Consider the following 45411-nt stretch of genomic DNA (forward strand, 5'->3'; position numbering starts at 1 on the left):
TCCGCGACTCCTTTCTGAAATTCTTCGAGTCGAAGGGACACGTCATTGTACCGTCCGCTCCCTTGGTCATCAAGGACGACCCTACGCTGATGTTCACCAACGCTGGTATGAACCAGTGGAAAGATATTATCCTCGGCACCAAAGATCCGAATCCGCGGCGCCGTACCGACTCCCAGAAATGTCTGCGTGTCAGCGGTAAGCATAACGACCTCGAAGAGGTAGGCCGTGACTCCGCGCTGAGCCATCATACGATGTTCGAGATGCTCGGCAACTGGTCTTTCGGTGATTATTTCAAAGAGGGCGCCATCGACTATGCCTATGAGTATCTCGTCGATGTCCTGAAGCTGAACCCCGCCGACCTCTATGTCACCGTCTTTGAGGGCGACGCCGAGGAGAATATCCCGCGTGATGACGAGGCAGCATCCTACTGGGAGAAACATTTCCCGAAGAACCATATCGTCAACGGCAACAAGCATGACAACTTCTGGGAGATGGGCGACACCGGTCCCTGTGGTCCCTGCTCCGAGATCCATATCGACTTCCGTTCCGCGGAAGAGAAGGCCAAAGTGCCCGGCGAACAGCTTGTCAACAAGGATCATCCGCAGGTCATCGAGATCTGGAACATCGTGTTCATGCAGTTCAACCGCAAGGCTGACGGCTCCCTCGAACCACTGAAGATGCATGTCATCGATACCGGTATGGGCTTCGAGCGCCTCGTCCGTCTCATGCAGGGTAAGAACAGCAACTACGATACCGATATCTTCACACCGATCATCAAGCAGATCGAGCTTCTCTCCGGCAAGACCTATCATCACACGTTCCCCGAGGGTCCCAATGGTGAGGGTGTCAACGAGGAAGAGAAGACGGATATCGCCATCCGTGTCGTCGCCGACCACCTGCGCGCCGTCGCCTTCTCTATTGCCGACGGTCAGCTGCCGAGCAATGCCAAGGCCGGATATGTCATCCGCCGTATCCTCCGCCGTGCCGTCCGTTACGCTTACACGTTCCTCGGACAGAAAGAGGCCTTCATGTATAAGCTCGTGCCCGTCCTCGCCCAGGAGATGGGTGGTGCTTATCCCGAGCTGCGCGCCCAGCAGGAACTCATCACGCGAGTGATGAAAGAGGAAGAGGATTCTTTCCTCCGCACGCTGGAGAAGGGTATCAATCTCCTCAACGGTGATATGGATGAGTTGAAAGCCCACGAGAAGACAGAGCTCGACGGTGAGAGTGCCTTCCGCCTCTTCGATACTTACGGATTCCCGCTCGACCTCACGGAACTGATTCTCCGCGAGAATGGCTATACCGTTGACGAGAAAGGCTTCAATGCCGAGATGGCCAAGCAGAAAGCACGTGCCCGCAATGCCGCTGCCGTAGAGAACGGCGACTGGGTTGTCCTGAAAGAAGGCGACCAGCAGTTTGTGGGTTATGACTATACGGAATACGAATGCCATATCCTCCGCTACCGTGAGGTGAAGCAGAAGAAAGGCTCCTTCTATGAGGTTGTCCTCGACTATACACCGTTCTACGGTGAGATGGGTGGTCAGGTTGGTGATACCGGTACACTCGTCAGCGACAACGAAACAGTAGAGGTCATCGACACAAAGCGTGAGAACAACCAGAGCATCCATATTCTGAAGAAGCTACCAAAGGATCCCGAGGCCGACTTCATGGCTTGCGTCGATGTGGAGAAGCGTGACGCCAGTGCTGCCAACCACACCACGACGCACCTCCTCGACTACGCCCTCAAGCAGGTCCTTGGTCCTCACGTAGAGCAGAAAGGTTCCTATGTCAGCGCCGACACGCTGCGTTTCGACTTCTCCCATTTCCAGAAGATGACGGATGAGGAGATCCGCAAGGTTGAGCGAATGGTCAACGAGATGATCCGTGCCGACTATCCCCTTGACGAGCATCGTGACATGCCGATTGAGGAAGCCAAGGAGCTTGGTGCCGTTGCCCTCTTCGGTGAGAAATACGGTGACAAGGTCCGCGTTGTCCGTTTCGGACCGAGTTGTGAGTTCTGCGGTGGTATCCACGCCAAGAGCACGGGCCGCATCGGTATGTTCAAGATCATCTCTGAGAGCAGTGTCGCCGCCGGTGTCCGCCGTATCGAGGCCATGACGGGTAAGGTCTGTGAGGAAGCCATGTATACCCTTGAGGATACGATGCGCGACCTGAAGGGCCTGTTCAACAACGCCAAGGACCTGAAGACAGTCATCACGAAATATATTGATGAGCATGACGAACTGAAGAAGGAAGTCGACAGTTTCCGTCAGCAGGCTGTGGAGCGTACGAAGAAGGAGCTTGTCAGCAAGGCTGAGGACCACAATGGCGTGAAGGTCGTGAAGGCCGTGCTGCCCCTCGACTCCGCCAGTGCCAAGGACCTCGTCTTCAAAGTGCGCGATGCCATCCCCGAGAATCTTGTCTGCGTCATCGGTACCACCGACAATAACAAGCCGATGCTCAGCGTGATGTTCTCCGATGATATGGTCAAGGACCACGGCCTCAACGCCGGCAAGATCATCCGCGAGGCTGCCAAGCTCATCCAGGGCGGTGGCGGTGGCCAGCCCCACTACGCTCAGGCCGGTGGCCGTAATGTCGACGGCATTTCTGCCGCTGTGGATAAGGTCATCGAACTGGCAAATCTCTAATGGAAATTAGATTGTAATTTATATATATATTCACTAAATCGCAAAGGCCGGATGTCCGTGAGGATCTCCGGTCTTTTTTTGTAGGGACATGATTGATCATGTTCCTGAACATCAGTCTGTTTCTTTCTTCCAATTGACGAGATACAATTTCTCCGTGGCACGCGTGAAGGCGGTATAGAGCCAATGGAGGTAATCGGGCGTGACCATCTCGTCGGTCATATATCCCTGGTCGACATACACATGGCTCCACTGTCCACCCTGCGCCTTATGACAGGTCACGGCATAGGCGAACTTCAACTGCAAGGCATTGAAAAACTTGTCTTCCCGAACTTTCTTCATTCGGTCCGCCTTCCGTGGGATATCGAAATAGTCATCATACACTCCCTTGAACAACTGTTCCTGTTGTTCCCTGTTCAGTGACGGCGCCTCACTGACAAGGGTATCGAGGAGAACGGTAGCAACAACTTCCGTGTTGTCATAATCAGGAAAGCGGAGGGTCACCGTGGCGAAATGAAAGCCATAAAGTTCCGTCTCCTCACGCACGCGCAGCACCTGAGCCCGGTCGCCATTGGCGATGAACGGCGAGAGGATATTCTTCCGTCCGTCAGCATCCTCCTGGGCAATCTGATAGTGATAGTTGTTCTTCACGACCATCACCATATCTCCCGGCGTAAGCAACTCTTCCCGGTCGAGGACCTGGTTGCGGATACCCTGATTGTAAATATTCGCCCGTTTGTTGCTCCGCGTGATGACGATGGTATCATCTAATCCGACATCATGATAACTGGCAGAGAGGGTATCGATGAGTTCTGCCCCGGGACAGTTGCGGATATCCGTGAAATGATCAAAATCAATTTGTGGCACTGTCGCCTCCTCTTCGTTAGCGAGCATATCGCGGATCATAGAGGCATGATGGAGGATACCGCTGCGGCGACCTTGACGAAGCACTTCCGTGAGGTCAGCGGCATAGACGCTCAGGCCAAAGCCGGCAAGGATGTCCTCCTGCAAGGCCGGCGATGCCTCCTCGCCGACCGGCGGCAGCTGGGCGCCATCACCAATGAAGAGGATACGATCATTCTCCCCGCTGTAGACGAAGGAGATCACATCGGAAAGGAGGTCACCACTGCCGAAAGACTCCGATCCTCCCTCCATGAGATGGGATGTGCCAATCATTGAAGCCTCATCTATAATAAATAAGGTGTCACGCATGAGGTTGACATTGAGGTTAAAGGTACCGCCGACACCTACGAAAGCCTTCTCTCTGTAGATTTTCCGATGAATGGTATAGGCCGGGCAGCCACTGTTGAGCGAGAATACCTTTGCCGCCCGTCCCGTGGGAGCCAACAGTACCACCCGTTGTTTCAAACCTAGAAGGGTACGCACGAAGGCGCCGGCGAGGGCCGTCTTTCCCGTTCCTGCCGATCCGCGCAGAATCATTGCCGTATGCGGTGTGCGGTCCGTAAGGAAATGGGCAAAAGTAGCTATCGCCTGTTGCTGTTCCGTGGTAGGCGCGAAGGGAAAATGCTGTCCGATTTGATAAATGATCTCGTCTGTAATCATAGTTCAAAAATACGAAACTTTTCGCAATCATGGAAGAAAAAGACAGGAAAATCTTGAAGTAAGCCCGTTTTTTCTTGGTTTTCTCAGTTCTTCATCGTATCTTTGCAGAGATAAAAATGTCAACAACAGTTTGAAGGAACACGATATGGAACAGGAAAATACGATCCTCACACGGTCACGACTGACCATCCGCATCAGCGATTACAGTCTCTCTTTCTCCATCCTCGACAAGACGGCCGTGGGTGGCGTACGCTATGAGCCTTATACCGTGAAGAGTGGCATGTCCATGGCCGCGAACCTCCGTGAGGCCTTCAAGGAGAGCAACCTTCTGCTGGAGGGATTTCCCCGTGTCCGCGTCCTCATCGACACGCCTGTCCTCCTCATTCCGATGGAAGAGTTGGACATCGATGAGATTCCCGTCCTTTACCGCTATTCCTTCCATGGTCATGACAACGACGAGATCGTTCATGTCGTCTTGCCCGATTTCAGTTGCGTAGCAGCCTTCAGCATCAACAAGGACTTGAAACTCGTCATCACGGACCATTTCAAGGATGTCAAAATCGAGCCGTTGATGATGAGCATCTGGAACTATATGAGTCGTCGCAGCCGTATCGGTATGGGCAAGAAACTCTACGGCTATTTCCATAACAACAAGCTCGACGTCTTCTCCTTCGACAAGGACCGGTTTCGCTTTGCCAACAGCTTCACCGTGAAGCATGTGAAAGACGCGCAGTATTTCCTCCTCTATGTCTGGCGGCAGTTGAACCTCCATGTGTTGAAAGATGAGCTGGCTGTCTTCGGGGATATCCAGGGCAAGGACCTGCTTGTGGAAGAGTTGCGGAAATTTGTGCAGAAAGTATACCTCATCCATCCCACAGCAGAGTTCAACCGCGCACCCATCACGTCGATCCGCGGTCTGCCCTTCGATCTCATGACATTATATATAAAGGTGTAAAAGTAAAAAGTAAAAAAGTAAAAAGGTAAAACTACCGTAGGAACATGATTCGTCATGATCCGCAAACAATGAAAAAAGAATATGCGAGTAATCACAGGAAAATATAAAGGCCGGCATTTCGAAATTCCGCGGACGTTTAAGGCCCGTCCGACGACCGATTTTGCCAAAGAGAATATCTTCAATGTCATGCGCGGCTATGTCGACTTCGACGGTGCCGAGGCCCTCGACCTCTTCGCCGGAACGGGAAGCATCTCCCTGGAACTCATGAGCCGTGGCTGCAGCCATGTCGTCAGCGTGGAGGCCGACAGAGATCATGCAGCCTTCATCCGTCAGTGTTTTGAGAAGATCGGTGAGGAGAACGATATTCTCATCCGTGGCGACGTATTCCGTTTCCTGAAGAGTTGCCATCAGCAGTTCGACATCATCTTCGCCGATCCCCCCTACGCCCTCGATCAGTTGCCGAAGATCCCCGATCTGGTCTTGGAGAAAGACCTGCTGAAGCCCGACGGGCTCTTCGTCTTTGAGCATGGCAAGCATAACGACTTCTCCGATCATCCCCGCTTTGTCGAGCACCGTGCTTACGGCAGCGTCAACTTCTCCCTTTTCAGATAGGAACACGATTCATCATGTCCCCACATTTTGCGGAACATGATGAATCATATCCCTACAGTAATGGTGAGAGCAGGCGGATGATACTCTCACCAAGCCGTTTCCAGAAATTCGGCTGCATCGCCTTCTCTTCCGTGAAGAGCATACTGTGCCGTTCATCCTCCTCAAAGACATGCTTCAGACGGAGCGCCATCGCCTCATCGAAGAAGAAGGCATTCGCCTCAAAATTATTCTCAAAGCTCCGGAAGTCGATATTCGTACTTCCTACGGTAGATATGAAATCATCACTCACCAGAATCTTAGAGTGATTGAAAGCCCCTTCGTAGAGGTATACCTTTACCTTTCCATCGAGCACTTCACGGACGTACGACTGTGAGGCCCACTGCACGAGTTTTGCGTCACTATGCCGGGGGATGATGAGGCGCACGTCGACACCGGCAAGGGCGGCAGCACGCATAGCGAAGAGGACGGGCTCTGTAGGCAGGAAATAAGGAGACTCCATATAGACATAACGCTTTGCCTCCAAAAGAATACGGACATAGCCCTGCATGATATCGGGGTCCGGCGTGACGGGTCCGCTGGTGACAACCTGCATCAGACAGTTATTGGAGATTTTCTGGTCTATGGGCGGATAATATTTCTTATCCGTGATCAGCGTACGGTCTACGAAATACCAGTCGATGAGGAATGTCCGTTGCAGTGCATATACACCGGCTCCCCGGACACGCAGATGGGTATCCCGCCATCCCTGCCGCTTGGTCCCTTGTACATAGCGGCGAGCGATGTTCATACCACCAATAAATCCCCACTTTCCATCCACGACACATATCTTCCGATGATCACGATAGTTTACTTTTCCCGTAAAAGCAGGGAACCGGACAGGCAGGAAATTATTGACATCAATGCCGGCATCACGCATCCGGTCGAAGAAGGCATTCTTCACACTCCAACAGCCCACATCATCATATATAATACGTACCTCCACGCCTTGGCGCGCCTTGGCGATAAGGGCATCGGCAATGAGCCGTCCCAGCGGGTCATCATCAAAGATATACGACTCGATATGGATATGCTCTCTGGCTTGTGAGAGGGTATGGAGCAATGCCGGAAAGAACTCGTAGCCACTGGTGAAGATCTCCACGTCATTATCCTTAAAAGGCATCTCATAGTTACGGTTTGACAACAAGCGGACCAGAGGAAGCTTGTTTTCCGGGATATGAAGATCGCGCTGTTCGACATACTCCCACATAGACCGTCGTGTCAACTGGTTCAGACTACGCTCAGAGATCATCCTCTCTTTCCTGGTGTTCCTACCGAAGAAGAAATAAAAGATAATCCCAATGAAAGGGATAAACCACAGCACCATCAGCCAAGCCATCGTCTTCACGGGCTGCCGATTCTCCAGAAGGATGACAATCATGGTGGCGATGACCAGTATGACGTAACTGGCATAGACCAGGAAATCAAAATTCTGAAGTAAGGACATCATATCTTTCCCTCCTTGATCTTCTGCAGATAGGCAAGTTCCTGGATAGCGAAATCACTATTGTCCGGCTCGTTAAGCATCTCCCTGAGCAATTTCTCTGCCTCCTCATGATGTCCGAAATTGATCAAGGCATAGGCCTTCCGACGGCGGAGGAAGTTCTTAAATGCCGTGAGATAGCTGAAAGATTCACTGTTGGCGTGACTCTTTCCCGACTGGTCATCATCCTCCTCGTCCTCTTCCTCGTCATCATCACGACCTTGCTCCATATCAATAATGGGATGTTCAAGATTCATCAACAGTCCGTCGATGAAATGGACAGCCCGGAAATCATTCATGTTCACGATACAGTTGATGAACTCTTCGGTATAGGTGATGCGGTTCAACGGCATGATAACATTCAGATAGAAATAGCCTTCCTCATAGCGCTGCAGTTCACAATAGCAGAATCCGATCATATAACAGAGGTCATGAAACTGTTCACGTTCCGCATCCTCCATCTTGTCATATTGACCTTCCAGTTCCTGAAAGGCATTGAGCAATGGCGGCAAGGCCTCGAGGAAACGACCGGCGAGATAATCTTTCCGCCCCTCATAACACCACCGGGCAACATGGGCGCTCTGGCAGTGACAGATGAAACGCTCCTCCGGCGTCAGCTCCTCCTCACGGCCCTCCTTACCATTGCCCAGACTCTTCGCCATAGCCTCTTTCCACATATAGTTGAACTCCGCCGTTTTCTCCTCAGCACCGCGGTGGTCGTAAGCAGCCAGGACACTCACCGTCTCCACGCGGTTCTCACGACTTTCCAAGGTGACTTCACGGGATAGCGACAGGGGCAGGAGCGTCATCGTGATGCGGTAATAATCCGTCGGGCCACTCGTCTTCTCCGTATTCAATACTATAGAGAGCTGGCGTGTCGTCGTGTTGCTGAGATCGATATATTCGAGCAGAAGCGTGGCCTGGTCGGCAAGCACCGTTCCGTCGTGGTCATAAAGGAGTGTCGGCAGGGCGAGGCCACGGATCTCGTCACTGTCCGTGAGGACGCGTGTCCTGGGCTCCGCCTGTTGGCCATTGTCGTCATGATGCTGACTGATGAGGGTGATCTGCAGGCTCAGTGGTTCCATACTCCGAAGGCCGAAGACGCGTGCCACGGTACCGCTGAGGGTGACGACTGTCTCGTCCGTGCTCCGCTCCACCGTCGGCAACGGCTGCGTGAGAAGTTCCTGCTCCCGCAGGAGGAAGAGCTCACGACTGAACTGCAGGGTGTCGCGCTCGTTGTCATGGGTCTGCTGGCGTGCGCTCTCTTCGAGATGGTTTTTGAAAAGTTTCTCAAAGGAGTTCTGCCAGGCGAAGGCGTTACGCATGATGCGCTCAAGGCTCTTCCGCGAAGTCTTCTCCGTAAGAAGGATTCCCGCCGTGAGATGAACATCGAGGACATTCTTCTCGGCATTGCTCGTATAGATGATATGACACATGGCATTACCGAGGTTGCATTTGTTACAGATGGTCCTGACGGCCTCGAGATGATCGGCTGACGTGGTGAAGAAGAAAGGATAGATCAACTGCACGAAGGGACTGTCAGCGGGAATACGGATTTGGAAATGGCCGTTCTGAAAGTCATACCGCACGATCCTGTCGTTATGGTCTTTTGAAATCTTATATTTACAATTGAGGGCACGAAGGGCCTGTTTGAGGAGATGGAGGTTATAATGCACGTCATAGGCATCCAGGTCCAGCGCATTCTCCGGCAAGAGGAAGCTCCGGAAACGAGCCCACGCCACAGCTCCCATAAAGAGGAAGATGACGAGGGCGAGATAACCGATGATATCATCAATGACGAAAAGGATCATAATCTTTTTACGTTTTCATTAAACAATTAAACCACGAGACTCGTACCGACCATCTTGGCCAGTCCGTTACGGACGATCTGCATGTCACGGTACTGTTGCATGAGGTCTTTCATACGCTCAGGATCCCGACTGTTGGCAAGGATCTCCTGCCGCAGTTCCAGGAGCCGTTTCTCTACCACCTGCAGTTTGAAATTCAACACGAGTTTCTCAGTGTCCTGCCGGACCGCGTCACGCTGGCTCTCCGTCTGCATCGTGACCGGCAACGAGAGAACATCCACACTCATGTCAGCGGCCAGTTTGCTGATGGCAGGATCGGGATGCTGCGTGAAATAATGTTCGGCACGGAACCCGTCCTCACCGATATGCTCCACGCACTCCTGCAGGATCTGCTCATAGAGTGGTGTCTGGAAATGGAGATCATCATTGCCGAGGACAATAGCGATATACTGTGCCACGGGGAGAGACACGGGATTATCATCGGCATCACGGACCGTCATGATCTCCTCGCCATGACAGATGACAAGTCGGATCAGGTCACGTTCTATGCTCTGTTCCTTCTGTGATAATGGAGAGACAGCATGAGCACGGGCACGCTGGGCCTCAGCGCTGCCGGCAGCGGCGGCAGCCCGCTGCTCGGCACTGCCACGGACAACGGCCTGTTCACCGTTCTGCCGGTATTCCTGCCGCCGTTCCTCCTTCCGCCGCTCATCCTGTGCGGAACGGATAAACTGGTTCATCTGCCGGATCAATGTTGCCTCATTGATCCCGAAACGCTGGGCACAGTCATGAAGGTAGGTAGCACGGACGATCTGATCCGTGATGACGGAGATACTCTTGATGATGGAGTTGATGGCTTCCGACCGTTTGATAGGATCCGTGATACCCCGCAACAGCACGTCACTCTTGAAAGCGATGAAATCCGTCTGATGGTCCTCCACATATTTCCGAAACTCCTCAGCTGTATGACTACGGGCGAAAGAGTCAGGGTCATTGCCGTCAGGCAGGACAAGGACCTTGATATGCATGCCTTCCTTCAACAGCATGTCCGTACCCCGCAGGGCGGCATGGATGCCGGCGGCATCACCATCGTAGAGCAGGATAATATTCGAGGTGAAACGATGGAGGAGGCGGATCTGGTAATAGCTCAGTGCCGTACCGGAGTTGGCCACGACATTCTCTATACCGCACTGGTGCATGGAGATGACATCAGTATATCCCTCCACCATATAGACACAGTCCTCTTTGGCAATGGCTTTCTTGGCCTGATAGATGCCATAGAGCTCACGCTCCTTGTGATAGACCTCACTGTCGGGAGAGTTGACATATTTCTGGGCCACGCCCTTTGTCCTGCTGTCGAGGACCCGTCCACCGAAAGCGATGACTTTCCCGCTCACGGAGAACCAAGGGAAGATGGCACGGCCGGCAAAGCGGTCGACAAGGCTGCCGTTGTCTTTCGCATAGCAGAGACCTGTCTTCGTGAGAAACTGCGGTTGGAAACCTTTCTTCCTGGCCTCCGCGGCAAGGGCCGAACGTTCGGGAAGGGCGAAGCCGAGGTGGAACTTCCGGATGATATCATCGCGGAAGCCCCGCTGCCGGAAATACTGCAGTCCGATGGCGATGCCGTCGACATCGTCATGCAGGATATGCTCGAAATACTGTGCGGCCCACTCGTTGACAATGAGCATGCTCTCACGCTCACCCTCCTTGGCCTTCTCTTCAGCACTGAGCTCACGCTCCTTGATCTCGATATTATATTTCTTCGCGAGCCACCGCAAGGCTTCCGGATAGCTCATCTGCTCCAGTTCCATGAGGAAGTTGACGGCATTGCCTCCTTTTCCACAGGTGAAACAGTGACAGATGCCCCGGGAAGGGGAGACGGAGAAAGACGGATGGGTGTCGTTATGAAACGGGCACAGGCCGATATAGTTCACCCCACGCTTCTTCAGTGAGACAAACTCCGAGACGACATCGACGATATTCGTCGCCTCCATGATTCTGACAACAGTCAACCGATCTATCATATCTGCAAATTTAAGCAGATTTTTTCAAAAACACAAATAAATAGAAAGGATATTGCCCTAATCTTTTGCCTGATGTTGGTAAAATGAAAAAAAATGACTATCTTTGTGGTGTCAAACAAAAGACAGGAAACTATGATACATACTGGCGAAAGATATATCAATCCATTGACCGACTTCGGTTTTAAACGAATCTTTGGGACTCCGTTCAACCGTGATTTGTTGATCAGTTTCCTCAATGCCGTACTTGATGGGGAAAGGAATATTGTGGAATTGAAATACAATAACAGCGAGAAGTTCGGCACTAACGAAAGTCAGCGCAAGGCCGTATTCGATGTATACTGTACCACTGACGACGGAAGTCGTTTCATCGTAGAGATGCAGAATGTCTACCAGGACTTTTATAAAGACCGGTCTATATTCTATTCCACATTTCCCATCACTGATCAAGCCAAGAAAGGTGTATGGAACTACGAGTTACAACCGGTATATACTGTAGGGGTTCTTAACTTCGCATTTCCTGAAGATAAACGAAGTGATGATAGTGGGATCTTCCGCGAAGTGAAACTCATGGATATCAACCGCAAGGAAGTGTTCTATGACAAACTGACTTATATCTATATCGAATTGGCCAATTTCAATAAAGAGTTAGAGGACTGCAAGTCAATGATAGACAAATGGTTATTCTGTCTTAAGAACATGTCTAACCTCCTGGAACGTCCCACGGAGTTGCAAGGCCGCGTCTTTGAGAAACTCTTCAAGACCGCCGAGATTGCCAAATTCAAGCCTATGGAATTGAAAGCCTACGAACAGAGCATCGGTGCATACCGGGATATTGTTAACGGCATGGATGCCGCCAAGCGGGAAGGCATTGCAATAGGCGAAGCTAAAGGACGCGCGGAAGGATTGACTGCCGGGAAATTGGAGATGGCAAAAGAGATGGCGAGAAAATTAAAAGCCGCCGGCGTGTCGGATGATATCATTCTTCTGAGTTCCGGTCTTACGATGGAACAATTGAAAAAGCTTTAACCCGTATCATTCATAGATCCTTTTGTAGGTGGCCGCCATGTTGCGGCCACGCACGATCGATAAGAAAGTCAATATTTCAACAAATTCTTTTTCACCACCCGCCCCCACGGTTTGATGACATCATCCGTCCAAGGGCCCGTTGCCGCCGCTCTCGGGAGCAACATCGAGCAGGTCTCGTTCTTGTCCGACAAGGACCAGTTGACCCAACTGACTTTCAACTGTTCCAACAGCGTGATCCATTTGTCGTATTCCTCAATATTCAGCGGACCATCACCGGAAGCCTCCATTCCCGCACACTCACTGACAAAGACAGGCAGGCCACCCTCCACGGCCTTCTTCAACCGGTCACGGAGATAATCCTTATGGGTGCCGGCATAGAAATGAAGCGTGTACATCACATTCGTCACACCCGTCAGCGGACTGGCAGCAACCTTATCGATATCCTGATCCCAATGGGGACAGCCCATCAAAATGACATTGTCGGGATCATTCTTGCGGATAGCCGCAATGACTTTCACGGCATAACGTTTCAGCTCGTCCCAGGAGTCATTCACCGGCTCATTGTACAGTTCATAGATGACATTGGGATATTTCCCATATTTCGCCGACATCTTCCCGAAGAAGTCAGCCGCCTCAGCAGGATAACAGTCATGGGCATGCCAGTCGATGATGACATACACTCCGTTCTTGATCGCCGCCTCGATGACAGGCTCGATACACTGCAGGGCAAATTTCGGATTCTCCAGATAGTTATCCTCAATCTTCACGCCCATGGCAGCACGGATCACCGTGGCATGCCAGTCGTGTGATAACGTCTTGACGGTACCGGCATTATAGAATCGCGGCCAAAGGTTATGCCAGCCAAGACTGACGCCACGCAACACCACGGGCTGCCCTTTCTGATCACAGAGTTGGACACCACGAACCTGCAACTGTCCCCAACGCTTTACGGGAGTCTCTGCCATTGACAAAAGACTGCAGAGGCAGAATAAGAATAAAAAGATTTTCTTCATTTGTTGATAAGTATGAATGATTGTTTCTGATATCGGTCACGATTAATGACAGAAGAATTTTCTCGTTGACAAAGTTAATCATTTTCTTGCTTTCCAACGTCCTTTTTCTTAACCATTACTGACACATTTCCACAGGACACCGTTCCTTTTGAGTCAGTCCTGCCTTCTTCCTCCTTATTTTTTCTATGTCAAAAGTGGTCATGATTCGCTTAGAAATCAGCATTCGTATATTTGGGCGCAAATACGAGAATTATGGAGCATATGGCAATTCATTGATTATCAAACAAATAAAGACACGCCTAATTTCAGGGAATTCCGTCTTACATAAATATCCGCAAAATCATGCAATATCAAGCCTTTTATACAATGGATATGCAAGAAAACAACTTCTTTTCCGCTTGTAAACAACGTGTTTTCGGGTCGTAAACAACATAGATAATTTTTTCTGCACGATGTTTACGAAATTTTCTTCGAAAGATAGAAAAAATTGATTTGAGGATTGTAAAGTACAGTTGACAGTTAGCAAACTTTTTTTCTAGAATGAGAAACCGAAGTAAGCAGAAAAAAGTGTACGTTTTGAGTCATTCAGCTTTTCTCCTGACTGTTTTTTAACATCGTAGGGACATGATCAATCATGTCCCTACAACATTACTCCACCGCCCGGATCTTCACGCCGGCATCCGAGAGTGCCTTCAGCAGACCATGATCACCGCCGAGGAGGGCAGCATCAAGGATGAAGAGCGTAGGCTGCTGAAGAGACAGGCTCTTCACTTTTCCTGCCAGGGTTGACATACAGCCCACACGAGGACAGACCGGGGAAGCACCCTGCATTGCAGCGGCGACACCTCCGAGATCACGGAGCTTATAGGCACTGACCGCCTTATCGAGTTGGGCAAGGCGGGCCTGATAGTCACTGAGGACGGGACGGAGGACGGCCATCTGCTCACTCGTTGTCATTTCCTCCAGCTGACGGGCCATGCGACGTACCGGACAAAGGCCGTACATCGGCATCAGGTTCTTTTGTGCCTGAGCCTTGAACCACTGGTCGAAGGTATGCGTAGGATCATATTCGCCCATGTGACTGCCGACAAAAATCAGCTGATCCAGTTTGTCAGCAAGGGCGACAGGGGTCAGACTGCCATAGACATTCCGGATGGCAGGATTGTCAATACCGATTCCCTCGTATCTCTTGAGGATCGTGTTGAGTGCGTTCAGATCATCCTCGGAGAGATACTGGCGGATATTCTTCCCCGCAGGGAGCTCGCGGGCTGCCTGGAGGACATTGACGCTGTCGGCATCAGGATGCGTGAGGAAAACCATCTGATCTGTATGCTGGATGGCGGCCTTCACAGAATCGTCTGGGTCAATGATGCCCAGGGGGTTAAGGAACTTCATCGTAGCGACGACATACGACGGCTTCGCGGTAGAATCCGTTGGGATCATACGGTAAAGGATCTGCGCGTTTGCTGCGACTGTCATGACAGCCATCAGCAGGGAAAGAATCATTTTTTTCATTGTCTAAAAATTGTTTTTAAAGATGTAGTGAAAAGTCCAAATTTACATATTGAGCAAAGTATTATTTTCCATTAGTATAGTAATGAGCATAATTCTTGAATGGCTCCGTGATGACATTCACGGAACGCTCCTCATAGACATTTCCGAAGGGATCTGTTGCCCGCACCTTCACGAGGGCACCCTTCCGCTTCGGAACATAAACGAAGAGATGATTCATGAGCAGATAACCATTCTGCTTACTGATGAAATGGTAGTTCACGCTCTTGGAATATTTATGATGATAACCGGTGGCAAAAGCATCCTGGCCCTTACTGCTGATCCGCTCCATGGGATAGCGCTGGCCGTCTTCAATGGCAACGACCTTCCAACGGGAATCGGCATTGAACACATTCGCTATGATGGCGCCTTTGCCACGGGGGATAGCCCAGTCGGTGGCATAGCTCTCGCCGTTGAAGTCGGTATCGGCGTGGAAGAGCGTCATCTGCTTGTCGGCCGGCCAGAAAGTTCCCTTGTAATAGTCACCGACGATCTCTCCGTCATAGAAGCTATATACGTAATAGCCATTCGGTGTGCCACAGATATTGATATTGCTCTGCCAGATATTCCCGCAGGCGGCAGCATGACAGTGTTCCATGAGATGCTGCCCCTGAAAGTCTATCTCGTGGTTGATGGCGAAATGCGTATGACCGCAGAACAGTTCAAAACCTCCCTTGAAAGGAGCCAGCATCTTCAGCAACAGCGAGAGGTTCGACGACGCGTAATGGCCTTGCTCCGAAGCGATATCCAGCGGCGTGGCCTGACGCCACGGATTATTACCGAATGTCAGGGGGACATGATAGCACAGAATCACTTTCTTGGCGTGGGAGGTCAGTGCGAGATCCTGGCGCAGCCACGACAGTTGACGCTTCGTTAACTGTCCGGGGGAATAATAGGCTTGGTTGCGATAAAACCAAACGTCATTGAGACAGACATAATGTTCGTTGCCACGGTCAAAGCTATAATCTTCGGGACCGAAACTTGCCTCCCACTGACGACGGTAGAGCGCCTTGCCATCCTGGTCATGATTGCCAATCACGGAGAAGAGAATCATCCGCGTAGAACCCATAGCCTGACGGATCTGACGTTCCAAGACAGCGTTATAACCGCCATAATACTGCACATCATCACCCATGGAAAGTCCATAAACGGGCATCTCTGACGGTAGGTTGCTGATGGTCTGCCGGATATCGGCCATCGTCTGATTCGTAAAACGCCAGAGATCGCTCTTCTTGACGGGATTGTCACTGGCATCCGTATAATAAGGGCTGATGGCATTCGTGATCTGTGGATCGCCGAGCACAAAGAGCTTATAATATTTCTCCACCCCACCCTTCAGACGGGTCAAAGTGAAGTTGTATGTCCGCTTGCCTTTCTCTAAAGGAAGATAGACGCAAGCAGTGTGGTCGTCATGGGAATGCACCGGGATCGCACAGAATGCCGGTACCCGATACCATACGAAACGGGCGGCCGCAAGGGGCTTCATCCGGTATTCACCATTACTGTCCGTCGTCACGCACTGGTAACTGTCGGAGACGACGACACCCACCATCGGACGGCCCTGACGGTCGGTGAGACGGCCGTGGATTGTGTCGGACACCACGGGCCGCGCAGCTGCCTGTAACTTTCTCAACATTTGCACACGCGTCTGCAACTGACGTCCGACGAGGGCAGAGAGAGAGTCGAGGGCATGAAAATCAGAAGAAGGTTTCTCCCCGTCTGCCTGACATCCCTGCATAGCCATGACAAGGAATGAAAAGACCAGAAAGAGAAAAACCTTCTTCATCATGAGCTGTATTGTTTGCAGGAACATGATTCATCATGTTCCTACCTATCTTTAGAATTCTGCGTTCTTCGGTGTACGCGGGAACGGGATGACATCACGGATGTTCTGCATACCTGTCACGAAGAGGATCAGGCGCTCGAAACCAAGACCAAAGCCGGCATGCGGACAAGAGCCGTACTTACGGGTATCGAGGTACCACTTATAATTGGCCTCATCCATACCGCGGCGCTCCATCTCTGCCGTGAGCTTGCCATAGTCTTCCTCACGGACACTGCCACCGATGATCTCGCCGATACGCGGGAAGAGGACATCGGTGCCCTGCATCGTCTTGCCATCAGGATTCTTCTTCATATAGAACGCCTTGATCTCCGTGGGATAGTCAGTCATGATGACCGGGCGCTTGAAATGCTCCTCCACGAGATAGCGCTCATGCTCGGAAGCAAGATCCATGCCCCAGCCCGTCACGGGGAACTCAAACTTGTGACCGTTCTTCTGTGCCTCCTCGAGGATCTTGATTCCCTCGGTATAAGGCAGACGGACAAAGTCTTCCTTGATGACGCTCTGCAGCGTCTCCAGCAGATGTTTGTCGATCATCTTATTGAGGAAGGCAAGGTCATCCTGACAGTTCTCCAGGGCCCAGCGCACGCAGTACTTGATAAAGTCCTCTTCGAGATCCATCAGTTCGTCCTTGTCCATGAAGGCGATCTCTGGCTCGATCATCCAGAACTCTGCGAGGTGACGCGGCGTGTTGCTGTTCTCTGCGCGGAAAGTAGGACCGAAGGTGTAGATGGCACCAAGAGCGGTAGCGCCGAGCTCACCCTCCAACTGTCCGGAGACGGTGAGATTCGTCTTGCGACCGAAGAAGTCAGCGTCATAGTCTACCTTCCCTTCCTTGGCACAACGGTCGAGATCGAGCGTCGTCACCTGAAACATCTGTCCGGCACCCTCAGCATCACTGGCCGTGATCAGCGGGGTATTGAAATAGTAGAAACCGTGATCGTGGAAATATTTATGGATGGCAATCGCCATGTTATGACGGATACGGAAGACAGCACCGAACGTGTTCGTACGAAGGCGGAGATGAGCATACTTACGCATATACTCAAAGCTCTGACCTTTCTTCTGCATCGGATAGTCATTGGGACAGAGACCATAGATCGTGATATTCTTGCTCTGGATCTCCACGCTCTGACCCTTGCCCTGACTCTCTACGAGGACACCCTCACAAGCGATGCATGCACCGGTGGTGATAGACTTCAGATCCTCCTCAGACATCGTCGACGGATCGACGACGAGCTGGATATTCTTGATGGTGCTGCCATCATTCAAGGCAATGAAATCCACGGCCTTGGAAGAACGATGGCTGCGCACCCATCCTTTTACTAAGATGTCTTTGTTTACGTCGGTGCTGCGAAGGGCATCAACGACTTTTGTTCTTTTCATTCTTGTGTTTGTTTATTCTGTCGTTTACTCGAAAGCACCCATACGGAGCATGTCAACTTCCTTCTCCGTAAGGAAACGCCAGTCACCACGACGGAGTCCCTTCTTCGTCAGACCGGCAAACTGTACACGGTCAAGTTTCACAACGCGATAGCCAAGGCTCTCGAAGATACGGCGAACGATACGGTTCTTGCCGCTGTGGATCTCAATGCCCACCTGCGTCTTGTCCTTCTCGTCGGCATACTGGATGTCATCGGCCTTGATGTCGCCGTCCTCGAGGGTAATACCCTCCTTGATCTGCTCCATATCGTGAGCTGTGACAGGCTTGTCGAGATGTACGTGATAGACTTTCTTCTTCAGGAACTTCGGATGCGTGAGCTTGCTGGCCAGATCACCGTCGTTGGTGAGCAACAGGACACCCGTGGTATTACGGTCGAGACGGCCGACAGGATAGATACGCTCGGGACAGACATCCTTCACGAGATCCATCACGGTCTTGCGCTGCTGGGGATCATCGCTTGTCGTGACATAACCCTTAGGCTTGTTGAGCAATACATAGACCTTCTTCTCCAACGTCACTGGCTGATCGTGGAACTTCACCTCATCGGAGCGCAGCACCTTCGTACCGAGCTCGGTGACGACATTGCCATTGACGGTGACGACACCACTCTGGATGAACTCATCGGCCTCACGACGGGAACAGACACCAGCATTGGCCAGGAACTTATTCAGACGGATCGGCTCATTGGGGTCGACATTCTCTTCCTTATATTCTATACGCTTCTTCAGACTGTACTTGGCATTGGGATCATACCCCGGAGTATGCTGACGGGGCTGGAAACCACGCTGCGGACCTTTGTTATAACCACCCTGCTGCGGACGACCGTAACCGCCCTGACGCTGATAGCCACCCTGCTGCGGACGACCGTAGCCGCCACGGCTCTGATAGCCACCCTGCTGCGGACGACCGTAGCCACCACGACTCTGATAGCCATTCTGACGGGGCTGATAACCACCCTGACGAGGCTGGTAACCACCCTGCTGAGCCTGATAGCCGTTCTGCTGACTATCATCACCATTCTGGTTGTAACGGGGACGATAGCCACCCTGCTGACGGGGCTGATAACCGCCCTGACGGGGCTGATAGCCGCCACGACTCTGATAGCCATTCTGACGGGGCTGATAACCACCCTGACGAGGCTGGTAGCCACCACGACTCTGATAGCCGTTCTGACGGGGCTGATAACCGCCCTCATGAGAAGAATGCTCATTATTACTTGCGCCTCCCAAGGCTGCGCCGAATCCCTCCGGACGGAAACCGCCCTCACCGGAAGATTGACCACGGTCACTGCTATAAGCGCGCTGAGCGCCGATACGCGGACGGTGAGGACGCGCTCCCGGAGTTGTTGTACCATGATAGTTTCTCTGGTAAGAGCTGCTGCCTGCAGGTGCGTAGCCCTCGCGGCTGCTGTCGTTCTTCTCTACAGGTGCTTCCTGTGTTTTGTTGTCTAATTCCTGATCCATAATGGAAATTAATTAATGAGTCTCTCCGATTTCCTTTTCTTCAAAGGACGTACTTTGATCACTCAAAACAGCCGGAAGAGACCATAAAAAATTAAAAATTAAATATTAAAGATGATTTATAAAGATGATTACCTATTTTACATACCCGTATAGTTGTGCGGCGTGATGGCCATCAGCTCCTTCTTCACGCTGTCACTGACCTGGAGATCCTGAATAAAGGCATGAATGGTCTCTTCGGTCATGTGCTTGTTTGTACGCGTCAGCGCCTTCAGCGCCTCATAGGGATGGGGATACCCCTCACGGCGCAGGATGGTCTGGATCGCCTCTGCGACAACGGCCCACGTATTGTCAAGATCCTCATTGATCTTCTCCTCGTTGAGGATAAGCTTACGCAGACCCTTCAACGTGCTCTGGATGGCAATGATACTATGACCCATGGGGACACCGATATTGCGGAGTACCGTTGAATCGGTAAGATCACGCTGCAGACGACTCACAGGAAGTTTCATGGCCAGGAACTGCAGAAAGGCATTGGCAATACCCAGGTTGCCTTCACTGTTCTCGTAGTCAATGGGATTGACTTTATGAGGCATAGCACTGGATCCGACCTCTCCGGCCTTGATTTTCTGCTTGAAATACTCCATGGAGATATACATCCACATATCACGGTCGAGATCGATAATGATCGTGTTGATACGGCGCATGGCATCGAAAACAGATCCCAGATGGTCGTAGTTGCTGATCTGCGTCGTCCACTGCTCACGCTCCAAGCCGAGCTTCTCACTGACGAAGCGGTTACCAAAAGCACGCCAGTCGTAATCAGGATAGGCGACATGATGGGCATTGAAATTGCCCGTAGCGCCACCAAACTTCGCCGTGAGTTTACAAGCTTTCAGCGAATTCAGCTGTTCGGTGAGACGATAGACGAAGACTTCGATCTCTTTACCCAGACGTGTAGGAGATGCCGGCTGCCCATGGGTCTTGGCAAGCATGGGCACATTTTTCCACTCCTCAGCATATGTCTGCAACTGATCAATAAGTTCCTGTACTTGTGGGTAGTAGACATGATTCAAGGCCTCTTTCAGGGAAAGGGGAACACTCGTATTATTGATATCCTGAGAGGTAAGACCGAAATGGATGAATTCCTTATAGGTCTCAAGGCCGCCGATAGCGTCAAACTGTTCCTTGATATAATACTCCACAGCCTTGACATCATGATTTGTCACCTTCTCGATGTCTTTCACACGTTGGGCACCCTTCTCATCGAAGTTGCGATAGATATCGCGAAGACGATCAAAGAGAGCATGGTCGAAAGAGGCCAACTGCGGAAGAGGAAGCTCGCATAACGTGATAAAATACTCAATCTCTACACGTATACGATAACGAATAAGCGCATACTCGGAAAAGTAGTCTGCTAAAGGCTCTGTCTTACTTCTATAGCGTCCGTCAATAGGCGATATCGCTGTCAATTGATCCAATTTCATAGGTGATCTGTTAATTATATGTCTGATTACCGTGCAAAGGTAATCATATTTCTTGATTTTACAAAATTATCGTTCCGAAAATCAAGCTACTTCCCACTTTTTTATATTTTTTTGTTGAAAGTAGGCTTCTCTCTTTACCTTTTTACTTCTTTACTTTTTTACTTCTAAAAAAAATTCCCCGCAGCACCCGAAGGCACCACGGGGAAAACACCCCTAAGTGGGCGTTGACGGATTCGAACCGCCGACCCTCTGCTTGTAAGGCAGATGCTCTAAACCAACTGAGCTAAACGCCCGTCTCTTAAAACGGTTGCAAAGGTAGCACTATTTTTTCAAACAGCCAAATTTCGCTCCGCTTTTTTCTAAAAAAATGTCCGGGAGAATGATTCCCCCGGACACGTATAAGTTGTAAGTCTCGATTATTCAACAACCTGAACTGTTGCACGGCGGTTGAAGGAGATCGGAGAGAGCTCAGAAACACCACCATGAGCCTTCGTAGTGATGTTGTCACGCTTTACACCCATCTCAACGAGCTTGTCGGCTACGACATCAGCACGCTTCTTGGACAGCTTCTCGTTAACTTCCTTGGAACCCGTAGCGCTATCGCAATAGCCCTCAACGAGCATCTTGGAGTTGTTGTCCTTAGCATACTTAGCAAGAGCGCGGACATTAACGATATCCTTCGGGTTAGCAACAACGGCCTTGCCCAGATCGAAGAAGACGCTCACCGGAGTGGTGATGAACTCCTTGACAGACTCAGGCTGCTCAGTCGGCTTCTGGTTTGCCAGGAGGTTCTTCAGACGATCATTCTCTGCGTTAGCATCGTCGAGCTGGCTCTTCAGAGCGTCGAGCTGAGACTGATACTGTGCGTTCAGCGCGTCTACATCAGGAACCTTGTTCCAAGTAGCCTTACCCAGGTCGAAGTGCAGACCAACCTCTGCATACAGACGGTTGTCGTGAGAGGTCCAGCCACGGAGGCCGTTAGTGCCCTCATTGCCATCGATATCACCCTCGAAACGGTCCCAACCGGCTTCTGCATAGATCTTGAAGTTCTTGCAGATCTTCCAAGTAGACTGGATACCGAGAGAGTAGTTCATGGAGTAGAGATCGTAAGTCATCGTACGACCCATACCTGCACCTGCGAAAGGAATGACGTTCCATACGCGGTTCTCATTGTAACCGAAGAGCAGATTGCTCAGGTTGAACATCACCTGCTCGTTGACACCCCAGTAACGGTTCAGCGTGCCTGTTGCCTTGCCCTTAGCGTCAGCATAGACATTCTTGCCCCAGATACCAGCGACCTTCGTACGAAGACCGATGCCCGGAGTGAACCACTTACCAACAGCGATGGAAGCACCGGGGTTGGAACGGAACTTCTTGAACGGGCTGGCGGGCAGATCGTGACCATGCTCCTGGCCAGAGTACCATGCGTTCCAGTTACCACCTACTTCAACAAACCAATTGCTCCAGAAAGAGTTGGTAGCGACACTATACTGCTGTGTCGGTGTTGCTTCCTGTGCCATACCTGTAAGGGCGAAAGCACCGAAAGCCAAAGCTAAACATAACTTTTTCATAACCTTATTTAAATTTAAGTGTATAATTTCTTTCTTCTATGTCCTTTCTCTATGAATTCACGCTGCAAAGATACGGATAATATCTTAAACTTTCAACATTTTTCAAAAAAATATGTTCTTAAGAGAGATTTTTTTCTTTTTTTTATCTTTTTCATCCCAACAATCGAACCATTTCTGACTCTTTCAGAATACACAAAATCCGTTTACCGTCAGGAGTATAATTCATATTCGAACAGGAGAATAGTTGATTGACAAGATTCTCCATCTCTGCATTACTCAGAATCTGACCATATGGTATGGCTGCCTGACGTGCCAGAGAGGAGGCCAGCGCCTCGAAGATCTCTTCCTTCACGGAAGTACCTTTCTCCACCGCTGCCGCCGACAGATCCTCCACCAGTCTGACGGGATTGAGACCTTCAATGCCTGCAGGGACTCCATTGACGGCAAAAGAGCCATCTCCCAGGTTGGAGAGGTCGAAGCCCAGATCATGCAGACCTTCGAGGATCTCATGCTCCACCGTCTGGTCTTTCACCCGGAGCGTGACGACCTCGGGGAAAAGGACTTTCTGCGTCTCCGCCGTATGCTGACGGAGCTGACGGAGATACTGCTCATCAAGAATCCGCTCATGGGCACGGTGCTGATCGATAATCATCAATCCACTCTTCACCGCAGTCATGATATAACGCCCCTTATACTGGTAATGGTCAGGAGCCTTATCACTAAGCAGAACAGCGGTGGCTGTCCGTTCCTCATCGGCAGGAGACGGCTGATCGTCATCCTTGCCCTGTCCGGTGGCCGACGACGTAAACAACTGTCCCACACTGGCGTCTTGGGAGACCGGAGAAAAGCCTTGTCCTCCCTGTCGTAGTCCTTCATAGAGTTGTTCCCATTGGTCGGGGACCTCCGGCTGTGAAGTAGCCGGCGTGTCACGAAACGGATTATAACTGGGATTATACGCTACTTTCGGGGCCACCGCCCCACTCTGCGGATCGTATACGGGAATCTCCGGCTTTCCCTCTGTATCGAAATCTATCGTCGGGACATCACTGAACATACCGACCGCCTCTTTCACAGCTGCAGAGAGAACCTGCCAGATGGCCTGCTCGTTCTCAAACTTGATTTCCGTCTTCGTAGGGTGGATATTCACATCGATATTCTTCGGATCCACATCAAAGTAAAGATAATAGGGCACTTGCATTCCCTCTGGGACAAGACGTTCGAAAGCCGACATGACTGCCTTGTTGAAATACGGATGTTTCATATACCGTCCGTTGACAAAAAAGAACTGATGGGCGTTCTTCTTCCGCGCTGACTCTGGCTTACCGACAAAGCCGCTGATCTTACAAAGGGAAGTTTCTACGGAGACATTGAGCAGATCCTGATTCATCTTCCTTCCAAAGAGATCAACGATACGTTGCCGACGGTTGCTCTGACGAAGATCATAAAGTTCCGTACCATTACTATGAAACGTGAAATGAATCTCCGGGTAGACGAGGACGATACGTTCGAAAGCCGTGAGGATATTGTTCAGCTCCGTGGTATTCGACTTGAGAAACTTTCTCCGTGCAGGAACATTATAAAAGAGATTCTCTACCAGGAAATTACTGCCTACAGGACAAGACACCGGCTCCTGACCGACATACTTGCTGCCGGCTATCGTGAGCTGCGTGCCAATCTCCTGATTCGCCTGACGCGTCTTCAGAATCACCTGGGCAACAGCTGCAATAGAGGCAAGAGCCTCTCCACGGAAGCCCATCGTATGAAGGTCAAAGAGATCGGAGGCCTGACGGATCTTCGATGTGGCATGGCGCTCGAAACTCATACGGGCATCCGTCTCCGACATTCCTTTACCGTCATCAATGACCTGGATCGACGTACGGCCGGCATCAACGACAAGCACGTGGATGGTCTTCGCCCCGGCATCAACGGCATTCTCCACCAATTCCTTGATGACGGAGGCCGGACGCTGGATCACCTCTCCCGCCGCGATCTGATTGGCGACAGAATCGGGCAACAACTGTATGATATCACTCATAAATACACTTATAATTTTTGTAATGGCGCCTCATGACGATGAATGATTGTCAAGCGCCCATTGCCCTTGCCCTTCCAGTTGAAGATATCATCCTTGTTCTTCGGACGAAGTTCCTCAAACCAGGCAAAATTGGGCAGATGATACTTATCAGGTGGAATCTGAGAGATCGGATAGAGCGTTCCTGTGGACTTCGGTGCCCAGATCTTCTCCAACTTCTGATGTGAATCAATAAACATACGCATGGTGTCCGTCTCCAGGTAGTTCAGGCCGACAAGTGACGAGTCCTTGTCATTCTGAGGATAATAGACACTCCGCACATTTCCGACCGCCTCCGTCTCACGGATCTTTCCCTTAACAAAATAGGCATGCATGACCTTTGAAGTCAACTGATTATAATGTTGACCGTCCGGCATCTTCTCCACCGATAAGGCCTGACCGATGACATCAGCACGACGCACGGTAGAGTCCTGCAACCAGATCTTCATCCTTTCCCCAAGAATCTGGCGGTTGTCACTCCATGCGATAGGATCCCCGTAGAGAATGGCACAAGTATCGCGCGTGTTAAAGACCATCGAGTCACAGATAGCCTGGACATCACGCCGAAAGGCCTGTACCTTGTGATAGGCATGGATCTTACGATACATCGAGTCGGTATTGATATGGAACGTATAGATCTTCATGGAGTCGGAATGGGCATAAAGGGTATCCTTCTGAGAGAAATCCATCGCCACCGGACGACGGGTGGCAAAGCCACGCCCGGTTCGCTCATGATAGCGGAGAATGCCACAATTCAAGGCCTGCTTGTTCTTGTAGTCAACGAAATGCACGTTTCCCGTGGCCCAACTCAATCCGTTCTTGACATAGTTCAGCGTATCGGCGACAATCTTTTTCTTGCCGTCAATAATCGTAGAACGTCCATAAAGCTGTGCCTGGTTGGTCCGGGTATTGAAAAAACCATTGGACGTCTCTATCGTACTCGTTTTCGTAATGATCCGAGAACCGGGACCGACTACGTGGGCACGGGAGCGAAGGACATCATAATATAAGGTATCGGTAGTGATAGTACGACCGGGACTGCGGAGATGTACCTTATAATAGAACACGGCATTACGGGTATCAGTATGGTATTCTCCCCAGTCAGAGCTGAGATGATCCCTGCCATCCACAAGACGACCGCCATCGAAGAAATAGGCGATGTTATACATCCGGTCGAAGTTCAGGCTGTCGGTATAGAGCACCTGGTTGTGGTGATGGAGCACAACATTCTTGCGTGCCGTCATCATCTGACCAGCGCCATCATAGGTGGCCCGGTCACAACGCAGGGAAAGCAAATTCCCTTCATGATAATACACATGTCCGAAAGCTCTTACAGAGTTAGACTCTTGAAAGTAATAGGCACTGTCACACGACAACCTCTTATTGCCTTGACGGAAGGCGACATGACCTTTCACGATCTGAGCGCCGGGAACGGCACCAAACTGATCATAACTCAACTCGTCGGCATGGAGGAGATAGACTCGCTCATCCGATTTCTTACGTCTCTCATGATGCGGAGCCGCATAGACAGAGACGACAAGAAACAAAAAAACGCATAGACCCGCTATCGCAGCGAATCTATGCTGATGTATTTTTAATGTTACAAAAATATGAAAAATCATTATTTAATCCAACCTTCGTATTCGTAATTACAATTCTTAAAACTATCGTCCATCCGAACATACGTATGTTTGATCTTGTCCACTACCCAGTCGTGGAGCACCTTCTCCTTCTCCTTGGCCTCAACGATATCTTTCAACGTTTGAAAATCCTCGGAAAGAGTGGCACGGTGACCGTCGACTCGGTCTTTCAGCTTGACAATAGCGCAGGTCGTCTTACCACGACTGTCGATCATCTCAAAAGCCTGGGAGACCTCACCGACCTTTAACGTGTCGACAACACGGGCGATCTCCGTTGGCAGATCCTTCATCTGGAAACGGGATGTACGGGAATTGGAGGAACTATTGACCATCAGACCGTGATTGTTCTTCGTATCTTTGTCATCGGAGACATAGACAGCAGCATCCTCAAAAGAAAACTTTTTATTGCGGATGTCATCAGCAATGGAATCGAGACGATAGATGCCGGCATCGATAGCCTCGGGAGAGACCTTCGGCTTCAACAGGATATGACGGACTTTGATCTTATCGCCGCGCTTGTCAATGAGCTGAATGATATGATAGCCGTATTCACTCTCTACGATCTTTGAGATTTTCTTCGGATCAGTGAGGTTAAAAGCCACGGCAGCAAAGGCGGGATCAAGCATGCCTCGACCGACATAATCCATCTCACCACCCTGACGGGCACTACCGGGATCCTCACTATAAAGTCGGGCAAGCGTGGAAAAAGTCGTCTCTCCCTTATTGATACGGTCCGTAAAATCACGTAGCTCATCCTTGACACGGTTGATCTCCGTCTGAGGAATCTTCGGATGCTGGGCGATCAACTCTACCTCCACCTCTGTGGGTACAAAAGGCAGGGAATCCTGAGGGAGGTTCCGGAAATAATCACGGACCTGGGACGGCGTCACCTTCACATTCTCTACAAGTTTCTGACGCATCTTCTGAATCAACTGGCGATTCTTGAAATCGTCATGCATGGACTGACGGATCTTCGTGATGCTCATCTTCCGATATTCCTCCAGCTTCTCACGGGAACCAACCATCTGTACCCAGTAGTTGATCTGTTCGTCAATACCTTGGGAGATCTCACTCTCACTGACCTGAATACTGTCCAGGGCAGCCTGATGAAGGAAGAGTTTCTGTACGGCAAGTTGCTCGGGGATCTCACAGTCCGGATCACCTTTATATTTAATCCCCTCGGCCTCACTCTGCAGGCGCGTCATCTCTATATCCGACTTCAGAATAGCCTCATCACCAACAACCCATTCTACAGCGTCAATGACGGAATTCGGATTGACAAGTGCCGAAGAGTCGACAGACACGGCTGTCTTGGCAGCAGTGTCCGTTACTGACGAGTCGGGCACTGCAAATGACAGAGCTGCCGACGGATGAACGCCAGAGGCAAAGAGGGCGCCGGAGACCAAGCACACGGAGAACCCAAAGAGAAGCTTTGTTGCTGATTTCATTGACAAATCGCTTTAATGCTTATTGACTGTGGCAAGAACTTGTTCGTTAACTTCCACAGGATATTTCTTTCGAAGGGCTTTCACCCATTCTTTTTCCAATACATTCTGGTAGTCGCTGACGACCTGGGCGCGGACATCCTCGTAACACTCCGGGCCTTTCTTCAACAGTTTACCATAGGTCGCATCAATAGGATAATCCTTCATCGACCGGAATGTGGTATCTTTATGGAACACCTGCTTGTCGACAACACCATTATCACCCTCCTTGAAGATACCTTTCTCCACACGGATACGAATGATGGAGTCGTTGTTGAAAGTCTTGCGAAGGATATCGGCCCACTGATCGAAAGGATGCCCTTTCACACTGTCACGGACCCGCTCCACATCAGCGGCATCCTTCACATGATAAGCGATACCCTTAAAGTGTGGACCATCAGTCCAGCGGTATTGTTTCTTATGTTTCTTATAATATTTTGCCAGACCCTGCTCGTCCTTGGCGGCCTTGTCCCACACAAGACGGTTGCTCATCTCATAGAGCAACAGACCATCGTGATATTCCTGAAAAAGATATTTCAGATTACTGTCCTTGGCAGCAAGTTCCTGAGCACGACCATCCAGAAAATCCTCGCGGTCCACTCCCTTTGCCTTGGCCAAAGAGTCAATATTTTCTTTGGCAATGACATCACGAAGATGGCGTGCTTCGATAAATTGATGAATGTCTGCTCTCACTGAGTCATAGGGGAAAAAATCCTGATGATCCTCCAGACGGATGATATGCCAGCCGGCAGCCGAAAGGACAGGCTTGCTCGTCTGACCTTTTTTCATCGACCATACCGTATTCTCAAACTCCGGAAATGTCTGTCCCTTGGCGATCAACGGCATCAGACCACCCTTTGAGGCAGTACTCGGATCCTGCGAATATTTCTTCGCAAGAGCAGCGAAATCACTACCCTTCTTTTGAAGGACGGCATAGATAGAATCTATACGGGCCTTGATCTCGTTCTGTTGATCTTTTGTGGCACGCTGGGGTACCATGAGAAAGATATGCCGAACCTTCATCAGGCCACCATTATCATTGATACGGTCGGCCGTCTGATGATAAATCTTCTGTGCCTCACGCTCTACATCAGCTGCTGTGACAAAAGAAGAGAGCAACTGTTGGTCGCGATAGCTGTGATATTCTTTTTGAAAAGATGTCAAGGTATCAAGATGGGCGTCAAGAGCAGCCTGGACCTTCAATTTATAATTGACAAAAAGGTCAACATACTCACCGACCGTCTTCTTGTCGATGACACCCTCGGTATTATTCTTGTTATATGAATATTCAAACTCAGAACGACTGACGGGCTTGCCGGCAATGGTCATCACCACAGGGTCGTTTTGAGCAGAAACCATGCCCCCAGAAAGGAGCATGGCTGCTAACAAAAGATAGATTCTCTTCATTTTTCGTCTTATTCCGATATGAAGGTGACAACAACGTCACACTTATTCAGGGCGACTGTAGTTGGGCGCCTCACTCGTAATCGTAATATCATGGGGATGGCTCTCCAGCACACCGGCATTGGTGATGCGGACAAACTTGGCATTGTGGAGCGCCTGGATCGTACCAGCACCACAGTAGCCCATACCACTACGCAGACCGCCCATGAGCTGATAAATCACTTCCTGGACGGTACCCTTGTAAGGAACACGACCGGCAATACCCTCCGGTACGAGCTTCTTGACATCCGTCGTAGCACTCTGGAAATAACGGTCCTTAGAACCATTCTTCTGTCCCATAGCCTCCAAAGAGCCCATACCACGGTAGCTCTTGAACTTACGACCGTTATAAATAATGGTATCACCGGGGCTCTCCTCCGTTCCGGCTACGAGAGAACCTATCATAACACAGTTTCCACCGGCAGCAAGAGCCTTCACGATATCACCGCTATAACGCAGTCCGCCATCAGCGATGAGAGGCACATCCGTATCCTTCAATGCAGAATAGACATCATAGACCGCACTCAACTGAGGTACACCGACACCGGCGACGACACGCGTCGTACAGATGGAGCCCGGGCCGATACCTACCTTTACAGCATCAGCACCATGCTCAACGAGGAACTTGGCTGCTGCGCCAGTAGCAATATTACCCACGACGACATCGATGTTCGGGAAGGCAGCCTTCACAGCCTCCAACGTACCGACGACACCCTTACTGTGTCCGTGAGCCGTATCGATAACGATAGCGTCAACACCAGCATCCACGAGAGCCTGAGCACGCTCAAGACTGTCCTTCGTCACACCGATACCGGCAGCGACACGCAGACGTCCCTTGTCATCCTTGCAGGCCATAGGTTTGTCCTTGGCCTTGGTGATATCTTTGTAAGTAATCAGACCGATGAGGTGATTCTCGGCATCGACAACAGGAAGCTTTTCAATCTTGTTCTCCTGAAGGATCTGTGCAGCAGCTTTCAGATCTGTCTGCTGATGGGTGGTGACGAGATGCTCGGAAGTCATGACATCATCCACCTTTTTGTCAAGGTGACTCTCGAAACGGAGATCACGGTTGGTGACAATACCCACGAGATGATTCTCCTCATCAACAACGGGAATACCACCGATATGATAGTCATGCATCATGTCAAGAGCATCCTTGACCGTAGAACCGCGACGGATAGTCACCGGATCATAGATCATACCATTCTCCGCACGCTTTACGATGGCAACCTGACGGGCCTGCTCCTCAATGGTCATATTCTTATGGATCACACCGATACCACCTTCACGCGCGATAGCAATAGCCATCGCACTCTCCGTGACCGTGTCCATTGCCGCTGTGACAAAAGGCACGTTCAACTCGATATGACGGGAGAAACGGGTTTTCAACTGTACTTCCCGGGGAAGTACCTCAGAATAAGCTGGAATCAAGAGGACGTCATCGAAAGTGAGGCCGTCCATCACAATTTTATCTGCAACAAATGATGCCATATTGTACTTTTAAAATTTATTGCGTGCAAATTTACTCATTTTTTTTCAAACAGGCGTCCTTTTCCATTCTCCTTTAAATGTATTTAACGGTATAAGAGGACGTTGCCAAACAGGTCTCTTAGTTAGCCTGTTCGGAGAGGAACTTGATACGGACAAGACGGATCTCATCCTCCGTATAGTCTCCTCCTAGTTCTTCAACAGCTGTATCGAGATCATCGGTCTCCGACTCCATGAAATAATCATAGATATCATCGACATGATCATCATCCATCACATCATCAATGAAATAGTCGATATTGATTTTCGTTCCACTGTATACAATGGCTTCTATCTCATCGAGGAGCTCTTCAAACTCCAACCCTTTGGCCTCTGCAATATCATCGAGAGGAATCTGGCGGTCAATAGCCTGGATGATCTGCACCTTCAGCATACTCTTCTTGGCAACTGTACGCACTCGCAGTTCCTCCGGACGCTCAATGTCATTCTCCTGACAGTATTTCTTGATAAGTTCGATGAACTTCTTTCCGTAACGTTTGGACTTTCCGGCACCCACGCCCTGGATTTGCTGCAACTCCTGCAGGTTGACAGGATACATCGTCGCCATCTGCTCCAAAGACACATCCTGGAAAATAACATACGGAGGAAGACCCGCTTTGCGGGCCTCATCACGGCGCAGGTCCTTCAACATCTTAAAGAGAACGCCGTCCAGCGCGTCTGTAGCACCATCTCCGGTTGTTTCCCGAGGCCCATCATCCTTATATTCATGATCCTCCACAATCTGGAACGAGGTGGGCTTCTTAATAAACTGACGACCGGCGGATGTGAGTTTCAACAGACCGTAGTTTTCCACATCTTTCTTCAGATAACCGGCAATCAGAGCTTGTCGGATAACAGGATTCCACAGTTTGTCATTCTCATCTTCTCCCGCACCGAACTCCTCCAGCTCATCATGATGGTGAGAGACAATATTGTCTGTGGCTCGTCCTTTCACAAAATCAATGATATAGTCCTGACGGAAATTCTCCTTCACGGCAGCGACAGCCTTCAACACGATCAGCAATAACTTCCCGGCTTCGATCTTCTTCTTCGGATGGAGACAGTTGTCACAATTACCACAGTTATCTTTCGGATATTCCTCACCGAAATAATGCAGGAGCATCTTCCTACGACATACTGACGACTCCGCATAGGCTGCCGTCTCAGCGAGAAGTTGACGACCAATATCCTGCTCAGCAACAGGCTTGCCCTCCATGAACTTCTCCAACTTTTTCAGATCGTTATAACTGTAGAAAGCAATGCAAATTCCTTCACCGCCATCACGACCGGCACGGCCTGTCTCCTGGTAATAGCCTTCCAGGCTCTTGGGAATATCATAATGGATGACAAAACGCACGTCAGGCTTGTCAATACCCATACCGAAGGCAATGGTTGCCACGATGACATCGATACGCTCCATGAGGAAGTCATCCTGTGTCTGTGAACGTGTCGCGGAGTCAAGACCGGCATGATATGGTGCCGCCTTGATATCATTGACTTTCAACACCTCCGCCAATTCCTCCACCTTCTTGCGTGACAGACAGTAGATAATGCCACTCTTTCCTGGATGCTGCTTGATGAACTTGACGATCTGCGTATCAATATCTTTCGTCTTATTGCGTACTTCATAGTAGAGATTAGGACGGTTGAAAGAGCTCTTGAACTCTTTGGCTTCAGGAATACCAAGCGTTTTCTTGATATCCGAACGCACCTTGTCGGTTGCCGTTGCCGTCAACGCAATGATCGGCGCACGGCCGAGGATATCCACGGCCTTACGGATATTCCGGTATTCAGGACGGAAATCGTGGCCCCACTCAGAGATACAATGAGCCTCATCAACGGCATAAAAGGAGATCTTCACATCCAGAAGGAAAGAGAACTTCACCCGCTTCACCGTCACCGTGTTACCATTCTCATCTTTTTCCTCCTCTTCCTTCAACAATGACTCAGGAGCCACATACAACAGTTTGGTATGTCCACTGAGCACGTCAGCCTTTACACGCTCGATCTCTGCCTTGTTGAGGGAGGAGTTGAGATAATGGGCCACACCGGGGACCTCACTCATGCCGTTGATGACATCGACCTGATTCTTCATCAGGGCAATCAACGGAGAGATGACGATGGCCATACCGTCCATGATCAGGGACGGCAACTGGTAACAGAGACTCTTTCCTCCTCCGGTAGGCATGAGTACGAACGTGTCGTTACCAGCCATCAGGTTCTTGATAATCGTCTCCTGGTCACCTTTAAACTTGTCAAAGCCGAAATAGTGTTTCAGTTGCTGTGTAAGATTGATATCTTGTGCCATAATTGCCACATTGGTTCCTTAGTTTGTTGTCAAAGGAAGGTGCCGCGAGGGGGGGGGCACCTTCCCGAAAAGGTTATGCCGACTGCTGCAGTTTCTGCAGGTTGGCTTTGTCGACTTGCTGCTTGGCATAGTCGAGGGTTACCTCAAATTTCTTTGCCCTGGAAGATGGTTTCTCGTACATCGCATCGATCATGATAGCCTCAACGATGGAACGGAGTCCACGGGCACCAAGTTTATACTCCAAAGCTTTATCCACGATAAAATCAAGAGCCTCCTCCTTAAAAGTAAGCTGAATACCATCCATAGCAAACAGTTTCTCATACTGACGGAGAATAGAGTTCTTCGGTTCCACGAGGATACGACGCAAGGCCGTACGGTCCAAAGGCTGCAGATAGGTCAGCACGGGAAGGCGACCGATCAGCTCGGGGATAAGTCCGAAGGACTTCAGATCCTGTGGGAGGATATATTTCATCAGATCACCGGTATCGATCTTCCGTACGTTCTGCACACTCTGATAACCAACGGTATGGGTGTTCAGACGCTGAGCGATCTTCCTTTCTATTCCATCAAAGGCGCCGCCGCAGATAAAGAGGATATTCTTGGTATCGACAACGGTATATTCCTGATCAGGATGTTTGCGACCTCCCTTTGGAGGAACATTGACCTTCGTACCCTCCAGGAGTTTCAGCATGGCCTGCTGCACACCCTCTCCGCTGACATCGCGCGTGATCGACGGGTTGTCACTTTTTCGTGCGATCTTATCGATCTCATCGACAAAGACGATACCCCGCTCGGCTGCCGCCACATTATAATCAGCAGCCTGAAGCAAACGGGAGAGGATACTCTCTACGTCCTCACCGACATAACCGGCCTCCGTGAATACCGTGGCATCAACGATGGTGAAGGGAACATGGAGGAGTTTGGCAATGGTACGGGCCAGAAGGGTCTTTCCTGTTCCCGTCTGACCAACCATAATGATATTACTCTTCTCGATCTCCACACCGTCGTCATCCTTCGGCTGAGCGAGACGTTTATAATGATTATAGACGGCAACGGAAAGATGACGCTTGGCATCATCCTGACCGATAACATACTGGTCCAGATAAGCCTTGATCTCCTTCGGTTTGGGAACCTTCTTCAGATCCACCTCTTCTACTTCTCCCTTCGACTTCTTACCAGGAGCATCAAGAACCCCTGCCTGCTGACAGATCTGATAAGCCTGCTGAGCGCACTGCTCACAGATGAAGCCATTCAGACCGGAGATCAGGATCTTCACCTGACTCTCGTCGCGACCACAGAAGCTACATGTTTTTTTAGCCATTGTATCTATTCTCCTTATTTCTTACGCGTCAGCACCTGATCAATCATGCCATAAGCCTTGGCCTCCTCGGCAGTCATCCAGTAGTTACGGTCACTATCCTGATAGACCTTATCATAAGGCTGATGAGAATGATCGGAGATGATGGTGTAGAGTTCTTTCTTGAACTTCAGAATCTCCTTGGCCTCTATCTCGATATCGGAAGCCTGTCCCTGCACGCCACCGAGCGGCTGATGGATCATCACGCGGCTGTGAGGCAGGGCGGAGCGCTTACCTTCCTGACCGGCAACGAGGAGGACGGCAGCCATGGAAGCGGCCATACCCGTACAGATCGTAGCGACATCAGAAGTGATGAACTGCATGGTATCGTAGATACCGAGGCCGGCCGTAACGCTACCGCCGGGGGAGTTAATATAGATCGACACATCCTTACCGGGGTCCGTAGAGTCCAGATACAGGAGCTGTGCCTGGAGCGTATTTGCCGTATAGTCGTCAATCTCCGTACCCAGGAAGATGATGCGGTCCATCATCAGACGGGAGAAAACATCCATCTGCGTCACATTAAGCTGACGCTCCTCAAGGATATACGGGTTGAGATACTGCTGCTGTGCCTTGACGACATCGTCAAGCACCATGCCATTCATTCCCAGTTTCTGGGTGGCATATTTTCTAAAATCGTTATTCATGTAAGTTCCTTTTCTTTTTATTTTAGGGATGTTTGATATACCTTTCGAAGACGAAAAGAGAGGTTATCGACCTCTTCTTCTTCATTCGTAGGAACAAAGATAATAAAAAAAGTCGATAACCTCTCAGAAAAAGAAGTTTTTTTGCTATTTTTTTTCTTATTCGCTCATCATCTTGTTGAAATCGTCAAGACTGACCTCTTTCTCATCCAGTTTGACGACCTTCTTCAGTGCTTCGGTGAGCTTGACATCGATAGCGCGATCAACGAGCTGGTCATTAGCATTACCCTTCTTCAGAATCTCATTGGCATAGTTCTCAATATACTCCTCGGGAATATTGGTCATGCCATACTGAGCGAACTGTGCGCGGGCTGCCTCCTTAGCTGCATCTTTGACATCTTTGTCATCGACCTTAATACCCTGAGCCTCTACAAGCTGCTCCTTGATGAGGTGCCATGTCAGCTCCTTGATGGAGTTGTCATAGTTCTTATCGACAAAGCCCTCACCCTTGTCCTTGTTGTTCTGAAGCATGATCTTCTTCAGCAGCGCATCAGGATACTCGAGTTTACCGACCTTCTTCTCACAATGAGCACGGACATCGAGGATGAACTTGTAGTCGGAATCGACAGCAAGCTGTTCCTTCAGACCGGCAGCGATCTTATCGCGGAACTCCTGCTCGTTCTTCACCTCATCCTTACCATAGGTCTGGTCGAAGAGCTCCTGGTCAACGGCATGCTTCTGGAAGCGCTGTACCTCAGTAACCTGGAAGGTGAAATCACCCTCGTGATCCTTGACGGCGTCCTTCTCGATCTTCAACAGACCGGCGATCTCTGCATCATTATCGGGATAAGCCTTCTTGGGATTGAACGTGATGATATCACCGGGCTTCGCACCCTCGAAGAGCTTCTTCTGATCCTCTACCTTAATATATTCGGGCATGATGGAGACGGTGTCTACCGTGATGCCATCTTCTTTCGTGTTACCGTCAGCATCAAGCTCACGGAGATCACCCTTAAGAATATCACCCTTCTCGTAGCTGTCAGCCTTCACGTAAGAACCCATACGGCTGGCGAACATATCTACCTGCTTGTTGACCAGATCATCATCGACCTTGATCGTGTAGTAAGGCACTTTATCACGACCCGTCAGAGATACCTTGAACTCCGGAGCTACAGCGATATCGAACTTGAATACATAGGGAGCTTCCTTCTCAAGATCAACAGGCTCCTGCTTCTCGGAAGCCAAAGGCTCACCGAGCATCTGAATCTTATTGTCCTGGACATACTTGTAGATTTGCTGGCCCAGGAACTTGTTGATGGTCTCATACTTCACCTGACCACCGAACTGGCGCTTGATCATACCCATAGGAGCCTGACCGGGACGGAAACCGGGGACATTAGCACGCTTGCGATAGTCCTTCAGGGTTTTCTCTACCTCAGGCTTGTAATCAGCCTCTTCAACTTCGATCGTCAACAGACCATTGATCTTGTCGGGATTCTCAAATGAAATTTTCATCTTGATTGTCTAAATTTTTATGTTTTATTTTTATTCTTCTTGATTCTGTTCGTTTCTTTCGCGGCATAACGCCCGTTGAACTTGCAAAGTTAAGCATATTTATTGAATATACCTAATACGCATGTCCGTTTTTTCGTTTTTTTTACTTTTTTCCCGTCACTTCCCTTTATTTTCTTTCCTCAGCTTCAACCTCCTCGTCCTCCTCATTCGGTTTAAACTTCCGATAGACGAAATTCTCAGAGAGATAGTTCTTGCGGACGACAGGATTAACCGCTAACTCCTCCGGCTTGCCCTGGAAAAGGATGCGTCCCTCGAAAAGAAGATAGGCACGGTCAGTGATAGAAAGAGTCTCCTGGACGTTATGATCCGTGATAAGAATACCGATGTTCCGATATTTCAGCCGCCACACGATATGCTGGATATCCTCCACGGCAATAGGGTCTACACCGGCAAAAGGTTCATCGAGCATGATAAACTTCGGGTTGATGGCCAGGCAACGGGCGATCTCGGTACGACGACGCTCACCACCGGAAAGCTGGTCTCCCTTATTCTTCCGAACTTTCGTCAAACGGAACTCCTTAATGAGACTCTCCAGCTTATCGAGTTGTTGCTGATGACTGAGCTTCGTCATCTCCAGGACGGCCATGATATTATCTTCCACACTCATCTTGCGGAACACGCTGGCCTCCTGTGGCAGATAACCGATACCGGCACGGGCACGTTTATACACCGGAAAGGACGTGATCTCCTTATCATCGATATAAACATGTCCCTCATTGGGTACCACCAACCCCGTCGTCATATAGAAAGAGGTGGTCTTACCGGCACCATTAGGACCGAGAAGGCCGACAATCTCTCCCTGCCTGACATTGATGGTGACATGATTGGCTACCGTACGCTTACCATAGCGTTTCACCAACCCCTCCGTACGGAGGATAGAATGATTTTCGTTTTCTGACATGCTCAAAACATTTGACTGCAAAGTTACACTAAAAGCATGGAATTACAAAGCATTAAACGTTTTTTTTCATTTCTACCTCGCCATTTCCGAAAATAATGATTACTTTTGCATCAAAATCAGTTTTCGAAACAAGTTTACTATGCTGATCATAAAATGGCTTAACACTTTCGGGAAATATCTTATTCTCATGTCGAGGACGTTCGCCCGTCCGGACCGTTTCAGGATGTTCCTCAAACAGTATGTCAAAGAGATGTCACAACTCGGTGTCGACTCCATCGGTATCGTCCTGCTCATCTCCTTCTTTATCGGTGCCGTGATCTGTATCCAGATGAAAGTGAACATCCAGAGTCCATGGATGCCCCGCTGGGTCGCCGGATACACGACACGAGAGATTATGCTGCTCGAATTTTCCTCTTCCATCATGTGTCTTATCCTCGCGGGAAAAGTAGGATCGAATATCGCTTCCGAAATCGGTACAATGCGGGTGACCCAGCAGATTGACGCCCTTGATATCATGGGCGTCAACTCCGCCAACTATCTTATCCTGCCAAAGATCATGGGTCTGATGACCCTCATGCCTTTCCTTGTCATCTTCTCCTCGGCAATGGGAATGGTAGGAGCTTATTCCACCGCTTATCTCGGACATATCATCTCCCCCGAAGACCTCACCCTGGGCATGCAGCACTCCTTCAATGAGTGGTTCGTATGGATGAGTATCATCAAGAGCATGTTCTTCGCTTTCATCATCGCCAGTGTCTCCTCTTATATGGGATACACCGTCGATGGCGGCAGCATCGAAGTCGGCAAGGCCAGCACGGATGCCGTCGTCTGCTCCAGTGTCCTCATCCTCTTCTCCGATATTTTCCTCACCCAGATGTTATCCTAAAGTTCAACCCATGATAGAAGTCAAACATTTAACCAAGCGCTTCGGTGACAAGACCGTACTCGACGATATCAACATGGTCTTCGAATCTGGCAAGACCAACCTGATCATCGGACAGAGCGGATCGGGAAAGACGGTTCTGATGAAGAACCTTGTCGGTCTCCTCACACCTACCTCCGGTGACGTACTCTACGATGGCCGCAACTTCGTAGAGATGGACAAGAGAGGAAAAGCCCTCATCCGTCGGGAGATGGGCATGGTATTCCAAGGCTCAGCCCTCTTCGACTCCCTTACCGTATTGGAAAATGTCATGTTTCCCCTTGACATGTTCTCTGCTATGACACTCCGTGAGCGTACCCGCCGTGCCCAGGAATGCCTTGACCGTGTCAATCTCATCGATGCGCAGAACAAATATCCCAGTGAGATATCCGGTGGTATGCAGAAACGTGTGGCTATCGCCCGCGCCATCGTTCTCAATCCGAAATACCTGTTCTGCGATGAGCCTAACTCCGGTCTGGATCCCAAGACAAGTCTGGTCATCGATGACCTTCTCTCAGGTATCACGAAAGAATTCAACACCACAACGATCATCAACACCCACGACATGAACTCCGTCATGGGCATCGGTGAGAATATCCTCTTTATATATAAAGGTCATAAGGAATGGCAAGGCAATAAGGATCAGGTCATCGACAGTACGAATGAGCGTCTGAACGACCTCGTGTTTGCCTCCGACCTCTTCAGGAAAGTGAAGAAGATGGAAATCAAGGAAGAAAGGAAGGAACAATGATGATACGTAAGAAGTTCTTCTCCATCCTTACAACGGGTATTGTTTCCGCAGTCCTCCTGTCGTTCTCTGCCTGCCACAAAGATAAGGAGCCGACTCCCGGTGATCTTGCCGCACAGGCAGCGAAAGCGTATTATGACGAGTTGATTGCCGGTCATGACGACGCATTTATCAAGAACACCTATTTCCCTTATCAGATTCCCGACAGCTACCGGGCACAGCTCGTGACAAACATCAAGATGTTCATGGGACAGCAGAAAGAGGAACATCAAGGAGTCAAGAAAGTAGATATTATCAGTGCCAAGGCGGATACCATCCGTAAGACGGCAGATGTCTTTCTCCGACTGCACTATGGTGATGGTACAAAAGAGGAGATTGCCGTTCCGATGGTGCTCGTGAAGAAACGATGGATGATGAAATAATCACAAAGGGGACGATCCTGACGGACCGTCCCCTTCGCGATTATTTCTGTCGAATAAAGACATTGATCGGACAACCATGGAGGGACCAGTTCTCACGGATCTTGTTCTCCAGGAAGCGACGATAGTTCTCTTTGACATACTGCGGCAGATTGGCATAGAAGACGAAGGAAGGGATCTGCGTGTTCGGCAACTGCGTACAGTATTTAATCTTGATATATTTACCCTTGATGCTCTGTGGCGGATTGGCCTCAATAATCGGCAGCATCACCTCATTGAGCTTACTCGTGCCAATACGGATCTTCCGGTTCAGGTAAACCTGCTTGGCACTCTCGAGGACTTTGAAGATACGCTGCTTCGTCAGTGCGGAGGCAAAGATGATCGGGAAGTCCACGAAAGGAGCCATACGCCGCTGGATAGCATTCTTGAAGGTATCGATAACCTTCTGACTCTTGTCGGGCACGAGGTCCCATTTGTTGACCACGACAACCAGACTCTTATTGTTCTTCTGAATGAGTTGGAAGATATTCATATCCTGTGACTCCACGCCACGAGTGGCATCAAGCATGAGGATACAAACATCACTGTTCTCTATGGCACGGATAGAACGCATGACAGAATAGAACTCCAGATCCTCCGTGACCTTATTCTTCCGGCGGATACCTGCCGTATCGACGAGATAAAAGTCAAAACCGAACTTATCATAACGGGTATAGATACTGTCACGCGTCGTTCCGGCAATCTCCGTGACGATATTCCGGTCCTCACCGATAAAGGCATTGATGATACTACTCTTGCCGGCATTCGGACGACCGACAACGGCAAAACGCGGAATGTCATCCTCCAACGCCTCTTCGGGATGGTCAGGGAGCTTCTCCAGGATGAGATCGAGAAGATCACCCGTTCCTCCACCTGTAGCCGCAGAGATACACTGTGGCTCGCCAAGTCCGAGCTTATAGAATTCTGAAGAGGTATAATATAAAGAGGAGTTGTCAACCTTATTTGCCACGAGGATCACAGGAAGATGGGCGCGGCGGAGAATCTGTGCCACATCCATGTCCCAGTCTGTCAGACCCGTCTCGTTATCTACAAGAAAAAGAATCAGATCGGCCTCCTCTGTGGCTACGAGAACCTGACGACGGATAGCATCCTCAAAGATATCATCCGACTTGACGACCCATCCACCGGTATCTACAACGGAAAACTCATGACCATTCCAAGTACATTTGCCATACTGACGGTCACGGGTCGTTCCGGCGGTATCAGATACGATAGCCCGACGGGACTGTGTCAATCGGTTAAACAATGTTGACTTGCCGACATTCGGCCGGCCTACAATAGCTACTAAACTTGCCATTTCGTTTTGTTTTACTGAAGTGATACATGCTTCGGCCCTCCATGTCATCCGCTCCGGTACGGTGGAGAGTAAACCCTACATACAGTCAGGGCCTGAAAGAAAATATTTATGTCCGGATCTTCATACGTTGGGAAGAAACTACGCCATCATTCGGGATTATAACCGAAATGTGTCAGCTCGCGGTCGTTGTTACGCCAGTCCTTATCGACTTTCACGAAGAGTTCCAGGAATATCTTCTTACCGAAAAACGTCTCCAGCGATTTACGGGCCTCGGTAGACACCTTCTTCAACGCCCTTCCTTGGTGACCGATGATAATTCCTTTCTGGGAGTCCCGCTCAACATAGATGACGGCATTGATACGGATGAGCTGATCGTCCTCTTTGAAACGTTCCACGACGACCTCCACACTGTAAGGGATTTCCTTGGAATAATAGCGGAGAATCTTCTCACGGATAATCTCACTGACAAAGAACTTAGCAGGCTTGTCCGTCAACTGATCCTGGTCGAAATAGGCCGGTGACTCAGGGAGAAGCTCCTTGATGCGCTTCATGAGCAGATCAGTACCAAACTTATTCTGGGCGGAAATCGGAAGAATCTCTGCATTCGGCAACAGATGGTGCCAGCGCTCCACAAGGTCACCGAGCGTCTTCTGGTCCGTCTCGTCAATCTTGTTAATCAACAAGAGGACAGGGATGGTCAGTTTGCTCACCTCCGTAAGGAAGTCTCTGTTCTTCTCCGGATCTTCCACGACATCAGTGACATAAAGCAGGATATCCGCATCCGCCAATGCCGACTCCGAGAATTGAAGCATATATTCCTGCATCTTATAGTTCGGCTTCAACACACCGGGCGTATCCGAGAAGACAATCTGACAATTGTCCGTATTCACGATACCCATGATCCGGTGACGGGTCGTCTGTGCCTTGAAAGTGGCAATAGAAATCCGCTCACCGACAAGTTGATTCATCAGTGTGCTCTTTCCCACATTAGGGTTGCCAACAATATTTACAAATCCTGCTTTGAACATGACGTATATTTTTTAGGGGTTGATTCTTCAGGGGTGGAGAGACAAGAAACGCATCCTTCCTGAATAGTGAGAAAAGATGCGTTGTCCTGATGATGAGATATCTTTATTTTGCGGTTGCAAACTTAGAACCGTCGTAAGCCCACTTATAGAAAGAGGCTCCATGAACAAAACCAGCGCCGAAAGCGGTGAAGATAACATTATCACCCTTCCGCATGTTCGTCTCATTGTCCCAAAGGGCAAGAGGAATGGTAGCGGAACTGGTATTACCATAATGCTCGATATTGACGACGACCTTATCCATCGGTATACCGGCACGTTTCGTGACGGCCTCGATGATTCGGAGATTAGCCTCGTGAGGAACGACCCATTTGACATCATCTGCCGTGAGGTTATTCATCTCCATGATCTTCTGGACATCATCGCCCATATCGGTCACTGCATAACGGAACACCGTACGGCCCTCCTGATAGAGGTAATGGAGCTTATGATCTACCGTGAAGCGGGACGGCGGACAGACAGAGCCACCAGCCTTCATGTGAAGGTAAGGAAGGCCCTTGCCATCCGTGCGAAGGAAAGAATTGACAACACCGACATTCTCTTCTTCCGTAGCCTCGAGGAGGACAGCACCGGCACCGTCACCGAAGAGGACGCACGTAGAACGGTCGGTATAGTCGACCATTGACGACATCTTATCGGCACCGATGACGATAATCTTCTTATAACGGCCGCTCTGGATCATGCTCGCTGCTACATCCAGCGTATAGAGGAAACCACAGCAGGCAGCAGAGAAATCAAATGCAAAAGCATTCTTCAGTCCCAGTTTACCGAGAACGATAGAAGCCGTAGAAGGGAACTTATAGTCGGGAGTCGTTGTCGTGACAATGAGGGCGTCAATAGTATCCGGATCAACACCGGTCTTTTGGATGAGTTGCTTGGCAGCCTTACGAGCCATATAACTCGTGCCAAGCCCCTCCTCCGTAAGAATTCGACGCTCTTTGATTCCAACGCGAGTGGTTATCCATTCATCGGTGGTGTCGACCATACGTGACAGTTCCTCATTACTGAGGACATAGTCAGGAACATAGCCACCGACACCAGTGATGATCGCGTTAATCTTCCCCATTGCTTACTCTGCAGCCTCCTTAACAATAGCAACCTTGCCGCGGTAGTAACCGCAGGTAGGACATACCGTGTGGTATACGTAGTAAGCACCACAGTTCGGGCAAACTGCCAGCGTGGGAGCTACTGCCTTGTCATGAGTTCTTCTCTTGAGTGTACGAGTCTTTGACTGTCTTCTTTTAGGATGTGCCATAATTGCTTAAATGTTTTTATTTTTAATTTTTATTCTATCTTGAGTTTTTTGAGGGCCGCCCAGCGCGGATCTATCTCTTCTGGCGTTTCCTCGTCGCTTCGGGCGGCGGAGTGCTCACGGAGCTTCTCGATCATGGCAGGATTGCACTTTCCAGGTTCGTGCACGTGCCGGATAGGTACTGCCAAAGCTATAGACTCATAAAGATGCCAGGCGATATCGAGTATTCCTTCGTCCTCGGCCACAACCACCAGGTCATCCTCTTCTGAGGTCTCCTCTCCAAATTTCACGACAAATTCATCATCGACGGTAATCGGCTGTTGCATATCGTCAAGACACAGGTCACACGGCACAATGACCGCTCCTTCTGCATGACAATGCACCTCGAAGATATCCTCAATACGGTTGATCGTCAGCGTTACCGCTACCTCACCATGAGTAATCTCCGCAGATGCCAACGCTTCAAAGAATGCATCATCCAGACTGTAACAGAGCGTATTCACACCCTGTTTCAGACCCTTCAAATCAATCTTCAAAGACTCTAAACTGCACATTTCCAATACCTTGTTTATAAACTAGGGTGCAAAGTTACGAATAAATTTTGAGATAACGTAATTTTTCCACTAAAAAATTAACGTGGAATCTCTATTCGGAAGGTAGTTCCCTTGCCGATCTCACTTCGCTTGACCCAGATGTGCCCATGATGATACTCTTCCACGATACGCTTGGCAAGACTCAGGCCGAGCCCCCAACCTCGCTTCTTGGTGGTAAAACCCGGGCGAAACACGCGACGCATATCTTGTTTACGCATTCCTTTTCCCGTATCAGCTACTTCAATATACACTTTCCTCGGCAGTTCACCTACTGTAATCGTGATCTGACCGGGAGCCGTTCCCATAGCGTCGACGGCATTCTTACAAAGATTTTCTATTACCCACTCAAAGAGGGAGCCGCACAAACGAACGGTAATGTCATGATCTGGAAAGACACAACGGATCTGTATCTTTTTAGATGTACGTCGATCCATATACTCCGTTACATGCTGAATAACTGTTGTCAAGCTCGTAGGAACGGGTTCCGGAAGGGAACCGATTTTAGAAAAACGTTCTGCTATAAGTTGCAAACGTTTCACGTCCTTATCCATCTCCGGAATAAGATCATCCTGGGGATATGTCTCTTTTAACATCTCCGTCCATGCCATAAGAGAAGATATTGGTGTTCCTAACTGATGAGCCGTCTCCTTACTGAGTCCTACCCATACCTTATTCTGTTCTGCCTTTTTGGAAGTCAACAAAGCGAAAATAGCTACAACAACGAAAAGGAGAACAACGCCCAGTTGAACGTAGGGATACCAGGCAAGGCGTTTCAAAAGGCTTGACTCATCATAACAGACATCGATATAATCCTTTTGATCAGCATCATTGAGATAAATACGAATAGAGCGACCTTCCTGTTCCATCTGTTTTCCCTTGGCTACAAGCCAGGAGATACTGTCCTGACGATCCGAAGCAGGAACGGAAAGGTTTCGAGAAGTAGAATAATGGCCCTGACGATCAAGGACAATGACAGGAATCGTGTGGTTGCCGTTAAGAACACGGAGGACGAGAGAGAGATCGGTCGTCTCATCAGCCGTATTCAACGACCGCATAGCTTCTGCCCATACCTCCATCTTATTCCGTTCCTCTGATTGCAGATCTCGTGTAAGAAGATGAGACACAAAGAGCGAGGTGACTGCAATGAGGATTGCCGCCACAACAAGAGAGACCTTAATATGTTCAATCGTATGGAAAAAATTCATCTAAGGGAATAACGAAAAAGCCTCGGAGATATTGCTATCTTCGAGGCTTTTCTTGAGTTTAAAGAAAAGAGGGCAGCTACCTACTCTCCCGCATTGCATTGCAGTACCATCGGCGCAAGCGGGCTTAACTTCTCTGTTCGGAATGGGAAGAGGTGGGACACCGCCGCAATAACCACCCAAAGGGGGTTGACGTATCTTGACAAGCAAAACTCAACAGTTGAAAGTATAACCCTTCAGCGGAAAGTGTTCGGGCAATTAGTAATGCTCGGCTTTGGCATCGCTGCCTTTACACCTGCATCCTATCTACGTCATCGTCTTTGACGACCCTTATGAGGAGTTCTCATCTCGCGGAAGGCTTC

General features: G+C 49.8%; 34 protein-coding genes, 1 tRNA gene and 2 rRNA genes (1 of these 37 cut by a window edge). 7 read left to right on the top strand and 30 right to left on the bottom strand.

The window, feature by feature from the left end; translation table 11 throughout:
• A protein-coding gene (gene alaS / locus G604_RS0105285; protein WP_028909648.1) for an alanine--tRNA ligase crosses the window boundary here: on the top strand, positions 1–2648 show its 3' portion. Its footprint begins 19 nt before the window's first position; 2648 of the gene's 2667 nt are visible here — the last part of the coding sequence; the start codon falls outside the window, past its left edge; the stop codon is at positions 2646–2648.
• 111 nt (positions 2649–2759) lie between these two features.
• Here alaS and G604_RS0105290 read toward each other — a convergent pair whose 3' ends face one another.
• Positions 2760–4208, bottom strand: a complete 1449-nt coding sequence (locus G604_RS0105290) for an ATP-dependent RecD-like DNA helicase (protein WP_028909649.1) — start codon at positions 4206–4208, stop codon at positions 2760–2762.
• A gap of 145 nt (positions 4209–4353) precedes the next feature.
• Between G604_RS0105290 and G604_RS0105295 the strand changes: the two genes are divergently transcribed.
• Positions 4354–5163 (top strand): DUF3822 family protein, encoded by an 810-nt coding sequence (locus tag G604_RS0105295; protein WP_028909650.1) that lies wholly within the window; start codon positions 4354–4356, stop codon positions 5161–5163.
• An 81-nt stretch (positions 5164–5244) separates the two neighbouring features.
• A complete protein-coding gene (gene rsmD / locus G604_RS0105300; RefSeq protein WP_028909651.1) occupies positions 5245–5775 on the top strand; it encodes a 16S rRNA (guanine(966)-N(2))-methyltransferase RsmD in 531 nt (176 codons plus the stop codon).
• A gap of 52 nt (positions 5776–5827) precedes the next feature.
• Here the strand turns inward: rsmD and cls are convergent, their stop codons facing one another.
• From cls to dnaG, 3 genes are read right to left on the bottom strand one after another with little or no spacing between them, the layout of a single operon-like run.
• On the bottom strand, positions 5828–7261 hold the full coding sequence (gene cls / locus G604_RS0105305; protein ID WP_231376053.1) for a cardiolipin synthase: 1434 nt from the start codon (positions 7259–7261) through the stop codon (positions 5828–5830).
• Positions 7258–9105 carry a hypothetical protein gene (locus tag G604_RS0105310; RefSeq protein ID WP_028909653.1) on the bottom strand — a complete coding sequence of 616 codons (1848 nt, stop codon included), beginning with the start codon at positions 9103–9105 and terminating at the stop codon, positions 7258–7260. The genes cls and G604_RS0105310 overlap by 4 nt, the downstream gene beginning before the upstream one ends.
• 26 nt (positions 9106–9131) lie before the next feature.
• Positions 9132–11126, bottom strand: coding sequence for a DNA primase (gene dnaG / locus G604_RS0105315; RefSeq protein WP_028909654.1), 1995 nt, complete (start codon positions 11124–11126; stop codon positions 9132–9134).
• 132 nt (positions 11127–11258) lie between these two features.
• Here dnaG and G604_RS0105320 point away from each other — a divergent pair, with 132 nt between their 5' ends.
• A complete protein-coding gene (locus G604_RS0105320; protein ID WP_028909655.1) occupies positions 11259–12152 on the top strand; it encodes an Rpn family recombination-promoting nuclease/putative transposase in 894 nt (297 codons plus the stop codon).
• 68 nt (positions 12153–12220) lie between these two features.
• Here G604_RS0105320 and G604_RS0105325 read toward each other — a convergent pair whose 3' ends face one another.
• From G604_RS0105325 to lptB, 18 genes are all read right to left on the bottom strand, one after another.
• Positions 12221–13165, bottom strand: coding sequence for a glycoside hydrolase family 5 protein (locus G604_RS0105325; RefSeq protein WP_028909656.1), 945 nt, complete (start codon positions 13163–13165; stop codon positions 12221–12223).
• A gap of 648 nt (positions 13166–13813) precedes the next feature.
• Complete coding sequence (locus tag G604_RS0105330) at positions 13814–14680, bottom strand: TraB/GumN family protein (protein WP_028909657.1); 867 nt, start codon at positions 14678–14680, stop codon at positions 13814–13816.
• Positions 14681–14741: 61 nt separating this feature from the next.
• On the bottom strand, positions 14742–16505 hold the full coding sequence (locus G604_RS13645) for a calcineurin-like phosphoesterase C-terminal domain-containing protein (RefSeq protein WP_196801091.1): 1764 nt from the start codon (positions 16503–16505) through the stop codon (positions 14742–14744).
• 48 nt (positions 16506–16553) lie between these two features.
• Positions 16554–17945, bottom strand: coding sequence for an asparagine--tRNA ligase (asnS, locus tag G604_RS0105340; RefSeq protein ID WP_028909658.1), 1392 nt, complete (start codon positions 17943–17945; stop codon positions 16554–16556).
• A 24-nt stretch (positions 17946–17969) separates the two neighbouring features.
• The gene (locus tag G604_RS0105345) at positions 17970–19466 is read right to left on the bottom strand and encodes a pseudouridine synthase (protein ID WP_028909659.1); all 1497 of its coding nucleotides are present in this window, start codon (positions 19464–19466) and stop codon (positions 17970–17972) included.
• 137 nt (positions 19467–19603) lie between these two features.
• Positions 19604–20950 carry an adenylosuccinate lyase gene (gene purB / locus G604_RS0105350; RefSeq protein WP_028909660.1) on the bottom strand — a complete coding sequence of 449 codons (1347 nt, stop codon included), beginning with the start codon at positions 20948–20950 and terminating at the stop codon, positions 19604–19606.
• Between the two features lie 218 nt (positions 20951–21168).
• Positions 21169–21243: transfer RNA gene (locus G604_RS0105355), tRNA-Val, on the bottom strand.
• A gap of 123 nt (positions 21244–21366) precedes the next feature.
• On the bottom strand, positions 21367–22521 hold the full coding sequence (locus G604_RS0105360) for an OmpA family protein (protein ID WP_028909661.1): 1155 nt from the start codon (positions 22519–22521) through the stop codon (positions 21367–21369).
• 151 nt (positions 22522–22672) lie between these two features.
• Entirely contained in the window at positions 22673–24556 is a 1884-nt protein-coding gene (mutL, locus tag G604_RS0105365) for a DNA mismatch repair endonuclease MutL (protein WP_028909662.1), read from the bottom strand.
• 8 nt (positions 24557–24564) lie between these two features.
• Positions 24565–26214, bottom strand: a complete 1650-nt coding sequence (locus G604_RS0105370; RefSeq protein WP_028909663.1) for an OstA-like protein — start codon at positions 26212–26214, stop codon at positions 24565–24567.
• Positions 26214–27680, bottom strand: a complete 1467-nt coding sequence (locus G604_RS0105375; RefSeq protein ID WP_028909664.1) for a peptidylprolyl isomerase — start codon at positions 27678–27680, stop codon at positions 26214–26216. The genes G604_RS0105370 and G604_RS0105375 overlap by 1 nt, the downstream gene beginning before the upstream one ends.
• A gap of 12 nt (positions 27681–27692) precedes the next feature.
• The gene (locus G604_RS0105380) at positions 27693–29123 is read right to left on the bottom strand and encodes a peptidylprolyl isomerase (protein WP_036904669.1); all 1431 of its coding nucleotides are present in this window, start codon (positions 29121–29123) and stop codon (positions 27693–27695) included.
• A 42-nt stretch (positions 29124–29165) separates the two neighbouring features.
• Positions 29166–30650: an IMP dehydrogenase gene (guaB, locus tag G604_RS0105385; RefSeq protein ID WP_028909666.1), complete on the bottom strand. Its 1485-nt coding sequence runs from the start codon at positions 30648–30650 to the stop codon at positions 29166–29168.
• Positions 30651–30768: 118 nt separating this feature from the next.
• Positions 30769–32994, bottom strand: coding sequence for a DNA helicase RecQ (gene recQ / locus G604_RS0105390; protein ID WP_028909667.1), 2226 nt, complete (start codon positions 32992–32994; stop codon positions 30769–30771).
• A 73-nt stretch (positions 32995–33067) separates the two neighbouring features.
• Entirely contained in the window at positions 33068–34315 is a 1248-nt protein-coding gene (gene clpX, locus G604_RS0105395; RefSeq protein WP_028909668.1) for an ATP-dependent Clp protease ATP-binding subunit ClpX, read from the bottom strand.
• A gap of 14 nt (positions 34316–34329) precedes the next feature.
• A complete protein-coding gene (gene clpP / locus G604_RS0105400; RefSeq protein ID WP_028909669.1) occupies positions 34330–34998 on the bottom strand; it encodes an ATP-dependent Clp endopeptidase proteolytic subunit ClpP in 669 nt (222 codons plus the stop codon).
• Between the two features lie 156 nt (positions 34999–35154).
• Complete coding sequence (gene tig, locus G604_RS0105405) at positions 35155–36510, bottom strand: trigger factor (RefSeq protein WP_028909670.1); 1356 nt, start codon at positions 36508–36510, stop codon at positions 35155–35157.
• A 166-nt stretch (positions 36511–36676) separates the two neighbouring features.
• On the bottom strand, positions 36677–37471 hold the full coding sequence (gene lptB / locus G604_RS0105410) for an LPS export ABC transporter ATP-binding protein (RefSeq protein ID WP_028909671.1): 795 nt from the start codon (positions 37469–37471) through the stop codon (positions 36677–36679).
• 139 nt (positions 37472–37610) lie between these two features.
• Here lptB and G604_RS0105415 point away from each other — a divergent pair, with 139 nt between their 5' ends.
• From G604_RS0105415 to G604_RS0105425, 3 genes are read left to right on the top strand one after another with little or no spacing between them, the layout of a single operon-like run.
• The gene (locus G604_RS0105415) at positions 37611–38357 is read left to right on the top strand and encodes an MlaE family ABC transporter permease (protein WP_028909672.1); all 747 of its coding nucleotides are present in this window, start codon (positions 37611–37613) and stop codon (positions 38355–38357) included.
• Positions 38358–38367: 10 nt separating this feature from the next.
• Entirely contained in the window at positions 38368–39144 is a 777-nt protein-coding gene (locus G604_RS0105420) for an ABC transporter ATP-binding protein (RefSeq protein WP_028909673.1), read from the top strand.
• Complete coding sequence (locus G604_RS0105425) at positions 39141–39563, top strand: hypothetical protein (RefSeq protein WP_316928666.1); 423 nt, start codon at positions 39141–39143, stop codon at positions 39561–39563. Before G604_RS0105420 ends, G604_RS0105425 begins: the two co-directional genes overlap by 4 nt.
• A gap of 40 nt (positions 39564–39603) precedes the next feature.
• On the opposite strand, the gene der is transcribed toward G604_RS0105425, so the two are convergent.
• From der to G604_RS0105460, 8 genes are all read right to left on the bottom strand, one after another.
• Positions 39604–40917 (bottom strand): ribosome biogenesis GTPase Der, encoded by a 1314-nt coding sequence (der, locus tag G604_RS0105430; protein WP_028909675.1) that lies wholly within the window; start codon positions 40915–40917, stop codon positions 39604–39606.
• A 146-nt stretch (positions 40918–41063) separates the two neighbouring features.
• Positions 41064–41945: a GTPase Era gene (gene era / locus G604_RS0105435; protein ID WP_028909676.1), complete on the bottom strand. Its 882-nt coding sequence runs from the start codon at positions 41943–41945 to the stop codon at positions 41064–41066.
• 103 nt (positions 41946–42048) lie between these two features.
• Entirely contained in the window at positions 42049–43068 is a 1020-nt protein-coding gene (locus tag G604_RS0105440) for a beta-ketoacyl-ACP synthase III (protein WP_028909677.1), read from the bottom strand.
• Between the two features lie 3 nt (positions 43069–43071).
• A complete protein-coding gene (rpmF, locus tag G604_RS15000) occupies positions 43072–43257 on the bottom strand; it encodes a 50S ribosomal protein L32 (RefSeq protein ID WP_006848356.1) in 186 nt (61 codons plus the stop codon).
• Between the two features lie 29 nt (positions 43258–43286).
• Positions 43287–43808: a YceD family protein gene (locus G604_RS0105445; protein ID WP_028909678.1), complete on the bottom strand. Its 522-nt coding sequence runs from the start codon at positions 43806–43808 to the stop codon at positions 43287–43289.
• 77 nt (positions 43809–43885) lie between these two features.
• Positions 43886–45052 carry a sensor histidine kinase gene (locus tag G604_RS0105450; protein WP_028909679.1) on the bottom strand — a complete coding sequence of 389 codons (1167 nt, stop codon included), beginning with the start codon at positions 45050–45052 and terminating at the stop codon, positions 43886–43888.
• Positions 45053–45119: 67 nt separating this feature from the next.
• Positions 45120–45232, bottom strand: a 5S ribosomal RNA gene (gene rrf, locus G604_RS0105455).
• Positions 45233–45286: 54 nt separating this feature from the next.
• Positions 45287–45411, bottom strand: a 23S ribosomal RNA gene (locus G604_RS0105460); the annotation flags it as partial.

It is taken from the genome of Prevotella sp. AGR2160 (assembly GCF_000424185.1).
Classification (GTDB): Bacteria; Bacteroidota; Bacteroidia; order Bacteroidales; family Bacteroidaceae; genus Prevotella.

Coding starts and splice junctions, on each gene's coding strand:
- G604_RS0105420 (WP_028909673.1), top strand. CDS start 38,368: ATGATAGAAGTCAAACATTTAACCAAGCGCTTCGGTGACAAGACCGTA.
- G604_RS0105330 (WP_028909657.1), bottom strand. CDS start 14,680: ATGAAAAAAATGATTCTTTCCCTGCTGATGGCTGTCATGACAGTCGCA.
- asnS (WP_028909658.1), bottom strand. CDS start 17,945: ATGAAAAGAACAAAAGTCGTTGATGCCCTTCGCAGCACCGACGTAAAC.
- G604_RS0105360 (WP_028909661.1), bottom strand. CDS start 22,521: ATGAAAAAGTTATGTTTAGCTTTGGCTTTCGGTGCTTTCGCCCTTACA.
- G604_RS0105325 (WP_028909656.1), bottom strand. CDS start 13,165: ATGAAGAAAATCTTTTTATTCTTATTCTGCCTCTGCAGTCTTTTGTCA.
- guaB (WP_028909666.1), bottom strand. CDS start 30,650: ATGGCATCATTTGTTGCAGATAAAATTGTGATGGACGGCCTCACTTTC.
- mutL (WP_028909662.1), bottom strand. CDS start 24,556: ATGAGTGATATCATACAGTTGTTGCCCGATTCTGTCGCCAATCAGATC.
- G604_RS0105370 (WP_028909663.1), bottom strand. CDS start 26,214: ATGATTTTTCATATTTTTGTAACATTAAAAATACATCAGCATAGATTC.
- G604_RS0105415 (WP_028909672.1), top strand. CDS start 37,611: ATGCTGATCATAAAATGGCTTAACACTTTCGGGAAATATCTTATTCTC.
- G604_RS0105345 (WP_028909659.1), bottom strand. CDS start 19,466: ATGGATCAGGAATTAGACAACAAAACACAGGAAGCACCTGTAGAGAAG.
- G604_RS0105320 (WP_028909655.1), top strand. CDS start 11,259: ATGATACATACTGGCGAAAGATATATCAATCCATTGACCGACTTCGGT.
- G604_RS0105310 (WP_028909653.1), bottom strand. CDS start 9,105: ATGATCCTTTTCGTCATTGATGATATCATCGGTTATCTCGCCCTCGTC.
- G604_RS0105380 (WP_036904669.1), bottom strand. CDS start 29,123: ATGAAGAGAATCTATCTTTTGTTAGCAGCCATGCTCCTTTCTGGGGGC.
- G604_RS0105450 (WP_028909679.1), bottom strand. CDS start 45,052: ATGAATTTTTTCCATACGATTGAACATATTAAGGTCTCTCTTGTTGTG.
- G604_RS0105375 (WP_028909664.1), bottom strand. CDS start 27,680: ATGAAATCAGCAACAAAGCTTCTCTTTGGGTTCTCCGTGTGCTTGGTC.
- G604_RS0105290 (WP_028909649.1), bottom strand. CDS start 4,208: ATGATTACAGACGAGATCATTTATCAAATCGGACAGCATTTTCCCTTC.
- G604_RS0105295 (WP_028909650.1), top strand. CDS start 4,354: ATGGAACAGGAAAATACGATCCTCACACGGTCACGACTGACCATCCGC.
- G604_RS13645 (WP_196801091.1), bottom strand. CDS start 16,505: ATGATGAAGAAGGTTTTTCTCTTTCTGGTCTTTTCATTCCTTGTCATG.
- tig (WP_028909670.1), bottom strand. CDS start 36,510: ATGAAAATTTCATTTGAGAATCCCGACAAGATCAATGGTCTGTTGACG.
- rsmD (WP_028909651.1), top strand. CDS start 5,245: ATGCGAGTAATCACAGGAAAATATAAAGGCCGGCATTTCGAAATTCCG.
- lptB (WP_028909671.1), bottom strand. CDS start 37,471: ATGTCAGAAAACGAAAATCATTCTATCCTCCGTACGGAGGGGTTGGTG.
- era (WP_028909676.1), bottom strand. CDS start 41,945: ATGTTCAAAGCAGGATTTGTAAATATTGTTGGCAACCCTAATGTGGGA.
- clpX (WP_028909668.1), bottom strand. CDS start 34,315: ATGGCTAAAAAAACATGTAGCTTCTGTGGTCGCGACGAGAGTCAGGTG.
- G604_RS0105440 (WP_028909677.1), bottom strand. CDS start 43,068: ATGGGGAAGATTAACGCGATCATCACTGGTGTCGGTGGCTATGTTCCT.
- rpmF (WP_006848356.1), bottom strand. CDS start 43,257: ATGGCACATCCTAAAAGAAGACAGTCAAAGACTCGTACACTCAAGAGA.
- dnaG (WP_028909654.1), bottom strand. CDS start 11,126: ATGATAGATCGGTTGACTGTTGTCAGAATCATGGAGGCGACGAATATC.
- purB (WP_028909660.1), bottom strand. CDS start 20,950: ATGAAATTGGATCAATTGACAGCGATATCGCCTATTGACGGACGCTAT.
- G604_RS0105445 (WP_028909678.1), bottom strand. CDS start 43,808: ATGTGCAGTTTAGAGTCTTTGAAGATTGATTTGAAGGGTCTGAAACAG.
- clpP (WP_028909669.1), bottom strand. CDS start 34,998: ATGAATAACGATTTTAGAAAATATGCCACCCAGAAACTGGGAATGAAT.
- cls (WP_231376053.1), bottom strand. CDS start 7,261: ATGATGTCCTTACTTCAGAATTTTGATTTCCTGGTCTATGCCAGTTAC.
- der (WP_028909675.1), bottom strand. CDS start 40,917: ATGGCAAGTTTAGTAGCTATTGTAGGCCGGCCGAATGTCGGCAAGTCA.
- G604_RS0105425 (WP_316928666.1), top strand. CDS start 39,141: ATGATGATACGTAAGAAGTTCTTCTCCATCCTTACAACGGGTATTGTT.
- recQ (WP_028909667.1), bottom strand. CDS start 32,994: ATGGCACAAGATATCAATCTTACACAGCAACTGAAACACTATTTCGGC.